Consider the following 46,947-nt stretch of genomic DNA (forward strand, 5'->3'; position numbering starts at 1 on the left):
CCGAAGGCGGCCTGGCCAACGCGTTTTATGGCAGTGCGCTGATGTCGGCGATTGCCTTGCTGATCGGCACGCCCATCGGTTTGATGGCCGGTATCTGGCTGGCCGAGTTCGCGCGCCACTCACGCTTGGGCACCACGGTGCGGTTCATCAACGACATCCTGCTGTCCGCGCCGTCGATCGTGCTGGGGCTGTTTGTCTACACCGCCGTCATCCTGCCGCTGAACCTGCTCACCAACCACCAGGTGGGGTTTTCCGCCATCGCCGGCGCATTGGCCTTGGCCCTGCTGGTGATTCCGGTGGTGGTGCGCACCACCGATGAAATGCTCCAACTGCAACCCTCGACCATGCGTGAAGCGGCGCTGGCCCTGGGTGTGCCGCAATGGAAGTTGACGCTGCAGATCGTGCTGAGGGCGGCCAAGGCCGGTGTGGTGACGGGCATCCTGCTCGCCTTGGCCCGGATCACCGGGGAAACCGCGCCCCTGCTGTTTACCGCTTTCGGCAACCAGTTCTGGAGCAGCAACCTACTCAAGCCGATTGCCAGTGTCCCCGTGGTTATTTTCCAGTACGCCATGAGCCCGTTCGAAGACTGGCACGCCCTCGCCTGGGCCGGTGCATTGGTCCTGACGTTGTTCGTGCTGCTGCTCAGCCTGGCATCTCGCCTGATCCTTTTACGCAATAGGTCTCACTGATGGACGCCACCGGCATAGATCACGAAAAAACCAAAATCCGTGTGCGTGGGTTGGAGTTTTTCTACAACAACCAGCGCTCCCTGAAATCCATCGACATCGATATCCCGGAAAAACGCATCACCGCCATCATCGGCCCGTCGGGCTGCGGCAAGTCCACGCTGCTGCGCGTGTTCAACCGCATCTACTCGATGTACCCGAAGCAGGAAGCGCGCGGCGAAGTGCTGCTCAATGGCGAGAACATCCTGGCCCCCGGCTATTCGATGAACCGCCTGCGCAGCCACGTCGGCATGGTGTTCCAGAAACCCGTGCCGTTTCCGATGTCGATCTACGACAACATCGCCTACGCGGTGCGCCATCACGAGAAACTGTCGCGGCGCGAGATGAATGACCGCGTCGAGCAAGCCTTGCGTGGTGGCGCCCTGTGGGACGAGGTGAAGGACAAGCTCAACCAGAGCGCCCAGAGCCTCTCAGGCGGCCAGCAGCAGCGTTTGTGCATCGCCCGCACCATCGCGTTGCGCCCGCAGGTATTGCTGCTGGACGAGCCTACGTCGGCACTCGACCCGATCTCGACCGGGCGTATCGAACAATTGATCACCGAGCTGAAGACCCAATACACGGTGATCATCGTGACCCACAACATGCAGCAGGCGGCGCGGGTGTCAGACAACACCGCGTTTATGTTCATGGGGGAGCTGATCGAGTATGGCAATACCGATGAGATCTTCACCAAGCCGAAGATGAAGCAGACCGAGGACTACATCACCGGGCGCTTTGGCTGATAGCCGCAAGGCCAAAAAAAACGGGGGAGCCCTTAAGGGGGCTCCCCCGTTGTGTTTTCGCAAGGCAAAAAAAAACCCGGAAATCCTCACTTTCGTGGGCCTTCCGGATTTTCTAAACCGCCAAAAATGGTGGGTCGTGTGGGATTCGAACCTACGACCAATTGGTTAAAAGCCAACTGCTCTACCAACTGAGCTAACGACCCGCTGTGTGGTGGCGCGTATAATACTGATTTCTAAGGATTATTCAATACCTTATTTTAAATAAATCAGAAATAACGCGTGGGGTCCGCAATTCCGGCCGCTTGGAAGCCTTCTGCACGCAGTCGGCAGCTATCACATTTCCCACAAGCACGGCCGTCATCGTCTGCCTGATAGCAGGAAACTGTCAGCGAGTAATCGACGCCAAGTCCTACACCAGCCTTCACGATATCGGCCTTGCTCAGGTTCTGCAGCGGCGCGAGGATACGGAAGCCCTGCCCCTCGACACCGGCCTTTGTCGCCAGGTTGGCCATGCGCTCGAACGACTCGACGAACTCCGGACGGCAGTCCGGATAGCCGGAATAGTCCACCGCATTCACGCCGATAAAGATGTCACGGGCGTTGAGCACTTCGGCCCAACCCAGGGCCAGGGACAGGAACACGGTGTTGCGAGCCGGCACGTAGGTGATCGGGATGCCTTCACTCGGCGCTTCGGGCACGTCGATGCTGCTGTCGGTCAATGCGGAGCCGCCAATGCCGTTGAGGTTGAGGCCGATCACCTTGTGCTCGACCACCCCCCTCTCACGGGCCACGCGCGCGGCGGCATTCAGCTCGGCGCGATGGCGCTGCCCGTAATCGAAGCTCATGGTGTAGCAGCTGTAGCCTTCTGCCTGGGCCATCGCGACCACGGTGGCGGAGTCGAGGCCACCGGACAACAGGATTACAGCGCGTTTTTGATCAATCGTGGGTTCAGTCATATCAGCGTCCCGGCTCGTCATTCCAAAGGTATTTGTGTAACTGCAACTGCAGGCGTACGGGCAGGTTATCGGCAACCACCCAGTCGGCCAGGTCCCGTGCGTTCAGGTCGTGATGGCTGGGAGAGAACAGCACCTCGCCCGCACGACGATCCAGGCTGTATTGGATCAGCTTGGAGTTCGCCCAGTCGTAGTCTTCACGGGAACAGATGACGAACTTGACCTGGTCGTTGGCCGTCAGCAGCTCGATGTTCTCGTAGCGGTTGCGATGCGCCTCCTTGGAGCCCGGGGTCTTGAGGTCGACCACGCGGCTCACACGCGGGTCGACCGCAGAGATATCCAGGGCGCCGCTGGTTTCCAGGGACACCTCGTAACCGGCGTCACACAGCTGCTGGAGCAAAGGGATGGCATTGGGCTGGGCCAGGGGCTCGCCGCCCGTCACACAGACGTAGCGCGGCCGGTAACTGGCAACCTGCTCCAGGATGTCTTCGAGGGTGCGCACAGTGCCGCCACTGAAGGCGTAGGCGCTGTCACAGTATTGGCAACGCAAAGGGCAACCGGTCAGCCGCACAAATACAGTGGGCAGGCCAGCCGTTCGCGTTTCACCCTGTAACGAGTAAAAAACTTCGGTGATGCGTAATGTGTCTTGCATAGTCGCCACGGGCGTAACAGCTAAACAGGCTGTCCGCCTCCGTCAGGCACTTCAAGGGATCCCGCCAACGCGTAGACCCCAAGGAGCGTGTTTCATAAAAGGGCGTGGATTCTAACGAAAAAACCCGCGCCAGGCGCGGGTTTCTTCTAAACGGGCAAACATCGCTTACAAGCGTTGCAAATCCCGTTGAGCCAACTGCGCAGCGGATGTCCCCGGATACTGGGCCACCACCTGCTGCAGAATGCCTTTGACCTTGTCGGTATGACCCAGGCGGCGCTCTACGTCAGCGAGTTTGTACAGCGAATCCGGCACCTTGGCGTGCTTGGGGTACAGCTGGCTGACCTTGGCAAAGGCCTGGCCTGCGGCTTGCAGATCACCCTTGGCCAGGTTCACCTCACCCAACCAGTACTGGGCGTTGCCCGCGTACTGGCTGTTTGGGTATTTGCGCAGGAATGCGGTAAAAGCCTGGCTGGCCTTATCGAAATCCTTGGCTTTGATCAGGTCGAAGGCTGCGTCGTAATACAGCTTTTCCTTCGCCGGATCACCCGGTTCGCTGCTGGCGGCAGGGGCTTGGCTGGCAGCCGCGGCCCCTGCTGCGGCACCACCGGCAGCGGCGCTTGGCGCGCCACCGGCAGAAGAATTATCAGGAGTTGCGGCAGGTTGAACGCCGGCTCCAATGCGTCGGTCAAGATCCTGGTATCGCTCCAGGCCTTCTTGCTTCAGCTGGTTCACTTGATTCTGCAGAACTTCAATGGTGCCTTGTTGCTGCGCCAATTGATCCTGCATACGTTGCAGCTGGTTGAACAGTTCGCCCTGTGCCGAGGGAGCGGACGTAGCCGCTCCCCCCGCATAGGCGCCGTTCGTGCCATAACCCGCTGGCGGATAACTGCTCCCGCTATTGTTATAGCCAGAGTTGCTATCTTCCACAGGAACCGCAGCCCACACCGCAAGCGGTGCGAGGCTGAGAGCCAATACAGTTAGAGCACGACGGCACGTTCGCATGACTAATTACTTACGCAGTTCGACGCGACGGTTTTGAGCCCAGGACTGCTCGTCGTGGCCAGTAGCAACTGGACGCTCTTTACCGTAGGAAACCAGTTCCAGTTGGCCTGGAGCAACACCTTGCAGTACCAGGTAGCGCTGAACGGCTTTCGCACGACGCTCGCCCAGTGCCATGTTGTACTCACGAGTACCACGTTCGTCAGTGTTACCTTCCAGAACAACGCGAGCGCCGTTAGCTTTCAGGTCCTTCGCGTGAACGTCCAGAGCGCGCATGGCTTCTGGCTTCAGGTCCGAACTGTCGTATTCGAAGTAGAAAGTGGTGATAGCGCGCAGAGCAGCTTCTTCGCTCAGGGAGCCGTCAACTGCACCAGTGTTAGCGCCGTAACCAGCGTTTGGATCAACAGCTGCGCCTTCACCGGCATTGTCGCCGCCTTTAGACGAGCAACCAACGGCTACGGACAGAGCCAGAGCCAGAGCAGCAAACTTACCAAACTTCAGCATTTCCATCGTGAAACTCCTAATGAACCCCAGTGTGTTAAGCAAATCTTTTTGTAGCGCCGCGTCAGTTCAGGTAAGGGGACCAGGATGGTTCTCTGACTTCGCCTTGAGCGGTAGGAAGTGGGAGCCTTACACGTCCATTAATGGACACGAGCATCAAGACTCCCCGGCCCTGCTGGCGGGTGGCGTAGATTACCATGGTGCCGTTGGGCGCAACAGTGGCTGACTCATCAAGGTTGGTATCTGTAAGGATTTTTACCGTTCCACGCTGCAAATCCTGGGCCGCAACCCGGAAATTAGTGAAACCATCCTGACGGTGAATCATTACCAACGTCTTTTCATCGGCCGAAAGTTTAGGGTTGGCGTTGTAGTTACCAATAAAAGTAACGCGCTCTGCACCACCACCATTCACGTTCGCCTTATAGACTTGTGGCTTGCCGCCACGGTCGGAGGTGAAGTAGATGGTCGAACCATCCTTGCCCCAGAACGGTTCAGTGTTGATACCCGGGCCGCTGGTTGCACGCGTGATCTGGCGCGAAGCCATGTTCATCACGTAGATATCCGGGTTACCGTCCTTGGAGAGCACGAACGCCAGGCGCGAACCATCCGGCGACCAGGCAGGCGCACCGTTGAGGCCTTCGAAGTTGGTGATCTGCTCACGACGGCCAGTATCGATGTGCTGGACGAAGATACGCGGACGCTTCTGTTCGAAAGACACGTAGGCAATACGCTTGCCGTCCGGCGCAAAGCGCGGCGACAGGATTGGCTCACGGGATTGCAGCAAGGTCACGGCACGGGCGCCGTCATAGTCCGAACGCTGCAAAGTGTAACGAGTGTTGTCTACAGAGAAACGTTCAGCCGTGACGTACAGCAGGCGTGTCGAGAACGCACCCTTGATACCGGTGAGCTTTTCAAACGACTGGTCCGAAATGTAGTGGGCCATGTCGCGAATCTGTTCGGCAGTACCCGAGACGCTGCCGGTCAGGACCTGCTGCTCAGTCGCCACGTTGAACAAGGTGTAGGTGATTTGCAGACGACCACCGGCCGGCGTGATATTGCCCACCATCAGGTACTGCGCGCCCACGGCTTTCCAGTCGCGGAAGATGACTTCGCTGGCCTGGGTCGGCTGGCTGATCATGTTGCCTTTGTCGATGGGCGCGTAGTAACCGGAGTTGCGCAGGTCGTCGCTGACGATCTGGGCCATGTCGTCCGGCAGCACGCTGCCGCCCTGCCAGCCAAACGGTACGACGGCAATCGGGGTGGCCCGATCGCTACCGCTGGTGACCAGGATGTTCTTTTCATCCGCCGCCGCTATCCCTGCCATACAGCAAATAACGACAAGCATTCCTCGAAGAATGTTTCTCACGGGGCTAGATCCTCAGGTGTGAATGTCATCTTGAATGAACGATAGGGAGCGAAGTCACTTGGTTTCATTCCCTGCATCTCGGTCAACCGGCCAATGTTCTTGACCGCTGCAACCGCCGAACTGTCGAACGATCCATCGCCACTGGAACTGGCCACGCCGACCGAAGCCACCGTACCGTCCGGCAACATACCGATCTGCAGTACCACTTTCATGCCTTTGCGTGCCGAAGGAGGACGTGTCCAGCCTTCTGCTGCGCGCGCTCGAATCAGGTCGTCGAAACTGCCCGCAACTTGATCACCCTGCTCATCGGCCAAGGCTTGCTGACGCTGCGGCGTGTCGGAGAGCAAGTCTGCCAAGGCCTGGGCCTTTTTCTCTTCGGCGGATTTGCGCGCTGCTTCCTGGGCCTTTTTCTTGGTGGCGTCGGCGGCAGCTTTCTTCTTCGCGTCGTCGGCGATTTTCTTCTTCGCCTCGTCTGCTTCAGCTTTTTTCTTGGCGTCTTCGGCGGCTTTCTTCTTCGCGTCTTCGACTATTTTCTTCTTGGCGTCTTCAGCGGCCTTTTTCTTGGCCTCTTCTTCAGCAGCTTTCTTCGCTTCGTCTTCGGCTTTCTTCTTGGCTATATCAGCCAATTGTTTCTCTTCGGCCTTTTTCGCTTCGGCAGCTTTCTCGGCTTTCTTGGCTTCATCAGCCTTTTTCGCCTCGTCGGCCTTCTTCGCTTCGTCAGCCTTTTTCGATTCCTCGGCCTTTTGAGCCGCCTCTTCTTTCTTTTGTTCCGCAGCAGCCTTCACCGCTTCCTGCTCGACCTTCTTCTGTTCCATCTGCTCGACTTCAGTCTGGCGCGCAGCCGACTTCTGGGCCTCACCCGCAATCTTCTGATTGGTCTGGGTAGTGGCCTGACTTTTCGATTTCAGCTGATACAGGGTCGCCTGCACGATCGGCTTGGCTGGCGGCAGGTCCGGGGTCATGGCAAAGCTGACGAACAGCATGCCAAACACCAGGACGTGCAGGGCAATTGCCCAGACGCTAGGCCAGAAGTAGCTTTCCGAGGCGGACGGCTCTCGCTGTTGCTGCATCAGGGCGCCTCGGTAATCAAGCCAACGTTACCCACGCCGGCCTTCTGCAGCCCGCCCATGGCGCCCATGACGGAGCCGTAGTCGACCGCCTTGTCACCGCGGATGAAGACCTGGGTGTGCTTGCCGCCTTCGTTGCCGGAGCGAATGATCTTGGTCACCGCATCGGTCATTGCCGGCAAGGTCAGCGCCTTGTCCTGCTGCTTCTGAGTGTCGACTTCGCTGCCAAGGTTCCAGTAATAGGTCTTGTCGGACTTGATCGAAATGGTCAGCACCTGGGTGTTGTTGTCCTGGGGCAAGGCTTCGCTGGAAACCTTGGGCAGGTCAACCTTCACACCCTGGTTGAGCATCGGCGCGGTCACCATGAAGATCACCAGCAGCACCAGCATCACGTCGATGTAAGGCACTACGTTCATCTCGGCGACCGGCTTGCGCTTGGTGCGTGCTCGAGTGATTAAAGCCATCGGGAAATACCTGCTTATTCTTCGCTGGTGTGCACTTTACGGTGCAGGATCGCCTGGAATTCATCGGCGAAGGTGTAGTAACGGCCAATCAGGTTTTCGCCACGGGCGGCAAAACGGTTGTAGGCAATTACTGCGGGGATGGCAGCGAACAGGCCGATCGCGGTGGCGATCAGGGCTTCGGCGATACCCGGGGCCACGGTGGCCAGGGTCGCTTGCTGCGCCTGGGCCAGGCCACGGAAGGAGTTCATGATGCCCCACACGGTACCGAACAGGCCGATGTACGGGCTTACGGAACCGACGGTGGCGAGGAACGGCAGGCTCTGTTCCAGTTTCTCTTCTTCGCGGGAGATGGCAACGCGCATGGCACGGGCCACGCCTTCCATCACCGCTTCCGGGTCAACACCGGGCTGCTGGCGCAGACGGGAGAACTCCTTGAAGCCGGCGCGGAAGATCTGCTCGACGCCCGAATCCGGGTCCGGGTTGCTGCCGGCCTGGCGATACAGCTTGGACAGGTCGATCCCCGACCAGAAGCGCTCCTCGAAGCTCTCCAGGGCACGTCGACCGGCACGCAGCAGGTTGCTGCGCTGAAAAATCATGACCCAAGAGGTAACCGATGCGGCTACCAGGGTCAGCATGACCAGTTGAACCACAACACTGGCATTGCTGACCAGGCTCCACATGGAGGAATGGTCGACGACGGTAGGTTCCACGCTAAATCTCCTGCTTTGATTGTTTACCCGCGCCGCTTACGTCGGCAAAGGCCGCACGTAGAGCTTCGGGAATGGCCCGGGGTTTCAAACTATTGGTGCGCACACAGGCCACCAGGAACTGCCCCTCACAGAGCAGCGTTGCATCCGATGCCCGCCTGACCTGCTGTTTAAAGCGCAGGCTGACACGGTTCAATTCGATTACTTCAGCGCTGACCAACAATTCATCGTCCAGCCGCGCCGGCGCGTGGTACCGCGCCTCGCTGGAATGCACGACGAATAACAGGTCCTCCCCTGCCAGCTGGGATTGGGCAAAGCCCAGCTCCCGTAGCCGCTCGGTTCGAGCCCGCTCCATGAACTTGAGGTAGTTGACGTAATACACGATGCCGCCCGCATCGGTGTCCTCGTAATAAACGCGACAGCGATGTGCGAACGACTGATCCCCGTTTTGCGCGCGCATACTCTAGTGCTTACTCCTCAGGTTGCCAATCCGGCTGGGCAACTGTTTTTTCATCCGTCGAAACATTTTCGGTGACTGAATGACGCCACCAGCCACTAGGACAGCACAAACTTCAGATAAATCGACTGTCGCGACCTTTTTAATCGTCCACTGCATCGAGGAATTCGTCTACCACGGGCATCTCGCCCAATCGTGACGGAATATTTAACCCAAAGTGCAAATAGGCATGGCGCGTCACTACCCGCCCCCTCGGCGTGCGCATGATGTAGCCCTGCTGGATCAGGTACGGCTCCAGCACGTCCTCGATGGTATGACGCTCCTCGCTGATGGCCGCCGCCAGGCTGTCCACACCCACCGGACCACCGTCGAACTTCTCGATCATGGTCAGTAGCAGGCGCCGATCCTGGTGATCAAAGCCATGCTCGTCCACGTCCAACAGGTTCAAGGCCAGGTCGGCCACGGCCTTGGTGATGTGCCCCTTGGCCCGCACTTCGGCAAAGTCGCGCACACGGCGCAGCAAACGGTTGGCAATGCGCGGCGTGCCACGGGCGCGACGGGCGATTTCAAAGGCGCCTTCCGGGTCCAGCGGCAAACCGAGAATGCCCGCCGAACGGCTGACAATGGTCGCCAGGTCGCCGGTGCTATAGAACTCTAGACGTTGAACGATGCCGAAACGGTCTCGCAGCGGGTTGGTCAACATGCCCGCACGGGTCGTCGCCCCCACCAGGGTGAACGGCGGCAGGTCGAGCTTGATCGAACGGGCCGCAGGCCCCTCGCCGATCATGATGTCGAGCTGGAAGTCTTCCATGGCCGGGTACAGCACTTCTTCGACGATGGGCGAGAGCCGGTGGATTTCGTCGATAAACAGCACGTCGTGGGGTTCAAGGTTGGTCAGCAGCGCTGCCAGGTCGCCTGGACGTTCCAGTACCGGGCCCGAGGTGGACTTGATCGACACGCCCATTTCCTGGGCGATGATATTGGCCAGGGTGGTCTTGCCCAGGCCTGGCGGGCCGAAGATCAGCGTGTGGTCCAGCGACTCGCTGCGCCCGCGCGCCGCCTGGATGAACAGTTCCATCTGCTCGCGCACGGTGGGCTGGCCGATGTAGTCGGCCAGGCTCAGGGGGCGGATGGCCCGGTCCTGGATTTCTTCACGGTCGCGTGGGCCGGTGGCCGCGATCAGACGATCAGCTTCAATCACTTAAATCATTCCCTTCAGGGCTCGGCGGATCATGTCTTCGCTGCTCAGGTTCTTGTCCTTGATGGCCGATACGGCCTTGCTGGCCTCCTGGGGTTTGTAGCCCAGGGAGATCAACGCGCTGACCGCATCGCTTTCGGCACTGGCCACCTGGCTCGCCGGCATGTCCGGCTGGTTCGGCACCAGGGCAAACATGCTTGGCACGACTTCCCAGGCCTTGAAGCGGTCCTTGAGCTCTACCAGCAGGCGTTCTGCGGTTTTCTTGCCCACGCCCGGCACCTTGGTCAGGGCCGAGGTGTCCTGGGCGGAAACGGCACGCACCAGTTCATCCACTTCCAGACTCGACATCAGCGCCAGGGCCAGCTTGGGTCCCACGCCGTTGAGGCGGATCAGCTCACGGAAGAAGTCACGGTCGCGCTTGCCAATGAAACCATAGAGCAATTGCGCATCTTCGCGCACAACGAGGTGGGTATGCAGGGTCAGCGGCTCGCCGACTGACGGAAGGCGATACAGGGTGGTCATGGGCACTTCCAGCTCATAGCCCAGCCCGTTCACATCCAGAATCAGGTGCGGCGGCTGTTTCTCAGCCAGGGTGCCGCGCAAGCGTCCTATCACGGTTCGAATCCTTAAAGCGTAGGGTCAGATCAAGGCCTGACCGGAAAAAACGATTGCGCTGATGCTATCAGAGACGCAGCCGCCCGCCACGACTGCGTGCAGTGCCCAGGCCGTGAGGCAGCAGGCTGGAGCGGGTATGGGCGTGGCAAATGGCGATGGCCAGGGCGTCGGAGGCGTCGATTTGCGGTTTGGCGGTGAGCTTGAGCATGTGCATGACCATCATCTGCACCTGCTCCTTGTTGGCCGCACCGGTGCCGACCACGGCCTGCTTGACCTGGGTCGCGGTGTATTCGGCAATTTCCAGGCCCTCCTCCGCCCCGGCAACGATGGCCGCGCCACGGGCCTGGCCAAGTTTCAGCGCGGAGTCGGCATTCTTTGCCATGAACACCTTTTCGATGCCCATGGTGACCGGCCCGTAGGTCTGGATCACTTCCCGTACACCGCGATAGACGATCTGCAGGCGCTCGGCCAGCTCGCCTGCGCCGGTGCGGATGCAACCCGAGGCGACATAGATGCAGCCGCGAGGGGTTTGTTGCACCACGCCAAAACCGGTGATGCGCGAACCGGGGTCGATACCTAGGATTAAAGTCATAACGCCTGCGGGTTGGGTAAACACAATTTCTGCTACAAAGAAGATCCAATGTGGGAGCGGGCTTGCCCGCGAAGACGGTGGATCAGCCAACATTTTCAGCGACTGGTACACCGCATTCGCGGGCAAGCCCGCTCCCACATTTTGATCTACGTCATACCTCAGACTAGCTGCGCAGCCACATCCTCCGGGATGTCGGCATTGGAATACACGTTCTGCACATCATCCAGGTCTTCGAGCATATCCAGCATCTTCAGCACTTTCTGCGCGCCTTCCAGGTCCAGCTCGGCGCTGGTGGTCGGCAGCATCACGATTTCTGCGTCAGTGCCTTTGAAGCCAGCGGCCTCAAGAGCATTACGCACGGCGTAGAAACTGGCAAACGAAGTGAACACGTCGATGGAGCCGTCTTCGTTGGTGACCACGTCATCGGCATCGGCTTCCATGGCCGCTTCCATCAACGCGTCTTCATCCGTACCCGGTGCGAAGGAAATCTGCCCCTTGCGCTCGAACAGGTAGGCCACCGAACCGTCGGTGCCGAGGTTGCCGCCGCACTTGCTGAACGCATGGCGCACGGCCGCTGCGGTGCGGTTGCGGTTGTCGGTCATGCACTCGACCATCACCGCCACGCCACCCGGGCCGTAGCCTTCATAGCTCAGCTCGACCATGTCGTCCGTATCGGCAGCACCGGCACCACGGGCCACGGCGCGGTCGATGATGTCGCGGCTCATGTTCGCGCCAAGGGCCTTGTCCAGCGCCAGGCGCAGACGCGGGTTGGAACCCGGGTCACCACCGCCCTGGCGGGCAGCGACGGTCAGCTCGCGGATCCACTTGGTGAAGATCTTGCCTTTCTTGGCATCCTGACGCTCTTTGCGGTGCTTGATGTTCGCCCACTTGGAATGGCCAGCCATAACACAACTCCGAAATTCTGTAGAAACCTTGATCAACCCCGCCCCAGGCGGGAGGTAGTCCTTTAACGCAAAGGCGCATCCGAAGATGCGCCTTTTTAGACTGCGTAAACCTCAGTGCGCTTTCACGCAGCAGCCTTACTCAGCCTTTGGCGTCTCGCGCAGACGGATGTGCAGTTCGCGCAGAGCCTTGGCATCCACCACGCCCGGAGCCTGGGTCATGACGTCCGCAGCACTCTGGGTTTTCGGGAAGGCGATCACTTCACGGATCGACTGGGCGCCGGTCATCAGCATCACCAGGCGGTCCAGGCCGAAGGCCAGGCCACCGTGCGGCGGTGCGCCGTATTTCAGGGCGTCGAGCAGGAAGCCGAACTTCTCTTCCTGTTCCGCTTCGTTGATGCCCAACAGGCGGAATACCGCTTGCTGCATCTCTTTACGGTGGATACGGATCGAACCGCCACCCAACTCAGTGCCGTTGAGCACCATGTCGTAGGCACGGGACAGCGCGCCAGCCGGGTTGGCTTCCAGCTCGGCCGGGGAGCACTTCGGCGCGGTGAACGGGTGGTGCAAGGCGCTGAAGCTGCCGTCGTCGTTCTCTTCGAACATCGGGAAGTCAACGACCCACATCGGGGCCCACTCGCAGGTCAGCAGGTTCAGGTCGTGACCCAGCTTGATGCGCAGCGCGCCCAAGGCTTCGCTGACGATCTTGGCCTTGTCGGCGCCGAAGAACACGATGTCGCCGTCGACGGCACCCACGCGGTCGAGGATCGCGTTCAGGTTGTCCAGCGGGATGTTTTTCACGATCGGCGATTGCAGGCCGTCAATGCCGTTGGCGCGCTCGTTGACCTTGATGTACGCCAGGCCCTTGGCACCGTAGATGCCGACGAACTTGGTGTAGTCGTCGATCTGCTTGCGCGGCATGCTCGCGCCGCCTGGTACTCGCAGAGCGGCAATGCGGCATTTAGGGTCATTGGCCGGGCCGCTGAACACCTTGAACTCGACTTCTTTCAGTTGATCAGCCACGTCCACCAGTTCCAGCGGGTTACGCAGGTCTGGCTTGTCGGAACCGTAGCGGCGCATGGCTTCTTCGAAGGTCATGTGCGGGAAATCACCGAACTCCAGGTTCAGCACTTCCTTGAACAGGTTGCGGATCATCTGCTCGGTCAGGCCCATGATCTCTTTTTCATCGAGGAAGCTGGTCTCGATGTCGATCTGGGTGAATTCCGGCTGGCGGTCGGCGCGCAGGTCTTCGTCGCGGAAGCACTTGGCGATCTGGTAGTAACGGTCGAAGCCGGCCACCATCAGCAGTTGCTTGAACAGCTGCGGCGATTGCGGCAGGGCGAAGAACGAACCGGCGTGAGTACGGCTCGGCACCAGGTAGTCACGCGCACCTTCCGGGGTGGCCCGGGTCAGGATCGGCGTTTCCACGTCCAGGAAGCCGTTTTCGTCGAGGAAGCGGCGGATGCTGGTGGTCATGCGCGAACGCAGTCGCAGCTTCTCGGCCATTTCCGGACGACGCAGGTCCAGGAAGCGGTAGCGCAGGCGGGTTTCTTCGCCCACATCGGAGTATTCGTTGAGTGGGAACGGCGGGGTTTCCGATTCGTTCAGCACTTCCAGGTCGTAACCCAGTACTTCGATGCCACCGGAGGCCATGTTCTTGTTCACGGCACCGGCCGGACGCAGGCGAACCTTGCCGGTGATTTTCACGACGTATTCGCTGCGCACGCGGTCGGCAGCGGCGAAGCTTTCGGCGCGGTCCGGGTCGAACACCACCTGGGCCAGACCATCACGATCACGGATATCGAGGAAGATCACCCCGCCGTGGTCGCGGCGACGGTGAACCCATCCGCAAAGGGTGATTTCCTGACCTTCCAGGGTCTCGTTCAGTTGGCCGCAATAGTGGCTGCGCATCATGGTAGTGGTTTCACTTCTCGTAATTCGAAATTCGGTGGAGGCCCGCCTCGTCACCGTACATTAAAGCAGGGGACGGATAATGCAGGAGCCTGCGCGTTGAGTTCAACTCAGTCTGCTTTGTCGCCGCCCGCCAGATTCTTCTTCGAGCCGGTCTTGAAGTCGGTCTCGTACCAGCCGCCGCCACTCAGGCGGAAGCCTGGCATGGACAACATCTTCTTGAGTTCCGGCGCCTGGCAGGCCGGGCAATCGACCAGCGGCGCTGCGCTGATCTTCTGAATGGCTTCCAGCTGATGACCACAGGAAGCACATTGATAGTCGTACATGGGCATGGCGATGTCTCGGCGATCGAACGTTACTGCGCCACGCCTGTTCCGGGGCAGGCCCGGCATGCGCAGCAAAGCGCGGGATTATATCTGTTAAATCGAGGCAGCGCAGCCGGCTTTCTGCCCGGGGCTTGCCCACCAGTGAAGCGGGCCGACCCCGGGCAGTCGGATTACTCCGGGTTGTGCGAACAGGCCCGGCCCGTCAGCACATGAACCACGCACACCACCCTGACCAGACCGCTGAAGTTCTTCACCCCGCCATGGCGCAAATGCACTTCCCGGTCGACGTAGGACAACAACGCACTGACCGAACAGGTGTTGATCCTGGCGATCTCCGTGAGGATGTTCCAATAGATCTGCTCAAGGCGCAGGCAGGTGGAAAACCCATTGAGCCTCACCGAACGGGACAGCGGCTTGGCCAGCCCCATGTCGAACCCCTTGGCAAAGGGATCGATTTTTATCTTATGGAAACCACCGGTTTCCATCACTCCATTACCCACTCCGCGTGACATACACCTGACACTCCATTGCCAAACAGCCGCCCATGGGTTTCTCCCATTGGGCAATGGGCCTTATCAAACAGCAGGCAACAAAAGGCAGCCAGAAGACGGGGAGTTGAAAGGTGTAGGACAACGCCAGGAAGCACGGAGAAACAAGCGAGCGGCGCCCGGACGGCGCCACCCGGAAGGTAGGGTTACTGATTCTCGAGCAGAGAACGCAGCATCCACGCGGTTTTCTCGTGAACCTGCATGCGCTGGGTCAACAGGTCGGCCGTCGGCTCATCGCTGACCTTGTCGAGCAGCGGGAAGATGCCCCGTGCGGTGCGCGTGACCGCCTCCTGGCCCGCAACCAACTGCTTGATCATCTCCTCGGCACTGGGCACGCCTTCTTCTTCCTTGATCGAAGACAGACGGGCATAGATCGAATAAGCGCCCGGCGCCGGGAAACCCAGGGCGCGGATACGCTCGGCAATGGAGTCCACGGCCAGCGCCAGTTCGTTGTACTGCTCTTCAAACATCAAGTGCAGCGTGCGAAACATGGGGCCCGTGACGTTCCAGTGAAAGTTGTGGGTCTTCAAATACAGTACATAGGTATCGGACAGCAGCCGTGAGAGCCCATCGACGATGGATTTACGGTCTTGTTCACTGATACCAATATCGATTGCCATGTTTTTCCCCTTCAATTGACGAGCATTCATTGATCAGGTGCAGGACCACTCTAGCAAGAGTGCAGGCGGCATGCAGCCCAAGGCCTTGGTCCAGGATGCGACAAATCGCCCACGCTTAGGAATGACGGTGCTCCTCACCATGTAGGAAACATCGCCAAAAGCGCGTCGAAAAGCACGCACCTGTCTAGGACAAGTGTTTGACGCAGAAATGCCCCACCCGCCGTAACACCCCGAAATGCTTGATTTGAGTAGGCACAGCCTTTGCTGTTAAATAGGCGGCGTGTGGCTGCCGTTATCGTTCTGCGGCACGTCACATAGGCTGATACCCGCGCACGTGCTCAACGCCTCCCATTGTTCAGAAGCGAACCGTGCCAGTCAGCTCTTCCTTGTGATCCGTCTTAACGTGAGTTAATCAAAATGTTGAAAATCGTCCACCTGCTAACGGGCGTTGCAGCTTTGCTGCTGTCCTTTATCCCGAGCCTGCAGCCTGAAAGCCTGCCGTATCTGGAACAACACGACGCCCTGTACCTGGCCTTGTTCGGCCTTCTTAACCTGACGCTGGCACCGGTAATTCCTTACTGGAACAAAGGCACGCGTCATCAACTGCAAAACCTGGTCAGCGCGCTGCTGGTGCTCACCGTTGTCGTACAAACCCTCACCCTTCTGGCACCGATGCCTGAAGTAGGCGGCCATCCGGCTATCCTGCTCAGCCTGGTGATTGCTGTGGTCGCCATCATTCTTCACCTGGCCATCAGCTTCTATCGTTCGTCCCCTGCCGCTGCGTCGCAAACCTACGACATGACCAACCGGGATACCGGGACCGTCAAGTGGTTCAACACCTCCAAAGGCTTCGGCTTTATTTCCCGCGATTCGGGCGACGACATCTTCGTCCACTTCCGGGCCATCCGTGGCGAAGGCCACCGCGTCCTGGTCGAAGGCCAGCGCGTGGAGTTCTCCGTCATGAACCGTGACAAGGGTCTGCAAGCCGAAGACGTGATCGCGGCACTGCCGCGTCGCTGATTGCTTCCCGTCACAAAAAAACCGCGACCCAGCCCAGCTGGATCGCGGTTTTTTAATGCCTGCTATTAATGTCGACTTCATTAATAGTGAGGCGGCGGTGCCTCTTCTTCGGAGGTTTCGAACTGGCCACCCATTTCTTCCTGGCGTTTCAACAGCGCGGTCATCTGCAGTTGCAGGCGTTCGACCGCCCGCTGCTGGGTGACGAGGATGTCATTGAGGGTCTCGATGGTGTCGTCCTGAAAGGCCAGGCGGCTTTCCAGATCCGTCACACGGTCTTGCAAATCCATAAGTCAGTCCTGCAGTTCAAGCTTGGGAAAAGATGAAGTCGGCCGGTAACAACTCACGCAAGCGCGCGCGAATCGCCGCCACTTGGTCCTCTGTGTACGGCTGAGCCGGATGCTTGCCCCACACCGGCGCAGGCCAGGCGGCGTCATCGCGTTTGCGCACGATCACGTGCACGTGCAACTGGCTCACGACGTTACCCAGCGCGCCAATGTTCATCTTGTCGGCCACCCAGCCTTCGTTGAGCCATTGCGCCAAGGCGGTCGTTTCCTGCCACAACGTTTGTTGATCGGCGACATCCAGTTGAAACACTTCGCTGATACCGTTGATGCGCGGGACCAGGATGAACCATGGGTAGTTCGAATCATTGGACAGCAGCAGGCGGCACAGCGGGAAGTCCCCGATGACCAGTGTGTCTTGTTGCAGGCGTTGATCTAGGGCGAACACCACGGGCACTCCGTTCGGCAGGTCAGTTTCAGGGGCCCAGCATACCCGCGAATGCCCAGCGCTTCACGACGAATGCATGCTACGCAGGCAGCGTTTGGCCCTGGCACGACAAAAAAACTGCACCCTTTCGAGGCAGTCCGATAATTGAGCTACGCTAAACCGGGCCTCAACGGGACGCACCAAAATGACCCACCTGTGCCTCAAAGGGATCCGCCAAGTACCCACTCATGAGGGTGAACCGGTAACATTTTTGTCTCAGGCAGGTTTTGTGCGTTCCCAAACAGGTGAAGCACCTGGGCGTCAAGCCCAAACCAAACGGCGTAAAAAGCCCGTGCTTATGCGGTTTTTACACTGTCGTAACGTTTTTCACGAAAAAATGACATTCAGTTACCGGTTTGTGCACGCTTGTTGCATTCACCCCCATATCGTCGGCAACGACACCCGCCAGGAAGCAGGTGTTTCGCGATAAAAACAGTGGCGTTTCAATGTGTATCAAGGATGGATTCAAACTTTAAAACAGGTTTGGAAACAGTATTGAAGTTGTCAGTCCGGTGACACTCGGACTGTGAATTTGCGACATGGAGCTAGCAATTTACGACAGCCTCGTAAAGAAGCTGAAAGGATAGATGGGTAAGTATCGTCAATAGAGTCTGCGTGATATAACTTTGCGCCGACACAAAAAAGAAAGAGCCGCCCAGATAAAAATACAGGTGGGACGGCAGTACTCTTCCTAAAACCAAAGGAGCAAATCACGATGCGCGTGATGAAGTGGAGCATGATCGCCCTGGCTGTTTCAGCAGGCACCTCGCAGTTCGCAATGGCGTCCGCCCAGGACGATTCCAAGGGCTTTGTTGAAGACAGCACGTTCAGCATCAACACTCGCCTCCTGAACTTTGGTCGCGACTTCCGTAACAACGACACCGGCAAAAGCCGCGTCAACGAAACCGGCCTGGGCTTCAACGGCCTGTTCCAGTCGGGCTACACCCAAGGCACCATCGGTGTCGGTGTTGACGTCATCGGCCTGCTGGGCGTGAAACTGGACAGCGGCAAGGGTCGCTCGGGCACTGGCCTGTTCCCTACCGGTTCGGACGGTCGCGCACAAGACGATTACTCCAAAGGCGGCGGCGCTGTTAAGTTCCGCATCTCCGATACCGTGCTGAAAGTGGGCGACCAATACACCACCGCTCCTGTCTTCGCTTCCGATGACAGCCGTTTGCTGCCAGAGCTGCCACAAGGTATCTCGATCACCAGCAACGAAATCAAAGGCCTGAAACTGGAAGGCGGTCACTTCACTTCCAGCGTGGCACAAGCACAGACTTACCGTGACAGCCTGGGCCTGACCAAAACCGACTTCATCGGTGGTGTCTATGCCCTGACGCCGGAAGTCAGCGCCAGCCTGTACTACGCGAAGACCGAAGACTACTGGAAGAAAACCTACGCCAACCTGAACTGGACTCACGCGCTGAGCAACGACCAGTCCCTGGCCGTTGACTTCAACATCTACAGCACCAAGAGCGATGGCGCCGGCCTGCAACGCGCAGAAAAAGACGGCACCACCAAACTGGATAACCGTGCATACAGCCTGCAAGGCGCGTACACCATCCAGGCTCACACCTTCACCCTGGCCTACCAGAAAGTCAGCGGCGACGGTGACTACGGCTACGGCGTAGACGGCGGCGGCACGATCTTCCTGGCCAACTCCATCGCCCGTTCCGACTTCAACGCTGAAGACGAGAAATCGTTCCAGGCTCGCTACGACCTGAACATGGCCACCTTCGGCGTGCCAGGCCTGAGCTTCATGACTCGTTACGTGAAAGGTACCGGCGCCAACACCGCCGACACCTCGAATGGCAAAGAGTGGGAACGCGACATCGAAGCCAAATACGTGATCCAGAGCGGCCCAGCCAAAGACCTGAGCCTGCGCGTACGTCAAGCGACCTATCGTTCGTCTGACGGCGTTTACTACGGTTCGGCGTCTATCGACGAACTGCGTCTGATCGCGCAATACCCGCTGAACATCTTGTAATTGGCAGTTTGATTACAACGATGGCTTAAGGCTTCGGCCTTAAATAAAAAGCCGCCCCCTTGCAAACAAGGGGGCGGCTTTTTTATTGCCGTTTTATTTCAATCGAAAAATAACTAGCAAGCTAACTAACGAGATTAACCCGTCGACCTCGAACCTGACCTTTTGGCCAAGTTCGAGGCCCTTGCACTTAGTTACTTCGTAACACTTTCCTGCATCACTCGAATAACCCGCTGTGGAAATGGAATATCAATCCCGGCGGCCTTCAAGCGGTCACGTGCAAGTTCATTCAGCATGAACACTACATCCCAGTAATCTGGAGTTTTGGTCCAGCAGCGCAGGGAGACCGTGATCGAGCTGTCACCCAGTGTCGAAACCACCGCCACCGCAGCCGGGTCGGCCAGTACGCGTGGGTCTTTGGCCAGTTCCAGCAGCACTTCACGGGCTTTCTGAAGGTCGGCGTCATAGTCCACGCCCACGTCGAACACCACTTTACGAGTCGGCTGACGGTTGGTGTTGGTGATCAAGCCGTTGGACAAGCTGCCGTTGGGGATGATCACCGTCTTGTTGTCACCGGTGCGCAACACGGTGTGGAAGATCTGGATGCTGTCGACGGTACCCGACGTGCCCTGGGCTTCGATCCAGTCACCAATGCGGAATGGGCGGAACAACAGAATCAGCACGCCACCGGCGAAGTTCGCCAGGCTGCCTTGCAAGGCCAAGCCAATGGCCAAGGTGGCGGCACCGATCGCGGCAACGAACGAGGTGGTCGCCACGCCGATCATCGACGCCACGTTGACCACCAGCATGACCTTCAGCGCAATGTTCGCCAGGCTGGTGATGAAGTGTTGCAGCGCCAGGTCTGCATTGCGCAGGGCGAGCAAACGCCCCACGCGGTGAGTCAATACGTTGATCAGCCACCAGCCGATGGCCAGGGTGATCACCGCCAGCAAAAACCGGCTGCCGTATTCCATGATCATCGGGATCCACGACTCTGAGGTCTTGATCAAGTGATCCACTTCAGCGTTCAAATCCATCTACATTCTCCTGTCTAGCGGACGTTCGGTATTTTCAGGCGCCCAAAAATGCAATTGAGCCCCGTAGGGCTCAAGAGTAGGCAATGGCTCTGGGGCGTGGGACGCCAAAAACGTCCTCAGGTTCCCCAAATGGCCATCAGTCGCGGAAGTTATTGAACTGCAGCGGCATGTCGAAGGTCTTGGCACGCAAGGCAGCGATTGCTTCTTGCAGGTCGTCACGCTTCTTGCCGGTGACACGTACTTGCTCACCCTGGATAGCGGCCTGAACCTTCAGCTTGGCATCCTTGATGTGGGCAACGATCTTTTTCGCCAGCTCTTTATCAATGCCTTCCTTGAGGATGGCTTCCTGCTTCATCAGCTTGCCGGAGGCGTAGGCGTCCTTGATTTCAAGGCATTGCGCATCGATCTTGCGCTTGACCAGGGACAGCTTGAGGATTTCGATCATCGCTTCCAGCTGGAAATCGGCTTCAGCGGTCAGGTTGACAGTCAGTTCCTTTTCCTTGAACTCGAAGCTGCCCTTGCCTTTCAAGTCATAGCGACGGTCCAGTTCCTTGACGGCGTTCTCGACGGCGTTGGTGACTTCGTGTTTGTCCAGTTCGGATACCACGTCGAACGAAGGCATGTCATTTCTCCAATATAAGGGGCGGGCTCAGTAGAGATGGAGCGCGCCCGAGCTAAAATGCCGGGGCATTATAGCGGTTCTTTCGCCCCGTTCATCGTGGGCGACCCAACGGAGCACAAACAGATGTCGACCACCTGGCACATTCTCGGCGCAGGCAGCCTGGGCACACTCTGGGCCACACGCCTGGCCCGTGCGGGCGTGCCCGTCCGGTTGATCCTGCGCGATGAAGCGCGCCTGGCCAGCTACCAGGCGGGAGAAGGCCTGACCCTGGTGGAACAAAGCGTCTCGCACACCTACCCGGTAATCGGCGAAACACCTGACAGCCCTGGGCCGATTCATCGCCTGCTGGTGGCGTGCAAAGCCTACGACGCCCAAAGCGCCGTCGCACAACTGCAGCACCGGCTTGTACCGGACGCCGAACTGATCCTGCTGCAAAACGGCCTCGGCAGCCAGGACGCAGTGGCGGCCCAGTTGCCCCAGGCCCGCTGCATTTTCGCGTCCAGCACCGAAGGCGCGTTTCGCGACGGCGACTGGCGCGTGGTGTTCGCCGGTCACGGTTATACCTGGCTGGGCGATGTTGCGCACCCAACACCGCCGCTGCTGCTCGACGACTTGAGCGCGGCTGGTATCCCCCACGAATGGAGCACCGACATCCTCACCCGTCTGTGGCGCAAACTGGCCCTCAATTGCGCCATCAACCCGCTGACCGTGTTGTACCAATGCCGCAACGGCGGCTTGCAAGCCCACCAGTGCGAGGTGGCCACCCTGTGTGCGGAGCTGGCCGAGCTGCTGGAATGCTGCGGCCAACCCGAAGCCGCCCGGGGTCTGCACAGCGAAGTGGAACGGGTGATCCAGGCCACCGCCGCCAATTACTCCTCGATGTATCAGGACGTGGCCAACGCCCGGCGCACCGAAATCAGCTACCTGCTGGGGTACGCCTGCCTCGCGGCGGCTCGCCATCAATTGGTCCTGCCGCATCTGCAACAGGTGCAAGCCCGCCTGGTCGAGCAGTTGCTCGCACGCGGATTGCCCAGCGACTGAACCACGCGCTACCCTGCCCACTTGTCTATTGCCTGCGAAAAACCTGATGCCACTGCGCCAGCGTCTAGAAAACCTACCGGTCGGGCAGAAACTGCTGGCCGCCTTACTGGTGCTGCTCACCACCGTGCTGCTGGTGGCCAACCTGACGTTCATCAGTGCGGCCTACTGGATCTCCCAGGAAAGCATGGCCCCCCAGGCCCTCCAGGCCATTGGTCGGCTGGTGTCCAACCCGGCCCTCGCCGCCGAAGCCCTCGAATCCCCCGCCAAGGCCGATGCCCTGCTCAACGAGCTGACCAGCTATTCACCGTTGCGCGCCGCGGCGCTGTACGACGGCGAAGGCAACCGCCTGGCGCAGATGCAACACGGCGATCGCCTGCACCTGCCGGACAACTACCGGCATATCGAAGCCTGGCGCGTCACCGAATTTCGCAGCAACCAAGTCATTACCCTACCCCGCGCCGGCCAGCCTTCCGGACACTTGCTGCTGGTGGCCAGCAGTGAGCTGCCGGTGGCCTTCTATACCGGCACCTTGACCGCCAGCTTGGGCATCCTGATTTTCAGCGTGTTGCTGTGGCTGATCATCGCCCGGCAAATCAAGCGCCTGATCACCCGGCCGATCCATGAACTGGAGGAACTGTCGCGCCAGGTCACCCGCGAAGAGAACTACGCCCTGCGCGCCGGCCGTGGCAACCACGACGAAATCGGCAGCCTGGCCGAAGCCTTCAATACCATGCTCTCGCGCATTGAAGCCCGCGAGCAACAGCTCAAGCGCGCCCGTGATGACTCCCAGGCCGCCTACGATCAGGCTCAGGGCTTGGCAGAAGAAACCCGCCACACCAACCGCAAGCTGGAACTGGAAGTCCAGGTGCGCAGCAAGATCGAGAAAAAACTCACCGGCTTCCAGAACTACCTCAACAGCATCATCGACTCGATGCCCTCGGCGCTGATCGCCCTGGACGAGCAGCTCTACGTGACCCAATGGAACCAGGAAGCCAGCGCGCTTTCTGGTACGCGCCTGGATGAAGCGCTGAACCAGCCGATTTTCCTGGCCTTCCAACCGCTCAAGCCCTATCTGCCGCAAATCAAGGCCACCGTCGAACAACACACGGTGGAACGCATCGAGCGCGTCACTTGGGTCAAGGACGATGAACCCAAGCATTACGCCCTGACCTTCTACCCGCTGATGGGCGGCGCCGGGCGCGGCGTGGTGATCCGCATCGACGACATCACCCAGCGCCTGTCCCTGGAAGAAATGATGGTGCAGTCGGAAAAAATGCTCTCGGTCGGTGGCCTCGCCGCCGGCATGGCCCACGAGATCAACAACCCGCTGGGCGCAATCCTGCACAACGTGCAGAACATCCGCCGCCGTCTGTCCCCCGATTTGCCCAAGAACCTGGAGCACGCCGAACAAGCCGGCATCGAGCTGGACACCGTCAACCGCTACCTGCAAAGCCGTGAGGTGCCGCAGTTGCTCGATGGCATCCAGCAAGCCGGTGCACGGGCAGCAAAGATCGTTACCCACATGCTCAGTTTCAGCCGGCGCAGCAACCGGCAGATGGCGCCGTGCGACCTGCCCGCGCTGATTGACCAGGCAGTGGAGATCGCCGGTAACGACTTCGACCTGACCATCGGTTTCGACTTCAAGGGCCAGGCGATCATTCGCCAGTTCGACCCGCAACTGGGCCCCGTGCCCGGCACCGCCAACGAATTGGAACAGGTGCTGCTCAACCTGCTGAAAAACGCCGCCCAAGCGATCCACCTGCGCGAAGACGACAGCGAGCCGGGGCGCATCATCCTGCGCACCCGCCTCAACCCTCCGTGGGCGGAGATCCAGGTGGAAGACAACGGCATCGGCATGAGTGAAAACGTGCGCAAGCGCACCTTCGAGCCGTTCTTCACCACCAAGGAGATAGGCCAGGGCACCGGGCTTGGGCTGTCGGTGTCGTACTTCATCATCACCAACAACCACAAGGGCCAGATGGAAGTGCACTCCACGCCGGGCCAGGGCACGTGCTTTACCCTGCGTCTGCCCCTGGCCGGCAGCCAACTGCCCCCTTACGAACTTACCCAACTGGAGCACTGACCATGGGCTTTCGCCTGTCGAAGATCTATACCCGTACCGGCGACAAGGGCGAAACCGGCCTGGGCGATGGCCGCCGCGTGCCCAAGGACCACCCACGGGTGGAGGCCATTGGCGAGGTCGATACGCTGAACAGTCAGTTGGGGTTGCTGCTGGCCAACCTGGAAGAACAGAGCGGCAAGCACCCGGAACTGAAGGATGTGATCGAAGTGCTTACGCCGTGCCAGCATCGTTTGTTCGACCTGGGCGGTGAGCTGGCGATGCCGGTGTACAAGGCGTTGAACGCGGCGGAAGTGGATCGGCTGGAAGCAGCGATTGACCGCTGGAATGAGGAAGTGGGGCCGCTGGAAAACTTCATCCTGCCCGGTGGTTCGGCGCTGATCGCCCAAGCTCATGTATGCCGCAGCCTGGCGCGCAGTGCAGAGCGGCGGTGTCAGCAGTTGAATGCGGTGGAACCGTTGGAAGGCGTGGGGTTGGCGTATATCAATCGGCTGTCGGATTTGCTGTTTGTCGCAGCGCGGGTGATTGCCCGGCGCCAGGGTGTGGCGGAGGTGTTGTGGCAGGCGGCGGCCAAGCCCCACTGAGGATTGTGTGTTGACTGGTCTGGCGCCATCGCCGGCAAGCCGGCTCCTACAGGGGAATGCATTTCAACTGTAGGAGCCGGCTTGCCGGCGATGGCGTCGTTAAGGCCGCATCAAACCTCAGGCCAAAACGCCCGAATGCCAGCCACACCCTGAGCCCCAGCGTCCCAAGCCTGCTCCCGCTCAGCCGGCCCCACCCCACCCAGCAGAAACACCGGCTTGCTGAACCCACTGATCAACTGCGCCGCCTGCTCCCAACCCAACGGCTGCGCGTCAGGATGAGTCTGGGTCGGTTGCACCGGTGACAGGGTGACAAAATCCACGTCCATCAACTCGGCCAGCGCCAGTTCTTCAGCGTTGTGGCAAGAAGCCGCCAACCAGCGGTCCTTGGGCAGCGGCCGGCCTTTGCTCGCGTATTTGCGCAGTTGTGCCGAGGTCATGTGCCAGCCCGCCGAGGGGAAATCCCCCAACCATTCAAATGGCCCTTTGAGCATCAATTGCGCCTTGCCTGCGCACAGCCCCACTGCATCCACCGCCAGGTCACGGTACTTGGGGTCGTAGCCATTGGGCGCTCGCAGTTGAACCAGCTTGATGCCGCCAGCAATGGCTTTCTGGATACCGCGCAACAATGCGGGGGTTTCCAGCTCGCCAGGCGTGATCAAGTACTCGGCCGGCAAACGCGCGGCTGCAACGATCGGTGCATTGGCAGCCGGGAATTCATAGTTGATCAGGTCTCGCGGCGCCACCCATTCCAACGGCTGCCCTTCGGCACCATGGGGTTCGCCGGTAAAGGCCGAGACTTCCCACACATCCAGCAACACCTGCTTGTCCGGGTAGTCATGCTGTACTTTGATCAACGGGCGTGCCGTGGTGACCTGGATGCCCAGCTCTTCCTGCAATTCGCGGGACAGTGCGGTTTCGACCGATTCGTCGGCCTCCACCTTGCCCCCGGGAAACTCCCAGAGACCGCCCTGATGCTGGGTATCGGCGCGGCGCGCCAGCAGGATCCTGCCGTCGACACCGCGGATCACCGCTGCTGCTACATGCACTCGTTTCACCGCGCTTATCCTCTTAGGTACGGTATTCCGCGTTGATCTTCACGTACTCGTGGGACAGGTCGGTGGTCCAGATGGTTTCGCTGCACTCACCGCGCCCCAACTCGATGCGGATGGTGATTTCTTCCTGTTGCATCACCGCCGAGCCCTGGGCTTCGGTGTAGGTCTCGGCACGGGCGCCACGGCTGGCGATGCACACGCCGCTGAGGAACACGTCGATCTTGCTCACGTCCAGGTCCGGCACGCCGGCACGGCCGACGGCTGCCAGGATACGGCCCCAGTTCGGGTCGGAGGCGAACAGCGCGGTCTTGATCAGCGGCGAGTGCGCCACGGTGTAACCCACGTCCAGGCATTCCTGGTGGTTGCCGCCGCCATTGACTTCAACGGTGACGAACTTGGTGGCGCCTTCGCCGTCACGCACGATGGCCTGGGCCACGTCCATGCACACTTCAAATACCGCCTGCTTCAACGCGGCGAACAGCGGGCCGCTGGCCTCGGTGATTTCCGGCAGGTTGGCCTGGCCGGTGGCGATCAGCATGCAGCAGTCGTTGGTGGAGGTATCGCCATCGATGGTGATGCGGTTGAACGACTTGTTGGCGCCGTCCAGGATCAGGCTGTGCAGCACGTCGCGGGAGACTTTGGCGTCGGTGGCGATGTAGCCGAGCATGGTGGCCATGTTCGGACGGATCATGCCCGCGCCCTTGCTGATGCCGGTCACGGTGACGGTCACGCCGTCGTGCACGAACTGGCGGCTCGCGCCTTTTGGCAGGGTGTCGGTGGTCATGATGCCGGTGGCAGCGGCAGCCCAGTTATCCACAGACAGGTCGTCCAGTGCGGCTTGCAGGGCACCTTCGATTTTTTCGACAGGCAACGGCTCGCCGATCACCCCGGTGGAGTACGGCAGCACTTGGCTGGCATCCACGCCCGTCAGTTGGGCCAGCTTGGCGCAGGTGCGCGCAGCGGCCACCAGGCCTGGCTCGCCGGTACCGGCGTTGGCATTACCAGTGTTGGTCAGCAGGTAACGAATGTTGCCGGCTACACGCTGCTTGGCCAGGATCACCGGCGCTGCGCAGAACGCATTGAGGGTGAACACGCCAGCGACGGTTGAACCTTCGGCACAGCGCATCACCACCACATCCTTGCGCCCCGGGCGCTTGATGCCGGCCGAAGCGATACCGAGTTCAAAACCGGCAACCGGGTGCAATGTGGGCAAAGGACCAAGACCAACAGCCATGAATGCGCTCCTTAAAAATGAGGTGATATCTGTGCCGTCGTGAGCGACGGTGAAATTAATGGCAAAACGCCGCGACGGCAAAGGCCGGTCGCGGCGCGGGGTGTTGCAGCGTCAGGCAAAAATCTTAGTTGATTTCGCCGTGGCAGTGTTTGAACTTCTTGCCCGAACCGCACCAGCACAGTTCGTTGCGGCCCAGCTTCTGGTCGTTGCGAACCGGCGTCTGAGCCAGGGCCACATCGACCTCTTCGCCCAGCACTTCAGGTTGCTCAAGACCCGGGGCTTCGTCGTGCTGGAACTGCATGCGCGCAGCCAGAGCCTCGGCTTCCTGACGCAGGCGTGCCTCTTCCTCGATCGGGTCTTCGCGACGCACCTGAACGTGGGACAGCACGCGAATCGAATCGCGCTTGATCGAATCCAGCAATTCGGAGAACAGCGTGAACGACTCGCGCTTGTACTCCTGCTTCGGGTTCTTCTGGGCGTAGCCGCGCAGGTGGATACCGTGACGCAGGTGATCCATGGTCGACAGGTGGTCTTTCCACAGGTCGTCCAGCACACGCAGCACGATTTGTTTCTCGAAGGTGCGCAGTGCTTCGGCACTCGCCTGCTCTTCTTTTTCGTTGTACGCGGCCAGCAGCTCGGTCATCAGCTTCTCGCGCAGCGTCTCTTCGTACAGGTGGTCGTCTTCGTCCAGCCATTGCTGAACCGGCAAGTCCACACCGAAGTCGCTCTTGAGTGCCGCTTCCAGACCGGCAACATCCCACTGCTCTGGCAGGGACTGTGGCGGAATGTGTGCACTGACGGTGGCGTTGAGCACGTCCTGACGGAAGTCAGCGATGGTCTCGCCAATGTTGTCGGCGGCCAGCAACGTATTACGCATGTGATAGATCACTTTACGCTGTTCGTTGTTGACGTCATCGAACTCGAGCAGTTGCTTACGAATGTCGAAGTTGCGGCCTTCAACCTTGCGCTGCGCTTTCTCGATGGCGTTGGTCACCATGCGGTGCTCGATCGCTTCACCGGACTGCATGCCCAGGGCCTTCATGAAGTTCTTCACGCGGTCCGAGGCGAAGATACGCATCAGGCTGTCTTCCAGCGACAGGTAGAAGCGGCTGGAACCGGCGTCACCCTGACGACCGGCACGACCACGCAGCTGGTTGTCGATACGGCGCGATTCGTGACGCTCGGAAGCGATCACCTGCAGGCCGCCGGATTCCAGCACGGCCTGGTGGCGTTTCTGCCAGTCAGCCTTGATCTGGGCGATCTGCTCGGGGCTTGGGTTTTCCAGGGCCGCGACTTCCACTTCCCAGTTGCCGCCCAACAGGATGTCGGTACCACGACCGGCCATGTTGGTGGCGATGGTCAGTGCGCCTGGGCGACCGGCCTGGGCGATGATCTCGGCTTCTTTTTCGTGGAACTTGGCGTTAAGGACCTTGTGCTCGATGCCTTCCTTGTTGAGCAGGTTGGACACGTGCTCGGAAGTCTCGATGGTGGCAGTACCGACCAGGATCGGGCGCCCCTGGGCCATGCCGTCCTTGATGTCATTGATGATTGCCGCGTATTTCTCTTCGGCTGTCAGGAATACCAGGTCGTTGAAGTCTTTACGCGCCAACGGCTTGTTCGGCGGGATGACCATCACGGCCAGGTTGTAGATCTGGTGGAATTCGAACGCTTCGGTGTCGGCCGTACCGGTCATGCCGGACAGTTTGTTGTACAGACGGAAGTAGTTCTGGAAGGTGGTGGACGCCAACGTCTGGCTTTCGGCCTGGATGTTGAGCACTTCCTTGGCTTCGATGGCCTGGTGCAGGCCTTCGGACAGACGACGACCCGGCATGGTACGCCCGGTGTGTTCGTCGACCAGGACCACCTGGCCGTCCTGCACGATGTATTCGACGTTGCGGTGGAACAGCTTGTGGGCGCGCAGGCCAGCGTAAACGTGGGTCAACAGGCCCAGGTTGTGCGCCGAGTACAGGCTCTCGCCTTCAGCCAACAGGCCGATCTGGGTCAGCATGTCTTCGACGAACTGGTGACCGGCTTCGTTGAGTTCGACCTGGCGGGTCTTCTCGTCGATGGTGAAGTGACCTTCTTTGGTCACCACGCCTTCGACTTCTTCAACGTGCTGGGTCAGGCGCGGAATCAACTTGTTGATTTCGGTGTACAGGCGCGAGCTGTCTTCGGCCTGGCCGGAGATGATCAGCGGGGTACGGGCTTCGTCGATGAGGATGGAGTCGACTTCGTCGATCACGGCAAAGTTGAGTTCGCGCTGGAATTTTTCTTCCATGCTGAACGCCATGTTGTCGCGCAGGTAGTCGAAACCGAATTCGTTGTTGGTGCCGTAGGTGATGTCGGCAGCGTAGGCCGCGCGTTTTTCTTCCGGCGGCTGGAACGGCGTTACCACGCCGACGGTCAGGCCGAGGAATTCATACAGCGGGCGCATCCAGTTGGCGTCCCGGCGAGCCAGGTAGTCGTTCACTGTCACAACGTGCACGCCCTTGCCGGACAATGCGTTGAGGTAAACGCCCAGGGTTGCTACCAGGGTCTTGCCTTCACCGGTACGCATTTCGGCAATCATGCCTTCATGCAAGGTCATGCCGCCGATCAACTGAACGTCGAAGTGGCGCATGCCCATGACACGCTTGCCGGCTTCACGGGCGACCGCAAAGGCTTCGGGAAGCAGCTTGTCGAGGGTTTCACCTTTGGCTATGCGGGCCTTGAACTCTTGGGTCTTGGCGCGCAATTGGTCGTCCGAAAGGGCAACCATCTGCTCTTCGAAGCCATTGACCAGCTGCACCGTCTTGAGCATGCGTTTAACTTCGCGCTCATTCTTGCTTCCAAAAAGTTTCTTTAACAAAGGCGCAAACATATCGGCAGGTTCTTCCACACATAGGGATGGAGGGCGCACCGTGAGTGGCCCGAGCAGCCCTCACGGCCGCATGCGAACGCGCATTCTACCCGGATTCGTGGGTGAGGAAAGTGGCGTTGTTCCCCGATGCTGGCATGGTGCTGTGAGAGGGCTTGTTTAAAATAAGGGCTTTTGCTGGAACTTCAACCCATGGCGTGCAGAAGTTACCTATTGATTTTGCGGTCTTTGGCCTGTCATTGCATTGCCAGGGGGCCTGCGGGCGCTTTCTGTTAAGATGGCAGCTCTGTTACTTAAGGTGTCTAAACATGGCATTTCGCCCTCATACAGCTCGCATTCCCAGCGTGTTGCTCCGCGAAGCCAAGCCGTTGAAAGCCATCTTTGGCCACGCGCAACGCTTGGGCCATTTGCAACGCCTGCTCGAAAGCCAATTGCAACCGGCCGCACGTGAACATTGTCACGTGGCGTCCTGGCGCGAAGGCAATTTGCTGTTAATTGTCACCGACGGTCATTGGGCCACGCGTTTGCGTTACCAGCAAAAGCGCCTGCAGCGTCAATTGATGGCGTTCGATGAATTCGCCAACCTGATGCGCATCCAGTTCAAAGTGCAGCCGCCCACCGTGCAGCAAGGCGCAGTCGGACATACGATGGACCTGTCGGTGAACGCCGCCGAAACCATCCAGGCGACGGCCGACGGCATTAGTGATCCCGGCCTGCGCGCCGCCCTGGAACGGCTCGCCGCCCACGCCAAGCCCAAGGCTTGAACCGTTACTTGCGCTTGCTGCCGCCAAGCAACGATCCCAGCAAACCGCGCACCAACTGACGCCCCATCTGATTGGCCGCCTGCTGCATCGCGGATTTCAGCGCCTTGCCTGCCGTGGTGCCCAGAAAGGCACCCGCCTTGTCCGTAAAGCTCGGCTCTTCGGCAGCCGGCTTGGCCTCTTCGGTCGGCCCAAGCTCCTTGCGCGCCATCAGCACTTCATAGGCCGATTCCCGGTCAATCGGCTTGTCGTAGCGCCCCAGCAACGGCGAACTGGCGATCAGCGCGGCGCGTTCGGCCTCGCTGAGCGGCCCGATACGCGACTGCGGCGGCGCCACCAGTACGCGCTGGACGACTTCCGGCGTGCCTTTTTCCTGCAGCGCGCCCACCAAGGCCTCACCCGTGCCCAGCTCGGTCAGCACCGCCAGGGTATCGAAGGTCGGGTTGGGCCGAAAACCGTCTGCCACTGCCCGCAGGGACTTCTGTTCCTTGGTGGTGAACGCCCGCAGGCCGTGCTGGATGCGCAGGCCCAATTGCGCCAGGACCGTGTCAGGCAAATCCCCCGGAGACTGTGTGACAAAGTAAACGCCAACGCCTTTGGAGCGAATCAACCGCACCACTTGCTCCAACCGCTCCTGCAACGCCTTGGGCGTATCGGCAAACAGCAAGTGGGCCTCATCGAAGAACAGCGCCAACAACGGTTTATCGGCATCGCCGCGTTCAGGCAACTGCTCGAACAGCTCCGCCAACAGCCACAGCAGGAAGGTCGCGTACACCTTGGGCGCCTCATGCACCAGACGGCTGGCGTCGAGCAGGTGGATACGCCCTCGCCCATCACTGGCGGGTTGCAGAATGTCTTCCAGCTGCAAGGCTGGCTCGCCAAACAAGGCTTCCGCGCCCTGTTGCTCCAACACGGCAAGACGCCGTAACAGGGCCTGGCTGGAGCCGGTGGTCATCAGCGCCGCGTCGTCGCCCAGCAGTTCCGGGTGGTAACGCAGGTGGTTGAGCAGTGCTTTCAGGTCTTTGAGGTCCAACAGCAGCAAGCCTTCGCGATCGGCCACTTTAAAGGTCGCATAGAGCGCTGACTGTTGGCTGTCGGTAAGTTCCAGCAGCGCGCCGAGCAGCAATGGGCCCATTTCACTGATGGTGGTGCGCAATGGATGACCGGATTGCCCGTGGATATCCCACAACGTCACGGGGTAGGCCTTGGCCGTGTACCCCAGGAAAGGCATGCCGGCGATGCGCTCGGCCACCTTGCCTTGCGGATTGGCTGCGGCCCCGAGGCCACACAGGTCGCCCTTGATGTCCGCCGCAAATACCGCCACGCCCGCGTCACTGAAGGCTTCCGCGAGGCGCTGCAAGGTGACGGTCTTGCCCGTGCCGGTCGCACCGGCAATCAGCCCATGACGGTTGGCCAGGCGCATGGCCTGGGCGACGGGTTGGCCGTCCAGGCCCGCGCCGATAAGGAGTTGAGTGGTATCAGGCATTTCGTCACCTCTGGTTAATCTTTAGTGCCGCCAGGTCGATATAGAGAGGTGTGAGACCCACAAAGTCTAAAAATAGGTCGGATAGTTCCTACAGGGACCAACGGAGCTATCGCAAGAAATATCACACCTTTTTTGACGCTGCCATTTTGCGCATCCCATAAGGACGCGCTTCGGATAATAAGACCTTAGCGGACCCTACAAGCCATGAATAAAAATCTGCGCTTCAGCCACAAAATCCTGCTTGCAGCCTCCCTTATCGTCATCGCCGCTTTTGCGCTGTTTACCCTCTACAACGACTACCTGCAACGCAACGCCATCCGCGACGACCTCAACAATTACTTGCATGAAATGGGTGATGTCACCGCCAGCAACATCCAAACCTGGCTTACAGGGCGCATTGCCCTGGTTGAAAACGCCGCACAAAACATCGCCATCAACCCCGAGCCCTCCGCCGTTGCCAGGCTGCTGGAGCAGAAAGCCCTGACCTCCTCGTTCATGGCGACCTACGTGGGTGACAGCAAGGGCGCGTTCACCATCCGCCCCGACACCAAGATGCCGGACGGCTTCGACCCGCGTGTTCGCCCCTGGTACAAAGGCGCCCAGGCCAGCAACGGCTCGACGCTCACCGAGCCCTACATCGATGCCGCGACCGGCAAACTAATTATTTCCATCGCTACCCCCAGCACCCAGGGCGCCCAGAGCATTGGTGTCGTGGGCGGCGACCTGAGCCTGCAAACCCTGGTGGATAACATTGGCGCGCTGAACTTCGGCGGTATAGGTTATGCGTTCCTGGTCAGCGCCGATGGCAAGGTGCTGGTGCACCCGGACAAGAACCTGGTGATGAAGACGCTGGCCGATGTGTACCCAAAAAACACGCCAACGATCAGCACCGGCTTCAGCGAGGTCGAGGCCAACGGCAAGGACAACATCGTGACCTTTACACCGATCAAGGGTCTACCCTCGGTGAACTGGTATCTCGGCATTTCGGTGGATAAAGACAAATCCTTCGCCATGCTCAGCGAATTCCGCACCTCAGCGGTGATTGCCACGGCCATTGCCGTGGTGATCATCATCGCCCTGCTCGGCATGCTGATCCGCATCCTGCTGCAACCACTGCACGTGATGACCCGCGCCATGCAAGACATCGCCGACGGTGAAGGCGACCTGACACGCCGCCTGACCATCCAGAACCACGACGAATTCGGCACCTTGGGTAACGCCTTCAACCGCTTCGTAGAACGTATTCATACGTCGATCCGCGAAGTGTCCTCGGCCACCGAGCAGGTCAATGAAGTGGCGTTGCGCGTGGTGAGCGCCTCCAACTCGTCGATGGTCAATTCCGATGAACAGGCCAACCGCACCAACAGCGTGGCGGCCGCCATCAACCAACTGGGTGCCGCCGCCCAGGAAATCGCGCGCAATGCGGCGCAAGCCTCGCACCAGGCCAGCGATGCACGGCACCTGGCCGAAGATGGCCAACAGGTGGTGGAGCGCAACATCAAGGCGATGAATCAGCTGTCCGAGATGATCAGTGCCTCCAGCAGCAATATCGAGGCGCTCAACAGCAAGACGGTGAATATCGGGCAGATTCTCGAGGTGATCACCAGCATTTCCCAGCAAACCAACTTGCTGGCGCTCAACGCCGCGATCGAAGCGGCCCGTGCCGGGGAAGCGGGTCGCGGGTTCGCCGTGGTGGCCGACGAGGTGCGCAACCTGGCCCATCGCACCCAGGAATCGGCGCAACAGGTGCAAAAGATGATCGAGGAGTTGCAGGTCGGTGCCCGTGATTCGGTCAGCACCATGGGTGAAAGCCAGCGTCACAGCCATGACAGCGTGGAGATCGCCAACCTGGCCGGTGAACGCCTGAACAGCGTGACCCAACGCATTGGCGAGATCGATGGCATGAACCAATCGGTGGCCACCGCCACCGAGGAGCAGACCTCGGTGGTCGAGTCGATCAACATGGACATTACCGAGATCAACACCCTCAATCAGGAAGGCGTCGAAAACCTGCAATCCACCCTGCGCGCCTGCGCAGACCTGGAGCAACAGGCGGCGCGCTTGAAACAGTTGGTGGGTAGCTTCCGGATCTAACCCCGTGGGGGTTAGTTAACCTCCGGTTCGGTCTTGCCCTTCTCTTGCTCCCACAGCTCGGCGGCCCCCGGAAACTCGGTGCCGTCGTCGCTGCTCAGTTCTTCCGGGTCAAACCGGCTCAAGCAGCCCTCTCCCAGGGTGGCGGGTGCCTTGGAAGTGGCTTTGTCCAGGGGATCGCTCATGGTCCGAACCTCTACGCCAAACAAAGAAAAAGGGCCTGGGACGATTTAACGCCCAGGCCCTTCATTCTTCAATCAAAACCCTTGGATCAGAACACGACGGTCTTGTTGCCGTGTACCAACACGCGATCTTCCAAGTGGTAACGCAGGCCACGGGCCAAGACCATCTTCTCGACGTCACGGCCGAAACGCACCATGTCTTCGATGCTGTCACTGTGGCTGACACGCACCACGTCCTGCTCGATGATCGGGCCGGCGTCCAGCTCTTCGGTGACGTAATGGCACGTCGCGCCAATCAGCTTCACGCCACGCAGGGAGGCCTGGTGATAAGGCTTGGCACCAATGAACGACGGCAGGAAGCTGTGGTGAATGTTGATCACCTTGCCCGCGTACTCACGGCACAGTTCCGGTGGCAGGATCTGCATGTAGCGCGCCAGCACCACCACATCCGCTTCATGCTGCTTGACCAGGCGGGAAACCTCGGCGAACGCCGGTTCCTTGTCCTGCGGGTTGACCGGGACGTGGTAGTACGGGATGCCGTGCCATTCGACCATGCTGCGCAGGTCGTCATGGTTGGAGATCACACAGGCGATTTCACAGTCCAGCTCGTCGCTGTGCCAGCGGTGCAGCAGGTCGGCCAGGCAGTGGGACTCGCGACTGGCCATCAATACCACGCGCTTCTTCTGCTCGGTGTCGGTGATCTGCCAGGTCATCGAAAACTCTTCGGCGATCGGCGCAAACGCCTCGCGAAAAGCCTCAAGACCAAACGGCAGTGTGTCGGCACGAATCTCGTGACGCATGAAGAACCAACCGCTGAGATTGTCCGAGTGATGGCTCGCCTCGGTGATCCAACCGTTGTGGGAAGCCAGAAAGTTACTGACCTTGGCAACGATGCCAACCCGGTCCGGGCAAGCAATCACCAGCCGAAAAGTGCGCATTAGGGGGAAACTCCAGAACTTCACAAAGGCCGCCATTCTAGCGATTGCGCAGAAAATCTGCAGTATTCCTTGTGGCTTATTCTGATCCTTCGCGCCGGCCACGCCCCTTAATAGCGTAAGGTTTACGATCACTACGTAGCCGTAAAATGGCAAGCCTTGCGAAATATCAAAAAACAACGGCGATTATCTTTAGCGCTACGACCTACTAATTAACTCGATTGCATAGCTTCGCCACAAACATTCAAAGTAATTCACATAAATGCCTTGTTAAATGTTTACTTGACGAAATTGCCTGACTATTATTGCCCCACTCCTCTTGTTCAACCCGCGCTCTACATAAGGTAGTCCACATGTCTCTGATCAACGAATACCGTGCCACCGAAGAAGCTATCAAAGAGCTGCAAGCCCGTTTGAAGAACCTGTCCCAAGACGACAAGCTGCAAACCGAGCTGGAATTCGAAGGCAAACTGCGCGCCCTGATGGGTGAATACTCCAAATCCCTGCGTGACATCATCGCGCTGCTGGATCCAGAGTCGAAAGTTAAAGCACCACGCGGCGCTGTAAAAACTACCGGCACCAAGCGCGCTCGCAAGGTCAAGCAATACAAGAACCCGCACAACGGCGAAGTGATTGAAACCAAAGGTGGCAATCACAAGACCCTGAAAGAGTGGAAAGCCAAGTGGGGCGGTGATGTGGTTGAAGGCTGGGCAACCCTGCTGGGCTAAGCCTCATCGGGCTTGCGCCTGATACGCCACACATTAAAAACGCCAGCCTGCTGGCGTTTTTTATTGCCTGGGGTATTTGTTATTACCCGATTACAAATTCAGGCGAGCGGCTAAAGAGTCGGCATAATCCTGCCATTGGTCGAGCACCTGGCGCTGATGCGGCGTAGCACTAACAGCCAACTCCTGCGCGGCCTGTTTAAATGCCTCCAGGGTATTGGGCGCTCCCCATTCCTCGCTCGACAAACGCTGCTGACAAAATAGTTGCCAGCGTTGTTGTTCCTCGCTGTTCAAGGTTTCAGGAAAGTTACGCGCACGGTAGCGAAACAATAATTCCGGCAAGCGATGATCATCGAACGGCCACTGCTGGCGCGCCAACTCCAGCGGCTCGGCAGCCCGTACTTGTTCACATAAACGACGATCGCGATCACCGATAAAACCATCGTAGAGCTGCTGCTCCGGGTCCGAACTCGGTTCGAAATCTTCCTCGGCATAAATGGTCGCCAACTTGTCCCGCCACACTTCCTGTGCGTCAGTAAGTCGCAGTGCCCTCGCCAGACAAGCTTCCTTATCCAACTGAAGTCGCTGGAGGTCTGGCCCACGCAGCACATTCAACGGGGCGACGACCGGACAACGGTTGATATGCAACAACTTGAGCGGCACCGGTAACTCACCGTCGGCCAATTCATCACGACGAGTGTAAAGACGCCGGCGCAACGTATCCGCATCGAGGTCCAGCAAACCTTGCGGGTCCAGGCCCAGGTCACACACGATCAGCGCATTGCGATTGCGCGGGTGCCAGGCCAGCGGCAGCACGACCCCCAGGTAATGGCGCTCGGCAGAAAAGCGCCCCGATATGTGCACCATCGGTTGCAGCAGGCGTACCTGGTCCATCACCCGTTGCTTGCTGCGCAACTGAAACAGCCATTCATACAGCTTGGGCTGTTTCTCACGCACCAGACGCGCCAAAGCGATGGTGGCACGCACATCGGACAACGCATCGTGGGCCTGACCATGGTCGATGCCGTTGGCTTCGGTCAGCCGCTCCAGCTTGAGGGTGACGCGCCCATCTTGCTCGGGCCAGACAATCCCTTCAGGCCGCAACGCGTAGGCGGTACGAACCACGTCGATCAGATCCCAACGGCTGTTGCCGCCCTGCCACTCGCGGGCGTAGGGGTCGAAAAAGTTGCGATACAGGCTGTACCGCGTCATTTCATCGTCGAACCGCAGGGTGTTATAGCCAGCACCACAGGTTCCCGGGGCGGCCAGCTCTGCATGTACGCGAGTCATGAAGTCGGCTTCAGCCAGCCCCTTCTCAGCCAGGATGCCGGGCGTGATACCGGTAATCGCGCACGCTGCCGGGTGAGGCAGGATGTCGTCGCTGGGCTGGCAGTAAAGATTGACCGGCGGACCGACCTCGTTGAGTTCGAGGTCGGTACGAATCCCAGCCACCTGCAGCGGGCGATCGCTGCGCGGGTTGATGCCGGTGGTTTCGTAGTCGTACCAGAAAATGGTGGTCACGGGCTGTTCCTGTACTAAAGATCGACAGAGTCTAGGCGCAGCAAGGCGTCAGAGGCCAGCGATAGATGGCTGTACAAATACCCAGTAAAAACTTGAATGGTTGCTTCCATCGTCGACACTGCTAGCATCCGTGTCTCTCAGCCGCTTCGCACTGCCAAGGATCGCAATGCCATCAGCCCCGTTGGATACCCGCTACCAGATCGAGACCCCGGAGGGTATCGATCTGCCTTTGCGCCCGGCAGGCTTGCTGCCCCGCGCACTAGCCTTTGCCTTTGACCTGGGTGTACGCGGGCTGATCATGGGTATCCTGCTCGTGCCTTTGGCCTTGTTGGGCAATATTGGTATCGGCCTGGGCTCATTGCTGCTGTTTCTGGTCAGCTGGTGGTACATGGTGCTGTTCGAAGTACTGAACCAGGGCAGTTCTCCCGGCAAGCAAGTCATGGGCTTGAGGGTCGTGCAGGATGACGGCACGCCCGTCGGCTGGTCCGCGTCACTGATCCGCAACCTGCTGCGTTTTGTCGACATGCTGCCCTTCGGCTACTTCCTCGGTGCCATCAGTTGCCTGCAACACCCTCATTTCAAGCGCCTTGGCGACCTGGCCGCAGGCACGCTGGTGATCTACCGCGAACAGCCACTGGCTCGCCCACAGGTGCCTCAAGCCCAGCCGTTGCGCCTGCCATTCCCACTGGAGTTGAGTGAACAGCGAGCGATCCTTGGTTTTGCCGAACGCCAGGGTGAACTGTCTGCCGAACGGGTGCATGAACTGGCCTCCATCCTCGCCACCCCCCTGCAGGTGTCTCCGGCCCGCGCCGTCGAACAACTCAATGGCGTGGCCCGCGGACTGTTGGGGCCAGCATGAAGCAGAGCCTCTTCGAAAGCCGTCACCAACGCCAATGGCAGGCCTTTGCCGAGCAGTTGAAACAGTTGGAGCAAGGCAAAGCCAAGGCGAGTGACATGGCGGACTTCCCCCACCACTATCGAAGGTTGTGCCAGCACCTCGCCCTGGCCCAGGAACGCGGCTATAGCAGCTACCTGGTCGATCCCCTTCAGCAACTCGCCCTGCGTGGCCATCAGCAGTTGTATCGTCATCGCAGCCAACTGACGGCGAATGTCCTCGGCTTCATCCTGGCGGGCTTTCCACGCCTGGTACGTGAGCAATGGCGCTTCGTGCTGATCGCAAGCCTGCTGTTCTTTACCAGCCTGGTGGGGATCGCCTTGCTGGTCTATCTGTTCCCCGACCTGATCTACAGCATCGTCAGCCCCCAGCAGGTCGCCGAGATGCAAGCCATGTACAACCCCGATGCCAGCCGTCTCGGCCGCGCCGCCGACCGTGCATCCAGCGAAGACTGGATGATGTTCGGCTACTACGTGATGCACAACATCGGCATCGCTTTCCAGACCTTCGCCGCCGGCCTGCTGTTTGGCCTGGGCAGCGTGTTCTTCCTGATATTCAACGGTTTGATCATCGGAGCAATCTCCGGGCACCTGACCGAAATCGGTTACGGCCAGACGTTCTGGTCGTTCGTCATTGGCCACGGTGCCTTCGAATTGACGGCCATCGCCCTGGCTGGTGCGGCAGGCTTGCAACTGGGCTGGGCGTTGATTTCGCCAGGGCCACTCACCCGGGGCGAATCCCTGCGCCTGGCCGCACGCAAAAGCGTGCAGATGCTCTGCGGCGTCATGATCTTCCTGTTGATCGCAGCGTTTATCGAAGCGTACTGGTCTTCCACGACGACGATCGCGCCCTGGGTCAAATACCTCGTGGGCGCCACACTCTGGTTGCTGGTAGCCGCTTATTTGACCTTTGCCGGGCGGACCTCTCATGCGCCTGAGTGATGCCAGCGTCGTGATCCGCCCACGTACTACCTGGGAAGCCATGGACCTCGGCGTACTCATGGCTCGCCAGCATCGTGGGCTGTTGATGAGTAGTTGGGCGCTGGTGACCTTGCCAGTCTTTGCGCTACTCACCGTTTTGCTCTGGGACTTCCCCACGCTCGCCATGATCCTGTTCTGGTGGCTCAAGCCCGCCTTCGACCGGCTTCCCCTGTACATCTTGTCCACCGCACTGTTTGGTGACACCCCAAGCCTCAAACACGCGGTGCGCCACTGGCCAAGGCTGCTCAAAGGCCAGTTGCTGGTCAGCCTGACCTGGCGCCGGTTCAGCCTCAGTCGCAGCTTCCTGCTGCCGGTCAGCCAACTCGAAGGGTTGGACGGCCAGGCACGCCAGCGACGCCTTGGCGTGTTGCTACAGCACAACGCCGGGGCTGCACGATGGCTTACCCTCCTCGGAATGCATCTGGAAATCGGCCTGTGGTTCGGCTGCATGGCCCTGTTCTACTTCTTCATTCCCCAGCAGGTCGAAATGGACTGGGACTGGCAACGGCTGGCACTGGCGACCGCCTCCGAAGGCTTATGGCTGGAACACCTGGGCAACGCGTTCTACGCCCTGGTGCTGGTGTTCTGGGAGCCCATCTACGTTGCCTGCGGCTTCAGCCTTTATCTCAACCGCCGTACCCTGTTGGAAGCCTGGGACCTGGAACTGGTGTTTCGCCGCCTGCGCCAGCGCCTGGCCAACGTTGCGACGTTGATGTTGCTGGTGGTCGGGTTGATGCTCACCCAAACCAGCTCTCCGGCCTTGGCTGGGGAGCCCAATAGCAGCAAGCCGCTAAGCACCCAAGCCGCTAGCCAGTCGATCAAGGCACAGTTGGAAAAGCCTCCTTTCAAAAACCCGGAAACCGTCACCCGGTACCGCTTCGGCGAGGAAAAAACCGCCGTCAAAAACCGCACGCACAGCGAAGGCAAGTTACCCGCCTGGCTGCAGGCACTGCTGGACAGCTTCAACAGCACTAACTTCAAGCACGCGGCCCAAGGCCTGGAAGTCATCCTGTGGAGCGTGCTGATCGGTGGCCTGGCGCTGTTGGTCTGGCGCTATCGGGACTGGCTTCGCGCCTTCGTCAGCCGACGCCCCACTCTCCCGCACAAAACGCCCAAGCCGGCTCCTGCTCAATTGTTTGGCCTTGATCTGGGCATCGAAACGTTGCCCGAGGACATCGCCAGCACCGCCGAAGCACTCTGGGCGACGCGTCCCAGGGAGGCCCTTGGGCTGCTGTATCGCGGATTGCTCAGTCGACTGCTGCACGACTTCCACCTGCCGCTTAAAGAAGCCGACACCGAAGGCCAGGTCCTGGAGCACGTTCACCACCTGCAACAACCGCAGTTGCTGGCCTTCAGTGATGAACTGACTCGCCACTGGCAGAACCTCGCCTATGGCCACCGCCTGCCACCCGCCGCAGCCCAGCAAAAGCTGTGCAGTGATTGGCGTATGCTGTTCAGCTCGGGGGCCGCACGATGAATCGGCTACTGCTGTGGACGGGACTGTTGCTGGCATGCCTGCTGGGGGCCGGTGCGTTTTACGCCTGGCACAAGGCAATCCCCTATGAAGAAGTCGTCGACCGGGGGCCATCGCCGGAAGCCCAGGCGAACCCTTACCTGGCGGCCGAACACTTTCTGCGCCAGCAGGGCCTGGCCGTGGCACATGCCAATAGCCTTGAAGGGCTCGCCGACCTGCCGCCCAAAGGTAATAGCCTGCTGTTACTGGGTGAACGCAGCACGATGACGCCAGGCCAGGTGAACCAACTGCTCGACTGGGCAAAGTCCGGCGGCCATCTGTTGGTGGTTGCCGAAGCCTTGTGGGATGAAGAGACCGGCACCAGCGGCGACCTGCTGCTCGATCGCTTGAATATCCATCAGGCATTGAGCGAGGCATTCGACGAACCGGCTTCACCGCGCAACAAAAAGAAAGCGCCAGACCTGACCAAGCTGTATGTCGACAATGAAACCGCTCCGGCCTATTTCAACTTCGACACCGACTTCAACCTCACCGACCCCAAGCACCTGGCGCAATTTTCTGCCAACAGCGCCAAGTCCAGCCACCTGATGCAACTGGACTTTGGGCAAGGCAGCGTGACCGTGGTGACCGACAGCGATGTATGGAAGAACGCTGCTATCGGCCAATATGACAATGCCTGGCTGCTCTGGTACTTGAACCAGGGCACGGATGTGACCTTGCTGTTCCGTACCGATGTGGACAGCCTGCTCACCCTGCTGATGCGTTACTTTCCCCAGGCGGTGGTGGCACTTGTCGCGCTGATAGCCCTGGCACTCTGGCATGCCGGCATGCGCCAGGGTCCTATCCAGGCACCGGCGCCCAAGGCTCGCCGCCAATTGCAGGAACACCTTCAGGCCAGTGCCGATTTTCTGCTCCGGCGCGGCGGCCAAGGTGCCTTGCTACGTGCATTGCAACAAGACATTCAACGCGCCGCCCGCCGTCGTCACCCAGGCTTTGAACATCTCGAAACAGCAGAACAGTGGCAGGTGCTCGAACGCCTGACGCACCAACCCTTGCACGTCATCAGCCAGGCCCTCGGACCACTTGCGGCAAAACGGCTTAACAGCGCCGATTTCAGTCGTCAGGTGGCATGCCTGCAAACCCTCAGGAATGCCCTATGAGTGATTTTCCAACGGCGAGTGCCCTGACCACCGAAAGCCTTCAACACGCCAGCAGACAGGCACAGGATCTGCGCGTTGAACTGCGCAAGGCGGTGATCGGCCAAGACCAGGTGATTGACGATGTGCTGACGGCATTGATTGCCGGTGGCCACGTGCTGCTCGAAGGCGTACCTGGCCTCGGCAAGACGTTGCTGGTGCGGGCGCTGGCGCGGTGTTTTGGCGGTGATTTCGCGCGCATCCAGTTCACGCCCGACCTGATGCCCAGCGATGTGACCGGCCATGCCGTGTACGACCTGCACAGCGAACAGTTCAAGTTGCGCAAAGGCCCGCTGTTCACCCATCTGTTGTTGGCCGACGAAATCAATCGCGCGCCCGCCAAGACCCAGGCCGCACTGCTCGAAGCGATGCAGGAGCGCCAGGTCACTCTTGAGGGTGAAGCACTGCCTCTCGGCCAGCCGTTCATGGTACTGGCAACCCAGAACCCTATCGAACAGGAAGGCACCTACCCCTTGCCCGAAGCCGAGCTGGACCGGTTCATGCTCAAGGTGCGCATGGATTACCCGGATGCCCAGCAAGAGCTGGATATGGTGCGCGAAGTCACCCGCTCGTCCCGAGCCGACATGCTCGACGTGCAGCCATTACGCACCGTGCTTCAGGCCCAGGACGTCGTGCAATTGCAGCAAATCGCCAGTGAATTGGCCTTGGATGAGCAGGTGCTCGACTATGCCGTACGACTGGCCCGCGCCACCCGCAGCTGGCCGGGCTTGACTATCGGTGCAGGCCCACGAGCCTCCATTGCACTGGTGCGCGGTGCCCGGGCCCGGGCCTTGTTGCGCGGCGGCGAATTCGTCACCCCGGACGACATCAAGGGTTGTGCATTGGCAGTATTGCGCCATCGGGTACGCATTGCGCCAGAGCTGGACATCGACGGGTTGGAGGTCGACCAAGTGCTCCAGCAGTTGCTGGATCAGATCCCGGCGCCACGGCAGTGATCCTTCCATGAAACCGACGCGACTGTTGTTGAGCTGGTTGGGGGTGCTGCTAGGCCTGAGCATCCTGATCGGCACAGCTGAGGCATTGCAGCTCAAGGTGCCCGGCACTCTGCACTCCATAGCCTGGGGTCTATTGCTCGCACTCTTGTTGATGGCCGTACTGGATGCCGTACGGTTGTGTCGTCGGCCGTCCGTACAGGTAGAACGCCTGATGCCCGGCAGCCTGGCACTCGGGCGATGGAGTGAGGTGCGCCTGAGCTTGACACACCACTACTCACAGCCCCTGACAGTCACCGTATTCGACCACGCCCCCGATGGCCTGAGCGTAGAAAACCTGCCCCAATCCATCGCGCTGAACCCAGGTGAGCGCAGCGAACTTGGCTATCGCCTGCGCCCCATGCGCCGTGGCCACTTCAGTTTCAGCCGTTGTGAGGTTCATCTGCCCAGCCCTTTTGGGTTGTGGTCGGCGCGGCGGTTTGTTGAAGTAAGCGACGCAACCCGCGTGTACCCGGACTTCGCTCGTTTATATGGCGCGCAGCTGTTGGGTGTGGATAACTGGCTAAGCCAGCTGGGCGTGCGACAACATCAGCGCAGGGGGTTGGGGTTGGAATTCCATCAACTGCGTGAGTTTCGTGAAGGCGACAGCCTGCGCCAGATCGATTGGAAAGCCACTGCCCGGCAACGCACCCCCATCGCCCGCGAATACCAGGATGAACGCGACCAACAAATTGTATTCATGCTCGATTGCGGTCGGCGTATGCGCAGCCAGGACGATGAACTCTCCCACTTCGACCATGCGCTCAACGCCTGCCTGCTGCTCAGCTATGTGGCGTTACGCCAGGGTGATGCGGTGGGGTTGTGCACCTTTGCCAGTGAACAGCCGCGATACCTGGCACCGGTCAAGGGCAGCAGTCAGCTGAACCTGTTGCTCAACGCGGTATACGACCTGGACACCACCCGACACACGGCCGACTACGAGGCTGCCGCCAGCCAACTGCTGGCTCGGCAAAAGCGCCGGGCATTGGTGATCATGGTGACCAACCTGCGGGACGAGGACGATGAGGCACTGATGACCGCGGCCAAGCGTATTGGTCGACAGCACCGGGTGCTGGTGGCCAGCCTGCGAGAAGAAGTCCTCGACCACCTGCGCCAGGTGCCCGTGCAAACCTTGCCTGAAGCACTGGCTTACAGCGGCACGGTCGACTACCTCAATACCCGAGATGAATTGCACGACAGGCTGAGCGCACAGGGTTTATCGCTGCTGGACGCCTTGCCTTCAGCATTGGGGCCCGCCCTGGTGACACGTTATCTGGGCTGGAAAAAAGCCGGGGTGTTCTAAAGCACGCGTCGACCCCGGCCAGGGCTCCCCCAGAACCGAGTCGACCGTGCGCAGTGGCTAGGCGGATGCCTGCAAAGGATCGAAACTGAAATAATTCAACAGGGCATTGATCAGTTGCACGTACTCCTCGGACGCCTGAGTCACACTGAATCCCGAGTCGTAGTGCTGAGGGTTTACATCTTCATGGCTCCACAGGCATGTCGCCGTGATGTCAATCGCATGAAAATCGCCCTCAGGCCCCGGGATCTTAAAGCGCAGCTCGAAGTCCACGTCGACCATCATGGGCAATTGGCTGATCAACATCAGGCCATCTTCAGAAACATTGCCCAAATAACCGATAGGCTTATCCGTGCGGCGATTAAACACCTGCAGGAAATAAGGGAGTTGGTGTCGCTCAATCCGTCGTTCGGTAAACATGGTCGTCATCCAGTGGCCATGAGTCAGGCCGTGCCAGTGATTCGGAACGGGCCAATGGCCCACTCTCCCCGGGTCTCGGTGTGACACCACGCTTCCTGCGTGTCACTAGACTGCTGCCGAATCCAGGCCCTGCATGCGTTCGAACAAAAACTTGTACAAACGAACAATCGAAGGATAGACCAAGACTGGCGACGGGCCAGCTCTTAAATGACGAATGTAATTACAATGATGCCGGACGCGGCTGCGCAACACTGGCACCGGGGTAGTGCCCCAACTGTTGCAAAGTGTCGAGCCGGGCGCGAGCACGGTACGCATATTCACTCGACGGGTACTGGGTGATGATGAACTGATAGGTCTGAACCGCGTCGACAAACAACTTTTGCCGCTCCAGGCATTGCCCGCGCAACATCGACACTTCCGGCTGCACATAACGACGGGTGCGGCTCTCACGGTCGACCTGCGACAACTCCAGGGTGACGCGCTCGCAATCACCCACCCCATAGGCACGGTAAGCATTGTTCAAATGGTGGTCCATCGACCAGCGGGTACAGCCGACAACACTGACGGCCAGGGCAGCAACGAGCAAAATTCGCATGGGGGTTCTCCTGTCTTGTGCAGTGTATCGACCCCTCGTCGAAAATCTTCAAGGGTGTTCGTATTCACTCGCAGCAAAAACAAGTCAATCGTCGATAAGTAGTGCAAACGAACAATGACTACAACGAAAGAGCATAGTAGCCTTCCTCAGCGCTTGAACTCAGGAGTCTGTGCATGTCCGTCCGTCGTACCAAAATCGTCGCCACCCTTGGCCCGGCCAGCAACTCGCCGGAAGTCCTCGAACAGCTGATTCTGGCTGGTTTGGACGTTGCCCGTCTGAACTTCTCCCACGGCACCCCGGACGAGCACAAGGCTCGCGCCAAGCTGGTGCGTGACCTGGCTGCCAAGCACGGCCGCTTCGTGGCGCTGCTGGGTGACCTGCAAGGCCCGAAAATCCGTATCGCCAAATTCGCCAACAAGCGGATCGAGCTGAAGATCGGTGACACGTTCACCTTCTCCACCAGCCACCCGCTGACCGAAGGCAACCAGCAAGTCGTGGGTATCGACTACCCGGACCTGGTCAAGGACTGCGGCGTCGGCGACGAACTGCTGCTGGACGACGGCCGCGTGGTCATGCGCGTCGACACCGCCACACCGACCGAACTGCATTGCACCGTGATCATCGGCGGCCCGCTGTCCGACCACAAAGGCATCAACCGTCGTGGTGGCGGCCTGACCGCACCGGCCCTGACTGAAAAAGACAAGGCTGACATCATTCTCGCCGCCGAAATGGAAGTGGACTACCTCGCCGTGTCCTTCCCGCGCGACGCCGCCGACATGGAATACGCCCGTAAACTGCGCGACGAAGCCGGCGGCACCGCCTGGCTGGTGGCGAAGATCGAACGCGCCGAAGCCGTGGCCGATGACGAAACCCTCGACGGCCTGATCAAGGCGTCCGACGCCGTGATGGTTGCCCGTGGTGACCTGGGCGTGGAAATCGGCGATGCCGAGCTGATCGGTATCCAGAAGAAAATCATCCTGCACGCTCGCCGCCACAACAAGGCGGTGATCGTGGCGACCCAGATGATGGAGTCGATGATCCAGAACCCGATGCCGACCCGTGCCGAAGTGTCCGACGTGGCTAACGCCGTGCTCGACTACACCGACGCCGTGATGCTCTCGGCTGAAAGTGCTGCCGGCCCGTACCCACTGGAAGCGGTGCAAGCCATGGCGCGTATCTGCCTTGGCGCTGAAAAGCACCCGACCAGCAAGACGTCCAGCCACCGCATTGGCAAAGAGTTCGAAAGCTGCGACCAGAGCATTGCACTGGCGGCCATGTACACCGCCAACCACTTCCCGGGCGTGAAGGCGATCATCGCCCTGACCGAAAGTGGCTACACGCCGCTGATCATGTCGCGTATCCGTTCTTCGGTACCGATCTACGCGTTCACCCCACACCGTGAAGCCCAGGCTCGCACGGCGATGTTCCGTGGCGTGTACACCGTTCCGTTCGATCCGGCTTCGCTGGCACCGAACGAAGTCAGCCAGAAGGCAATCGACGAGCTGGTCAAGCGCGGCGTTGTGGAGAAAGGCGACTGGGTCATCCTGACCAAGGGCGACAGCTACCACACCACCGGTGGCACCAACGGCATGAAGATCCTGCACGTGGGCGACCCGCAGGTTTGAGTGAGCGTTGAATGAGAAAGCCCCGACTGGTTCGGGGCTTTTTTATGCCTGGTTTTTTGTGTGGCTGCAGAGTGCCTCATCGCGGGCAAGCCCGCTCCCACAGTTTGACCGCGATCCCCTGTGGGAGCGGGCTTGCCCGCGATG

47 protein-coding genes, 1 tRNA gene and 1 pseudogene (1 of these 49 cut by a window edge) are annotated in these 46,947 nt (G+C 59.7%); 18 read left to right on the top strand and 31 right to left on the bottom strand.

The window, feature by feature from the left end; translation table 11 throughout:
• Both pstA and pstB read left to right on the top strand, forming a co-directional pair.
• On the top strand, nucleotides 1-689 hold the 3' portion of the coding sequence (gene pstA / locus AC07OV_RS13140; protein WP_176994301.1) for a phosphate ABC transporter permease PstA. It extends 184 nt beyond the left edge of the window; the window shows 689 of its 873 coding nt (coding positions 185-873); the start codon falls outside the window, past its left edge; its stop codon occupies nucleotides 687-689.
• Nucleotides 689-1,468, top strand: a complete 780-nt coding sequence (pstB, locus tag AC07OV_RS13145) for a phosphate ABC transporter ATP-binding protein PstB (RefSeq protein WP_494997133.1) — start codon at nucleotides 689-691, stop codon at nucleotides 1,466-1,468. Before pstA ends, pstB begins: the two co-directional genes overlap by 1 nt.
• 127 nt (nucleotides 1,469-1,595) lie before the next feature.
• Here the strand turns inward: pstB and AC07OV_RS13150 are convergent.
• From AC07OV_RS13150 to AC07OV_RS13235, 18 genes are all read right to left on the bottom strand, one after another.
• Nucleotides 1,596-1,671 (bottom strand) — tRNA-Lys (locus AC07OV_RS13150).
• A 63-nt stretch (nucleotides 1,672-1,734) separates the two neighbouring features.
• Complete coding sequence (gene queC, locus AC07OV_RS13155; protein WP_495092382.1) at nucleotides 1,735-2,409, bottom strand: 7-cyano-7-deazaguanine synthase QueC; 675 nt, start codon at nucleotides 2,407-2,409, stop codon at nucleotides 1,735-1,737.
• 16 nt (nucleotides 2,410-2,425) lie between these two features.
• Nucleotides 2,426-3,073, bottom strand: coding sequence for a 7-carboxy-7-deazaguanine synthase QueE (queE, locus tag AC07OV_RS13160; protein WP_495092371.1), 648 nt, complete (start codon nucleotides 3,071-3,073; stop codon nucleotides 2,426-2,428).
• A 165-nt stretch (nucleotides 3,074-3,238) separates the two neighbouring features.
• The gene (gene ybgF / locus AC07OV_RS13165; RefSeq protein WP_176994304.1) at nucleotides 3,239-4,075 is read right to left on the bottom strand and encodes a tol-pal system protein YbgF; all 837 of its coding nucleotides are present in this window, start codon (nucleotides 4,073-4,075) and stop codon (nucleotides 3,239-3,241) included.
• Nucleotides 4,076-4,081: 6 nt separating this feature from the next.
• Nucleotides 4,082-4,582 (bottom strand): peptidoglycan-associated lipoprotein Pal, encoded by a 501-nt coding sequence (pal, locus tag AC07OV_RS13170; protein ID WP_003209827.1) that lies wholly within the window; start codon nucleotides 4,580-4,582, stop codon nucleotides 4,082-4,084.
• A 55-nt stretch (nucleotides 4,583-4,637) separates the two neighbouring features.
• Nucleotides 4,638-5,918, bottom strand: coding sequence for a Tol-Pal system beta propeller repeat protein TolB (tolB, locus tag AC07OV_RS13175; protein ID WP_494997132.1), 1,281 nt, complete (start codon nucleotides 5,916-5,918; stop codon nucleotides 4,638-4,640).
• Nucleotides 5,919-5,935: 17 nt separating this feature from the next.
• Nucleotides 5,936-7,009, bottom strand: a complete 1,074-nt coding sequence (tolA, locus tag AC07OV_RS13180) for a cell envelope integrity protein TolA (protein WP_176994306.1) — start codon at nucleotides 7,007-7,009, stop codon at nucleotides 5,936-5,938.
• Nucleotides 7,009-7,461, bottom strand: coding sequence for a protein TolR (tolR, locus tag AC07OV_RS13185; protein WP_161634127.1), 453 nt, complete (start codon nucleotides 7,459-7,461; stop codon nucleotides 7,009-7,011). The genes tolA and tolR overlap by 1 nt, the downstream gene beginning before the upstream one ends.
• A gap of 23 nt (nucleotides 7,462-7,484) precedes the next feature.
• Entirely contained in the window at nucleotides 7,485-8,180 is a 696-nt protein-coding gene (tolQ, locus tag AC07OV_RS13190) for a protein TolQ (protein ID WP_010208111.1), read from the bottom strand.
• A 1-nt stretch (nucleotide 8,181) separates the two neighbouring features.
• Entirely contained in the window at nucleotides 8,182-8,637 is a 456-nt protein-coding gene (gene ybgC / locus AC07OV_RS13195; protein ID WP_176994307.1) for a tol-pal system-associated acyl-CoA thioesterase, read from the bottom strand.
• A 139-nt stretch (nucleotides 8,638-8,776) separates the two neighbouring features.
• Nucleotides 8,777-9,835, bottom strand: a complete 1,059-nt coding sequence (gene ruvB, locus AC07OV_RS13200) for a Holliday junction branch migration DNA helicase RuvB (protein WP_176994308.1) — start codon at nucleotides 9,833-9,835, stop codon at nucleotides 8,777-8,779.
• Complete coding sequence (gene ruvA / locus AC07OV_RS13205; RefSeq protein WP_034100169.1) at nucleotides 9,836-10,447, bottom strand: Holliday junction branch migration protein RuvA; 612 nt, start codon at nucleotides 10,445-10,447, stop codon at nucleotides 9,836-9,838.
• 67 nt (nucleotides 10,448-10,514) lie between these two features.
• Nucleotides 10,515-11,039 (bottom strand): crossover junction endodeoxyribonuclease RuvC, encoded by a 525-nt coding sequence (ruvC, locus tag AC07OV_RS13210; protein WP_105695400.1) that lies wholly within the window; start codon nucleotides 11,037-11,039, stop codon nucleotides 10,515-10,517.
• 158 nt (nucleotides 11,040-11,197) lie between these two features.
• Nucleotides 11,198-11,944, bottom strand: coding sequence for a YebC/PmpR family DNA-binding transcriptional regulator (locus tag AC07OV_RS13215; protein WP_176994309.1), 747 nt, complete (start codon nucleotides 11,942-11,944; stop codon nucleotides 11,198-11,200).
• A 135-nt stretch (nucleotides 11,945-12,079) separates the two neighbouring features.
• The gene (gene aspS, locus AC07OV_RS13220) at nucleotides 12,080-13,855 is read right to left on the bottom strand and encodes an aspartate--tRNA ligase (RefSeq protein ID WP_495092372.1); all 1,776 of its coding nucleotides are present in this window, start codon (nucleotides 13,853-13,855) and stop codon (nucleotides 12,080-12,082) included.
• A gap of 107 nt (nucleotides 13,856-13,962) precedes the next feature.
• Nucleotides 13,963-14,184: an FmdB family zinc ribbon protein gene (locus tag AC07OV_RS13225; RefSeq protein WP_176994311.1), complete on the bottom strand. Its 222-nt coding sequence runs from the start codon at nucleotides 14,182-14,184 to the stop codon at nucleotides 13,963-13,965.
• A 164-nt stretch (nucleotides 14,185-14,348) separates the two neighbouring features.
• Nucleotides 14,349-14,690, bottom strand: a complete 342-nt coding sequence (locus tag AC07OV_RS13230; RefSeq protein WP_494997130.1) for a ribbon-helix-helix domain-containing protein — start codon at nucleotides 14,688-14,690, stop codon at nucleotides 14,349-14,351.
• A 182-nt stretch (nucleotides 14,691-14,872) separates the two neighbouring features.
• Nucleotides 14,873-15,346, bottom strand: coding sequence for a Dps family protein (locus tag AC07OV_RS13235; protein ID WP_176994313.1), 474 nt, complete (start codon nucleotides 15,344-15,346; stop codon nucleotides 14,873-14,875).
• 417 nt (nucleotides 15,347-15,763) lie between these two features.
• On the opposite strand from AC07OV_RS13235, the gene AC07OV_RS13240 reads away from it, so the two are divergent.
• On the top strand, nucleotides 15,764-16,366 hold the full coding sequence (locus AC07OV_RS13240) for a cold-shock protein (protein ID WP_495092373.1): 603 nt from the start codon (nucleotides 15,764-15,766) through the stop codon (nucleotides 16,364-16,366).
• Nucleotides 16,367-16,446: 80 nt separating this feature from the next.
• On the opposite strand, the gene AC07OV_RS13245 is transcribed toward AC07OV_RS13240, so the two are convergent.
• On the bottom strand, nucleotides 16,447-16,653 hold the full coding sequence (locus tag AC07OV_RS13245; protein ID WP_015885618.1) for a SlyX family protein: 207 nt from the start codon (nucleotides 16,651-16,653) through the stop codon (nucleotides 16,447-16,449).
• Between the two features lie 16 nt (nucleotides 16,654-16,669).
• Entirely contained in the window at nucleotides 16,670-17,095 is a 426-nt protein-coding gene (locus AC07OV_RS13250) for an HIT domain-containing protein (RefSeq protein WP_495092374.1), read from the bottom strand.
• Between the two features lie 754 nt (nucleotides 17,096-17,849).
• Here AC07OV_RS13250 and AC07OV_RS13255 point away from each other — a divergent pair.
• Nucleotides 17,850-19,121, top strand: a complete 1,272-nt coding sequence (locus AC07OV_RS13255) for an OprD family porin (RefSeq protein WP_178921789.1) — start codon at nucleotides 17,850-17,852, stop codon at nucleotides 19,119-19,121.
• Nucleotides 19,122-19,312: 191 nt separating this feature from the next.
• Here AC07OV_RS13255 and AC07OV_RS13260 read toward each other — a convergent pair whose 3' ends face one another.
• Together AC07OV_RS13260 and AC07OV_RS13265 are read right to left on the bottom strand one after the other, a co-directional pair.
• Nucleotides 19,313-20,155 carry a mechanosensitive ion channel family protein gene (locus AC07OV_RS13260; protein ID WP_176994317.1) on the bottom strand — a complete coding sequence of 281 codons (843 nt, stop codon included), beginning with the start codon at nucleotides 20,153-20,155 and terminating at the stop codon, nucleotides 19,313-19,315.
• Nucleotides 20,156-20,291: 136 nt separating this feature from the next.
• Nucleotides 20,292-20,777 carry a YajQ family cyclic di-GMP-binding protein gene (locus AC07OV_RS13265; RefSeq protein WP_010208088.1) on the bottom strand — a complete coding sequence of 162 codons (486 nt, stop codon included), beginning with the start codon at nucleotides 20,775-20,777 and terminating at the stop codon, nucleotides 20,292-20,294.
• 123 nt (nucleotides 20,778-20,900) lie between these two features.
• Between AC07OV_RS13265 and AC07OV_RS13270 the strand changes: the two genes are divergently transcribed.
• The 3 genes from AC07OV_RS13270 to AC07OV_RS13280 are packed head-to-tail and all read left to right on the top strand — an operon-like array spanning nucleotide 20,901 to nucleotide 24,482.
• Entirely contained in the window at nucleotides 20,901-21,818 is a 918-nt protein-coding gene (locus AC07OV_RS13270) for a putative 2-dehydropantoate 2-reductase (protein ID WP_495092375.1), read from the top strand.
• Between the two features lie 46 nt (nucleotides 21,819-21,864).
• Nucleotides 21,865-23,901 (top strand): sensor histidine kinase, encoded by a 2,037-nt coding sequence (locus AC07OV_RS13275; RefSeq protein WP_176994319.1) that lies wholly within the window; start codon nucleotides 21,865-21,867, stop codon nucleotides 23,899-23,901.
• Between the two features lie 2 nt (nucleotides 23,902-23,903).
• Complete coding sequence (locus tag AC07OV_RS13280) at nucleotides 23,904-24,482, top strand: cob(I)yrinic acid a,c-diamide adenosyltransferase (protein WP_494997127.1); 579 nt, start codon at nucleotides 23,904-23,906, stop codon at nucleotides 24,480-24,482.
• A gap of 110 nt (nucleotides 24,483-24,592) precedes the next feature.
• Here the strand turns inward: AC07OV_RS13280 and AC07OV_RS13285 are convergent, their stop codons facing one another.
• The 3 genes from AC07OV_RS13285 to secA all read right to left on the bottom strand — a co-directional run bounded on the left by AC07OV_RS13285 (nucleotide 24,593) and on the right by secA (nucleotide 29,628).
• Entirely contained in the window at nucleotides 24,593-25,537 is a 945-nt protein-coding gene (locus tag AC07OV_RS13285) for a Nudix family hydrolase (protein ID WP_176994321.1), read from the bottom strand.
• Nucleotides 25,538-25,550: 13 nt separating this feature from the next.
• A complete protein-coding gene (gene argJ, locus AC07OV_RS13290; protein WP_176994322.1) occupies nucleotides 25,551-26,768 on the bottom strand; it encodes a bifunctional glutamate N-acetyltransferase/amino-acid acetyltransferase ArgJ in 1,218 nt (405 codons plus the stop codon).
• 124 nt (nucleotides 26,769-26,892) lie between these two features.
• On the bottom strand, nucleotides 26,893-29,628 hold the full coding sequence (gene secA, locus AC07OV_RS13295; protein WP_176994323.1) for a preprotein translocase subunit SecA: 2,736 nt from the start codon (nucleotides 29,626-29,628) through the stop codon (nucleotides 26,893-26,895).
• A 305-nt stretch (nucleotides 29,629-29,933) separates the two neighbouring features.
• On the opposite strand from secA, the gene AC07OV_RS13300 reads away from it, so the two are divergent.
• Nucleotides 29,934-30,389 (top strand): DUF721 domain-containing protein, encoded by a 456-nt coding sequence (locus tag AC07OV_RS13300; protein ID WP_176994324.1) that lies wholly within the window; start codon nucleotides 29,934-29,936, stop codon nucleotides 30,387-30,389.
• Nucleotides 30,390-30,393: 4 nt separating this feature from the next.
• On the opposite strand, the gene AC07OV_RS13305 is transcribed toward AC07OV_RS13300, so the two are convergent.
• On the bottom strand, nucleotides 30,394-31,872 hold the full coding sequence (locus AC07OV_RS13305) for a helicase HerA-like domain-containing protein (protein ID WP_176994325.1): 1,479 nt from the start codon (nucleotides 31,870-31,872) through the stop codon (nucleotides 30,394-30,396).
• A gap of 204 nt (nucleotides 31,873-32,076) precedes the next feature.
• Here AC07OV_RS13305 and AC07OV_RS13310 point away from each other — a divergent pair.
• Both AC07OV_RS13310 and AC07OV_RS13315 read left to right on the top strand, forming a co-directional pair.
• Nucleotides 32,077-33,108: pseudogene (locus AC07OV_RS13310) on the top strand (HAMP domain-containing protein); the annotation flags it as partial.
• A gap of 93 nt (nucleotides 33,109-33,201) precedes the next feature.
• Nucleotides 33,202-33,966, top strand: a complete 765-nt coding sequence (locus tag AC07OV_RS13315) for a methyl-accepting chemotaxis protein (RefSeq protein WP_371319318.1) — start codon at nucleotides 33,202-33,204, stop codon at nucleotides 33,964-33,966.
• Nucleotides 33,967-33,977: 11 nt separating this feature from the next.
• On the opposite strand, the gene AC07OV_RS13320 is transcribed toward AC07OV_RS13315, so the two are convergent.
• On the bottom strand, nucleotides 33,978-34,148 hold the full coding sequence (locus AC07OV_RS13320; RefSeq protein WP_494997125.1) for a hypothetical protein: 171 nt from the start codon (nucleotides 34,146-34,148) through the stop codon (nucleotides 33,978-33,980).
• A gap of 86 nt (nucleotides 34,149-34,234) precedes the next feature.
• Nucleotides 34,235-35,083 (bottom strand): formyltetrahydrofolate deformylase, encoded by an 849-nt coding sequence (gene purU, locus AC07OV_RS13325; protein WP_176994328.1) that lies wholly within the window; start codon nucleotides 35,081-35,083, stop codon nucleotides 34,235-34,237.
• 350 nt (nucleotides 35,084-35,433) lie between these two features.
• Between purU and mvaT the strand changes: the two genes are divergently transcribed.
• Nucleotides 35,434-35,808, top strand: coding sequence for a histone-like nucleoid-structuring protein MvaT (gene mvaT, locus AC07OV_RS13330; RefSeq protein ID WP_016970296.1), 375 nt, complete (start codon nucleotides 35,434-35,436; stop codon nucleotides 35,806-35,808).
• 90 nt (nucleotides 35,809-35,898) lie between these two features.
• Here mvaT and sbcB read toward each other — a convergent pair whose 3' ends face one another.
• Nucleotides 35,899-37,326 carry an exodeoxyribonuclease I gene (gene sbcB / locus AC07OV_RS13335; protein WP_494997123.1) on the bottom strand — a complete coding sequence of 476 codons (1,428 nt, stop codon included), beginning with the start codon at nucleotides 37,324-37,326 and terminating at the stop codon, nucleotides 35,899-35,901.
• 166 nt (nucleotides 37,327-37,492) lie between these two features.
• On the opposite strand from sbcB, the gene AC07OV_RS13340 reads away from it, so the two are divergent.
• From AC07OV_RS13340 to AC07OV_RS13365, 6 genes are read left to right on the top strand one after another with little or no spacing between them, the layout of a single operon-like run.
• On the top strand, nucleotides 37,493-38,185 hold the full coding sequence (locus AC07OV_RS13340) for an RDD family protein (RefSeq protein WP_494997122.1): 693 nt from the start codon (nucleotides 37,493-37,495) through the stop codon (nucleotides 38,183-38,185).
• Complete coding sequence (locus AC07OV_RS13345; RefSeq protein ID WP_494997121.1) at nucleotides 38,182-39,162, top strand: stage II sporulation protein M; 981 nt, start codon at nucleotides 38,182-38,184, stop codon at nucleotides 39,160-39,162. Before AC07OV_RS13340 ends, AC07OV_RS13345 begins: the two co-directional genes overlap by 4 nt.
• Nucleotides 39,149-40,678, top strand: a complete 1,530-nt coding sequence (locus AC07OV_RS13350; RefSeq protein WP_495092376.1) for a DUF4129 domain-containing protein — start codon at nucleotides 39,149-39,151, stop codon at nucleotides 40,676-40,678. The genes AC07OV_RS13345 and AC07OV_RS13350 overlap by 14 nt, the downstream gene beginning before the upstream one ends.
• Complete coding sequence (locus AC07OV_RS13355; protein WP_494997119.1) at nucleotides 40,675-41,835, top strand: DUF4350 domain-containing protein; 1,161 nt, start codon at nucleotides 40,675-40,677, stop codon at nucleotides 41,833-41,835. Before AC07OV_RS13350 ends, AC07OV_RS13355 begins: the two co-directional genes overlap by 4 nt.
• On the top strand, nucleotides 41,832-42,827 hold the full coding sequence (locus AC07OV_RS13360) for an AAA family ATPase (protein WP_494997118.1): 996 nt from the start codon (nucleotides 41,832-41,834) through the stop codon (nucleotides 42,825-42,827). Before AC07OV_RS13355 ends, AC07OV_RS13360 begins: the two co-directional genes overlap by 4 nt.
• Nucleotides 42,828-42,834: 7 nt before the next feature.
• Nucleotides 42,835-44,166, top strand: coding sequence for a DUF58 domain-containing protein (locus AC07OV_RS13365; RefSeq protein ID WP_494997117.1), 1,332 nt, complete (start codon nucleotides 42,835-42,837; stop codon nucleotides 44,164-44,166).
• A gap of 57 nt (nucleotides 44,167-44,223) precedes the next feature.
• Here AC07OV_RS13365 and AC07OV_RS13370 read toward each other — a convergent pair whose 3' ends face one another.
• Together AC07OV_RS13370 and AC07OV_RS13375 are read right to left on the bottom strand one after the other, a co-directional pair.
• Nucleotides 44,224-44,583: a PilZ domain-containing protein gene (locus AC07OV_RS13370; RefSeq protein ID WP_494997116.1), complete on the bottom strand. Its 360-nt coding sequence runs from the start codon at nucleotides 44,581-44,583 to the stop codon at nucleotides 44,224-44,226.
• A 220-nt stretch (nucleotides 44,584-44,803) separates the two neighbouring features.
• A complete protein-coding gene (locus AC07OV_RS13375; protein ID WP_176994337.1) occupies nucleotides 44,804-45,178 on the bottom strand; it encodes a tetratricopeptide repeat protein in 375 nt (124 codons plus the stop codon).
• A 173-nt stretch (nucleotides 45,179-45,351) separates the two neighbouring features.
• Between AC07OV_RS13375 and pyk the strand changes: the two genes are divergently transcribed.
• The gene (pyk, locus tag AC07OV_RS13380; RefSeq protein WP_494997115.1) at nucleotides 45,352-46,803 is read left to right on the top strand and encodes a pyruvate kinase; all 1,452 of its coding nucleotides are present in this window, start codon (nucleotides 45,352-45,354) and stop codon (nucleotides 46,801-46,803) included.
• Nucleotides 46,804-46,947: the final 144 nt, after the last annotated feature.

The organism is Pseudomonas sp. GW821-FHT09A09, from assembly GCF_059418405.1.

Coding starts and splice junctions, on each gene's coding strand:
- pstB (WP_494997133.1), top strand. CDS start 689: ATGGACGCCACCGGCATAGATCACGAAAAAACCAAAATCCGTGTGCGT.
- queE (WP_495092371.1), bottom strand. CDS start 3,073: ATGCAAGACACATTACGCATCACCGAAGTTTTTTACTCGTTACAGGGT.
- ybgF (WP_176994304.1), bottom strand. CDS start 4,075: ATGCGAACGTGCCGTCGTGCTCTAACTGTATTGGCTCTCAGCCTCGCA.
- pal (WP_003209827.1), bottom strand. CDS start 4,582: ATGGAAATGCTGAAGTTTGGTAAGTTTGCTGCTCTGGCTCTGGCTCTG.
- tolB (WP_494997132.1), bottom strand. CDS start 5,918: ATGCTTGTCGTTATTTGCTGTATGGCAGGGATAGCGGCGGCGGATGAA.
- tolA (WP_176994306.1), bottom strand. CDS start 7,009: ATGCAGCAACAGCGAGAGCCGTCCGCCTCGGAAAGCTACTTCTGGCCT.
- ybgC (WP_176994307.1), bottom strand. CDS start 8,637: ATGCGCGCGCAAAACGGGGATCAGTCGTTCGCACATCGCTGTCGCGTT.
- ruvC (WP_105695400.1), bottom strand. CDS start 11,039: ATGACTTTAATCCTAGGTATCGACCCCGGTTCGCGCATCACCGGTTTT.
- AC07OV_RS13215 (WP_176994309.1), bottom strand. CDS start 11,944: ATGGCTGGCCATTCCAAGTGGGCGAACATCAAGCACCGCAAAGAGCGT.
- aspS (WP_495092372.1), bottom strand. CDS start 13,855: ATGATGCGCAGCCACTATTGCGGCCAACTGAACGAGACCCTGGAAGGT.
- AC07OV_RS13225 (WP_176994311.1), bottom strand. CDS start 14,184: ATGCCCATGTACGACTATCAATGTGCTTCCTGTGGTCATCAGCTGGAA.
- AC07OV_RS13230 (WP_494997130.1), bottom strand. CDS start 14,690: ATGTCACGCGGAGTGGGTAATGGAGTGATGGAAACCGGTGGTTTCCAT.
- AC07OV_RS13235 (WP_176994313.1), bottom strand. CDS start 15,346: ATGGCAATCGATATTGGTATCAGTGAACAAGACCGTAAATCCATCGTC.
- AC07OV_RS13240 (WP_495092373.1), top strand. CDS start 15,764: ATGTTGAAAATCGTCCACCTGCTAACGGGCGTTGCAGCTTTGCTGCTG.
- AC07OV_RS13245 (WP_015885618.1), bottom strand. CDS start 16,653: ATGGATTTGCAAGACCGTGTGACGGATCTGGAAAGCCGCCTGGCCTTT.
- AC07OV_RS13255 (WP_178921789.1), top strand. CDS start 17,850: ATGCGCGTGATGAAGTGGAGCATGATCGCCCTGGCTGTTTCAGCAGGC.
- AC07OV_RS13260 (WP_176994317.1), bottom strand. CDS start 20,155: ATGGATTTGAACGCTGAAGTGGATCACTTGATCAAGACCTCAGAGTCG.
- AC07OV_RS13265 (WP_010208088.1), bottom strand. CDS start 20,777: ATGCCTTCGTTCGACGTGGTATCCGAACTGGACAAACACGAAGTCACC.
- AC07OV_RS13270 (WP_495092375.1), top strand. CDS start 20,901: ATGTCGACCACCTGGCACATTCTCGGCGCAGGCAGCCTGGGCACACTC.
- AC07OV_RS13275 (WP_176994319.1), top strand. CDS start 21,865: ATGCCACTGCGCCAGCGTCTAGAAAACCTACCGGTCGGGCAGAAACTG.
- AC07OV_RS13280 (WP_494997127.1), top strand. CDS start 23,904: ATGGGCTTTCGCCTGTCGAAGATCTATACCCGTACCGGCGACAAGGGC.
- argJ (WP_176994322.1), bottom strand. CDS start 26,768: ATGGCTGTTGGTCTTGGTCCTTTGCCCACATTGCACCCGGTTGCCGGT.
- secA (WP_176994323.1), bottom strand. CDS start 29,628: ATGTTTGCGCCTTTGTTAAAGAAACTTTTTGGAAGCAAGAATGAGCGC.
- AC07OV_RS13300 (WP_176994324.1), top strand. CDS start 29,934: ATGGCATTTCGCCCTCATACAGCTCGCATTCCCAGCGTGTTGCTCCGC.
- AC07OV_RS13305 (WP_176994325.1), bottom strand. CDS start 31,872: ATGCCTGATACCACTCAACTCCTTATCGGCGCGGGCCTGGACGGCCAA.
- AC07OV_RS13315 (WP_371319318.1), top strand. CDS start 33,202: ATGGTCAATTCCGATGAACAGGCCAACCGCACCAACAGCGTGGCGGCC.
- AC07OV_RS13320 (WP_494997125.1), bottom strand. CDS start 34,148: ATGAGCGATCCCCTGGACAAAGCCACTTCCAAGGCACCCGCCACCCTG.
- purU (WP_176994328.1), bottom strand. CDS start 35,083: ATGCGCACTTTTCGGCTGGTGATTGCTTGCCCGGACCGGGTTGGCATC.
- mvaT (WP_016970296.1), top strand. CDS start 35,434: ATGTCTCTGATCAACGAATACCGTGCCACCGAAGAAGCTATCAAAGAG.
- AC07OV_RS13340 (WP_494997122.1), top strand. CDS start 37,493: ATGCCATCAGCCCCGTTGGATACCCGCTACCAGATCGAGACCCCGGAG.
- AC07OV_RS13345 (WP_494997121.1), top strand. CDS start 38,182: ATGAAGCAGAGCCTCTTCGAAAGCCGTCACCAACGCCAATGGCAGGCC.
- AC07OV_RS13350 (WP_495092376.1), top strand. CDS start 39,149: ATGCGCCTGAGTGATGCCAGCGTCGTGATCCGCCCACGTACTACCTGG.
- AC07OV_RS13355 (WP_494997119.1), top strand. CDS start 40,675: ATGAATCGGCTACTGCTGTGGACGGGACTGTTGCTGGCATGCCTGCTG.
- AC07OV_RS13360 (WP_494997118.1), top strand. CDS start 41,832: ATGAGTGATTTTCCAACGGCGAGTGCCCTGACCACCGAAAGCCTTCAA.
- AC07OV_RS13365 (WP_494997117.1), top strand. CDS start 42,835: ATGAAACCGACGCGACTGTTGTTGAGCTGGTTGGGGGTGCTGCTAGGC.
- AC07OV_RS13370 (WP_494997116.1), bottom strand. CDS start 44,583: ATGTTTACCGAACGACGGATTGAGCGACACCAACTCCCTTATTTCCTG.
- AC07OV_RS13375 (WP_176994337.1), bottom strand. CDS start 45,178: ATGCGAATTTTGCTCGTTGCTGCCCTGGCCGTCAGTGTTGTCGGCTGT.
- pyk (WP_494997115.1), top strand. CDS start 45,352: ATGTCCGTCCGTCGTACCAAAATCGTCGCCACCCTTGGCCCGGCCAGC.